Source organism: Halorubrum distributum JCM 13561, assembly GCF_000337395.1.
Taxonomy (GTDB): Archaea; Halobacteriota; Halobacteria; order Halobacteriales; family Haloferacaceae; genus Halorubrum; species Halorubrum distributum.
This window is the reverse complement of record NZ_AOJF01000021.1, coordinates 1-56,766: the sequence shown is the minus strand read 5'-3', so window position 1 is coordinate 56,766 and position 56,766 is coordinate 1. Positions and strand designations below refer to the sequence as shown.

The window sequence follows — 56,766 nt, the reverse complement described above, 5'->3', positions numbered from 1 at the left end:
CAAGCGCTTCGCGGGCGACGGCGACCTGATCCGCCGGCTCGCCTCGAAGCTCCGGAAGCGGATCACGGTCCGTCCGGACCCGAGCGCCCTCTCGCCGCCGGCGCGGGCCGAAGACGAGGTCCGCGAGGTGATCCCGGAGGAGGCCGGCGTGACCGACCTCGATTTCCACGAGGACACCGGTGAGGTCGTCATCGAGGCCGAAAAGCCCGGGATGGTGATCGGCCGCCGCGGCTCGACGCTCCGCGAGATCACCCAGGAGGTCGGCTGGACCCCCGAGGTCGTTCGGACGCCGCCGATAGAGTCCTCCACCGTCTCGAACGTCCGCGGCTTCCTGAAGAACGAGCGCGAGGAGCGCCGCGACATCCTCGAACGCGTCGGCCGCCAGATCCACCGCGAGGAGATGTCCGACGACGAGTGGGTGCGGATCACGACGCTCGGCTGCTGTCGCGAGGTCGGCCGCGCGGCGTTCATCCTCTCGACGCCCGAGACCCGGATCCTCATCGACTGCGGCGACAAGCCCGGCGCGGAGGGCGAGGTGCCGTACCTCCAGGTGCCCGAGGCGCTCGGCGCGGGCGCGGCGACGCTCGACGCGGTCATCCTGACGCACGCCCACCTCGACCACTCGGCGCTGGTCCCGCTGCTGTACAAGTACGGCTACGACGGCCCCATCTACACGACGGAGCCGACCCGAGACCTGATGGGCCTGCTCACGCTGGACTACCTCGACGTCGCCGCGAAGGACGGGCGGACGCCGCCCTACGAGTCCGCGCAGGTCCGCGAGGCGATCAAACACACCATCCCGCTGGAGTACGGCGACGTGACGGACGTCGCGCCCGACGTGAAGCTCACGTTCCACAACGCGGGCCACATCCTCGGCAGCGCGGTCACCCACTTCCACATCGGCGACGGCCTCTACAACGTCGCGTTCTCGGGCGACATCCACTACGAGGACACCCGCCTGTTCAACGGCGCCGTCAACGACTTCCCGCGCGTCGAGACGCTCGTGCTGGAGTCCACCTACGGCGGCCGCAACGACTACCAGACCGACCAGGAGGACTCCGAGGAGGCGCTCAAGGAGGTCATCAACGAGACGTACGAGCAGGGCGGGAAGGTCGTCATCCCCGCCTTCGCGGTTGGTCGCTCCCAAGAGATCATGCTCGTCTTGGAGGAGGCGATGCGCGAGGGAGAGATCCCCGAGATGCCCGTCCACCTCGACGGGATGATCTGGGAGGCGACCGCGATCCACACAACCTACCCCGAGTACCTCCGCGACGACCTCCGCGACCGCATCTTCCACGAGGACGAGAACCCGTTCCTCGCCGACCAGTTCAACCACATCGACGCCGGCGAGGACGAGCGGCAGGAGGTCGCCGACGGCGACGAGTGCATCATCGTCTCCACCTCCGGGATGATCGAGGGCGGGCCGATCATGTCGTGGCTCCGCCACATCGGCCCCGACCCGGACTCGAACCTCGTCTTCGTCGGCTACCAGGCGCAGGGGACGCTCGGTCGCCGGATTCAGAACGGCTGGGACGAGATCCCGGTCGACGGCTGGGGCGGCGGGAGCCGCGGCGACACGCTCACCCTGGAGATGGGCACCGAGGTCGTCGACGGCTTCTCCGGCCACGCCGACCGACAGGGGCTGGAGAACTTCGTGAAGACGATGAACCCGCGCCCGGAGAAGGTGCTGTGCGTCCACGGCGACGAGAGCTCCGTTCAGGACCTCTCGTCCGCGCTGTACCACGACTACAACATGCGGACGTTCGCGCCGAAGAACCTGGAGACGTTCCGGTTTAAATAAGCGACCGGTTCGGGTGAGGGCGGTCGAGTGTCCGTGATTGTCGGCGCGGTGACTGAGCATTTGAGTTTCGCTGTTCGCTTATAAATCGTTGCCGGCGCGGAGAACACCGCCGACGCCACGGCCGCTCTTTCATAAATCACCTCCCTGGAGCAGCGGAGAACACCGTCAACGTCCCAGCCGCTCACTTATAAATAGCGGTCACCGAAGTAGCTGAGAACACCGCCAAAGCCCCAGCCGGGAGGGCGGCGTACGCTCGTTGTGCTCCTCGCTCAGTCACTCCGTTCCTTCGCTGCGGTGCTTACGTCGTCATCAGAACGCAGAGCGTTCTGATTGGCTCACGAGAGCTCCGCTCTCGTGAACGCCTACGCCGCCCTCCCGGCTGCCCCTTTGATCCCCGCCCCGCACCGCCCCGCACCGCTCCGCACAGCACCTCACACCTCCCCAGCCTCGTCGGCGGTCCTCCGCTTTGCTCCGGACCGCCGACTCCCTCGCGCGTGCGACTCGCGGCCTCCGCTTCGCTTCGGCCGCTCGCAGGCACGCGCCACCGCCACCTCTACTTATAAATGGTCGCCGGTCGGCTTGCCATCTCAATCCTCGACCTTTCCGTCCCGTCGGTCGCGCTCCCGAGCCTCCGTGTCGCGCTCCGCCGGGTCGCCGTGCCCGCCGCCGCCCGGGGTGCGGATAGAGACCGTCGTTCCGGCGGCGACGTCGACGGACGCCTTCGCCGGGACCGCCTCGCCGTCGATCAGGTTCTCGCCGAGCGCGCCGTCCTCGCCGCCCGCGAGCCCGCGCGGCGCGGTCCGGCGGCGCTCGGTCAAAAGCGAGACGGTCGCGTCCGCCTCGACGGTGAGCGTCCGCTCGATTCCGAGGCCGCCGCGGTGGCGGCCGTCGCCGCCGCTCGACGGGCGCAGCGCGTATCGCTCGACCCGCAGCGGGTACGCCGTCTCCAGCGCCTCGACCGGCGTGTTGAGCGTGTTCGTCATCCCGACCTGAACGCCGTCCATCCCGTCCTTGGTCGGGCGACCGCCGAATCCACCCGCGATCGTCTCGTAGTAGGTGAACTCGCCGCCGCGGTCGCCGATGATCAGGTTGTTCATCGTCCCCTGTCCGCCGGCGGGGACGGCGTCCGGCACCGCCGCCGCGAGCGCGGCGAGGGTGACGTCCGCGACGCGCTGGCTCGTCTCGACGTTCCCGCCGACGACCGCGGCCGGCGGTCGAGGATCGAGCAGCGATCCCTCCGGCGCCGAGATCGAGACCGGCTCGTAGCAGCCGTGGTTCGGCGGGATATCCGGATCGGTGACCGCGCGCACGACGAAGTACACCGCGCTCTTCGCGACGGAGAACGGCGCGTTGAGATTGCCGTCCACCTGGTCGGCGGTGCCGGCGAAGTCGACGTCGATCGCGGCGCCGTCGACGGTGACCGCCACCTCGACGGGGATGTCACCGTCGGTGACCCCGTCGCCCTCGAGAACGTCGGCGGCGCGGTAGGTCCCGTCCGGGAGCGCGCGTATCTCGCTCTCGACCCGCTCGCGGGAGTAGTCGACGACGGCGTCGAAGGCGTCGAGGAGCGCGTCGCCGTGTTCGTCGAGCAGCTCGCCGACCCGCTCCTCGGCGCGCGCGTTCGCGGCGCGCTGCGCGCGGAGGTCCGCCTCGCGCTCGTCCGGCGTGCGGACGTTCGCGAGGATGAGGTCGCGGACCGCCTCGTTCGGCTCGCCGCCGTCGACGAGCCGGACCGCCGGCAGGCGGAGCCCCTCCTCGTATATCTCCCGCGCGCCCGGCGGCATGCTCCCCGGCGCGCTCCCGCCGACGTCGGCGTGATGCGCGCGCGACACGGCGTATCCGACGATCTCGTCGTCCGGGGCGATCGGCGAGACGAGCGTGACGTCGGGGAGGTGCGTCCCCCCGGCGAACGGGTCGTTGACGACGAACACGTCGCCCGGCTTCGGGTCCTTCTCGAGGACGACCTCGACCGCGTCGGGCATCGCGCCGAGGTGGACCGGGATGTGCTCGGCCTGCGCGACCATGCGGCCGTCGGCGTCGAACAGCGCCGTCGAGCAGTCCTGCCGCTCCTTGATGTTCGGCGAGTAGGCGCCGCGGATCAGCACGTGGCCCATCTCGCTCGCGACGCTCTCCAGTTGGTTCCGGAGGATCTCCAGCGTGACCGGGTCGACGCCGGGGTCGGTCTCCGCGTCGGTCACGCGTCGCTCACCTCCGCCACCAGCGCGCCGTCGCCGCGCAGTCGGACGCCCCACGCTGGCGGGACGACGACCGTACTCTCCGGGCCCTCGATAACGACCGGGCCCTCGACGCCCTCGTCGGCCGGGAACCGATCACGGTCGTAGACCGGGGTCTCGCGCGCGCCGGCGGGGAACACCGCCTGGCGGGTGGTCCGCGGCCCGGGATCGTCGACCGCGTCGACGCCGACCGTCGGCGCGCTCCGCGGGACCGTGGCCGTCGCGCGGCAGTTCACCAGCTCGACCGGCTCGTCGGCCCGGTAGCCGTACGCCGACTCGTGGGCCGTCGCGAACCGATCGCCGACCGCCGCGGGGTCGAACGGCCGCTCGACGTCGACGGTGAGCTCGAAGCTCTGCCCGGCGTACCGGCAGTCCGCGGCGTACTCGACGCGCGCCGCGTCCGGGTCGCTGACCTCGTCCAACAGGCCGTCGGCGAGGTCCCCGTAGAGCGCGTCGATCGCGTCGGGATCGACCGCGGCGAGCGGGCCCTGACGGGTCCGAACCGCGTCGCGGGTCTCGTCGGCTGCGAGCAGGCCGTACGCCGACAGGACGCCGGAGGCGTGCGGGACGATTACCCGCTCGACGTCGAGGCCGTCGGCGATCTGGACCGCGTGCATCGGTCCGGCGCCGCCGAAGGCGACGAGGCCGAACTCCCGGGGGTCGTGACCGCGCTCGACGGTGACGGAGCGGATCGCGCGCGTCATGTCCGCGTTCGCCACGCGGTGGACGCCCAGCGCGGCTTCGACGGGGCCCTCCATCCCCGCCTCGTCGGCGAGGTCGGCAAGGGCGTCGCGGGCGGCCGCCGCGTCGAGCGACAGGTCGCCGCCGAGGTCGGTGTCCGCGCCGACGTACCCCAACACGAGGTTCGCGTCCGTGACGGTCGGCTCCGTGCCGCCCTTCCCGTAGCAGGCGGGGCCGGGGTCGGCGCCCGCCGAGCGCGGCCCGATCCGGAGCGCGCCGCCGGCGTCGACCCACGCGATCGACCCGCCGCCCGCGCCCACCGTCTCGACGTCGACCATCGGCGTGCCGATCGGTCGGTCGGCGATCGCCGACTCCGTCGTGCGCTCGACCTCGCCGTCGCGGACGAGGCTCACGTCGCTCGAGGTGCCGCCCATGTCGAAGGTGATCAGGCCCCCGGGGTCGCCGTCGGTCCCGGCCGTCGCGCTCGCGCCCACGACGCCCGCCGCCGGCCCCGAGAGGACCGTTGTCACGGCGTTCCGCCTGACGGTGTCGGCGTCGGTGACGCCGCCGTTGGCCTGCATGATCCGCGGTTGCGGCAGCCCCAGGTCCCGCGCGCGCTCGGTGAGCCGACCGACGTAGCCGTCGATCGCCGGGCGCACGTACGCGTCGACGACCGTCGTCGAGGTGCGCTCGTACTCGCGGAACTCCGGGAGCACCTCGTGGGAGGCCGACACCGGCACGCCGAGCGCGTCGCGCAGCGCGTCCGCGAGGCGCTCCTCGTTCTCCGGGTGCGCGTAGGCGTGGAGCAGGCAGACCGCGACCGACTCGACGTCCGCGTCGCGGAGGTCGGCGACGACCGACTCGATCGCCTCGTCGTCGATCGGTCGCTCGACCCCGTCGGCGGTCGAGCGCTCGGACACCTCGAACCGGCGACGCCTGGGGACCAGCGGCGTCGGCTTCTCGGCGTCGAGGTCGTACAGCGACGGCCGGGTCTGCCGGCCGATCTCCAGCACGTCGCGGAACCCCTCGGTCGTCACGAGCGCGGTACGCGCGCCGTCGCCCTCCAGCAGCGCGTTGACGGAGACGGTCATCGCGTGGGAGAACTCGGTCACGCTCTCGGGGTCGATCCCGGCCGCCTCGCAGGCCTTCTCGATGCCGGCCGCGACGCCCTCGCTCTGGTCGTCGGTGCTCGGCACCTTCGCGGTGACGAGGTCGCCGTCGAGCGAGAGCGCCACGTCGGTGAACGTTCCCCCGACGTCGACGCCGATCGCTCGGCCGCCTGCCGGTCGGTCGTCCACCGAATCGCCGTCCGTCGAACCCCCGCCCATCTACGACACCCCCGCGGCGTCGCGGAGGCTCCGGACGCCGAGCGGCGCGGTGTCTCGGTCGCGTGGCATGGAGCCCCCTCGTTACCGGACGGACTTAAGACCGCCCCGTTCGGAGGTGCGGCCGCCTCGCGGCCCCCGGCGCCCGCCGGCCGGGAGCCGCGTTCCCGCGGTCAGACGCTTCCGCGAACATCTTCGGGAACAGTCGGAGGGCGGCGGCGGTCCGTGATCCGAACATGGGAGCAGTTCCGGGCGGAATCGACACGGCGAGGGGGCCGCCGATGACGGTCCCGCTTCGACACTTCCTCGTCGGACTGGCGCTCCTCGGCTGCGCCCTGCTCGTCGGAATCGGTCTGGTCGCCGACGCGGTGCCGGGGCTCGGCGGCCTCGTCCACGTCCACCTGTTCCTGATCGGGTGGGTGTGCGTGACGATCATGGGCGCGATGACGCAGTTCGTCCCGGTGTGGTCGGGGACGACCCTCCGCTCGCGGCGGCTCGCGAGCGCGCAGCTCGCGCTGGTGGTCGGTGGACTGGTCGGGTTCGGGGCCGCGCTCGTGCTGGGCCGCCTCTCCTGGCTCGCGGGGTTCGGCGCCGTCATGCTCTGCGGCTTCTGGGCGTTCGTCTACAACGTCGGCCGGACGCTCGCGACGGTCGACGAGTTCGACGTGACCGAGCGCCACTTCGTCGTGGCGCTCGCTTTCTTCGTCGTCCTGACCGGGCTCGGCGTCCTGCTCGCGGCGGACCTCGGCTCCGGGCTCCTCGCGGGCCTCGGCGTCTCGCACGCCGGCGTCCGCGGCGCCCACGTCACCCTCGCCGTCTTCGGCGCGGTGCTCACGACGATATACGGCGCCCTGTACCAGCTCGGAACGATGTTCACGCAGACGGCGCTCCGCGGGATCGACCACCGCCTCCGCGCGGTCGAGGAGGTCGGTCACCCGGTCGGCGTCGTCGGGCTCGCGGGCGGGAGACTGGTCGGATCGACCGCCCTCGCCCGCGTCGGCGCGGCACTGGTTCTGCTCGCCGCGCTGGGGTTCGCGGTCGTCCTCGCCCGCCGGCTCTCCGAGATGCGCGTCGAGCGCACGCCGATGCACACGCGGTACGCCGTCGTCGCGCTCGCGCTGGCCGCGTGGGTCGCGACCGCCGCGCCGGCGTGGATTCGGTCGCCGGCCGCCCCGGAACACGTCCTCGGCGGCCCCGGCAGCGCCCCCCTGCTGCTGCTCGGCGTGGTCGGGTTCGTGATCCTCGGGACGCTGTACCACATCGTCCCGTTCGTCGTCTGGGTCGAGCGGTACAGCGACCGACTCGGCTTCGAGGCGGTGCCGATGATCGACGACCTCTACGACGATCGGCTCGCGGCCGCCGACGGAACGCTGCTGTTCGTCGGGACCGCGCTCGTCGCCGCCGCCGACCTCCTCGCGGGCGCGTCGGGGACGGCGCTCGGGGGCGGAGCCCGGGGACCGGCGCTCGTCGGGATGACGCTGGTGACGCTCGGCGTCGCCGTCTTCGCGGTCAACGCGGTTTGGGTGATCCGCCGGCACAGCCCCGGCACGCTGGCTCGGGTCGCGCTCGGGCGGTTCGCTGCGCCCCGGGCAGTCGGTGGCTCGGACGCGGTCGAAAGCGACGCCGAAGCGGGCGGCGCGGGAGGGGGCGGCGGCACGGTCGAGGGCGACGGCACGGGCGACGAGCCCGCACCTGCGGAGTGAACCGCGGAACGGTTTCGAGCCCGAACCAGCGGCGATACGCGACACCGGAATGAACGAAGTCACCCTCTCACGAGCGATCGAAGCGCCCCCGGAAGCCGTCCGCGACGCGATGGCGGACGCCGAGGCGTTCGTCCGCTCCTCGGGGTTCGACGAGGTCGAAGCCGACGGCGAGACGGTGCGCGTGGCCAACGACGTCGGCGTCGCGTCGATCGAACTGACGCTGGAACTCGTCGACGACCCGGATGCCGACCTCGCTTCCGAGCAGCGCGAGGGGATCTTCGAGTCGATGCGAACGGAGTACGTCGTGGCGCCGGCCGCGGGGGGAAGCGAGGTGACCGCGACGACGGAGTTCGCGCTCGACGTGGCCCTGATCGGCGACCTCCTCGACGGCACCGTCATCGAGCGACAGCGGCGAAGAGAGCTGTCCGCGCAGTTCGACTGGCTCGAAGCGCGGTGTGTGGACGGTTCGACGACCACCGGCGAGTGAGGCGGGCGGACGGGCGGGCGCGGCCGCGACGAGGGGTTCCGCCCGCGCCGTAACGAGAGCGCCCGGCGTCTTGCGGGGCCGGCTGCGCCGAAGCTAGTATTTAAGCGACGCCGCCGCGAGCCCAGCGTATGCGCATCGCGCTCATCGCTCACGACGAACTGAAAGACGAGATGGTCGCGTTCGTCGAGTCGCACACAGCCGTCCTCGACGAGTGCGAACTGGTGACCACCGGGACGACGGGGAAACGCATCGCGGACGCCACCGGGCTCTCCGTGAACCGGCAGGCCTCGGGCCCGTTCGGCGGCGACCTCCAGATCGGCGCGATGATCGCGAGCGACCGGATCGACGGCGTCGTCTTCCTCCGGGATCCGCTGACCGCACAGGCCCACGAGCCCGACATCTCGGCGCTGCTGCGCGTCTGCGACGTGAAGGACGTGCCGCTGGCGACGAACGTCGCGTCCGCGGAGCTGCTCGTCGAGGGGCTCCTCGGCGGCGATTCTCTCGACTGATACCGCCGACCGCGGTGATTTAACCCGGGCCGACGAAGGAACGGTCGATGACACGACCGCGGCGGACTCGCGTCCGCGCCCTCGCGCTCGCGCTGCTGCTGCTCGCGGCGAGCCTCGGCGCCGGCGCGGTCGCGGGTCAGGCCGCGGCGTCGGGGGAAACGGCGACGCAGTCGGCGGCCGAAGGTCCCGCCGCCGGGCCATCGACCGTCGGGCCCGGCGTCGACGCGAACCGGAGCGAGGTCGCCCCTATCACGCGGTGTTTCACCGGGAGCGGGTATCCGATCTCGATTGGCGACGGCGAGGGTGGGGCGACGATGGAGACGGTGATCCACCTCTCCGTGCTGACCGACCCCGGCGCGGGCAACGAGTTCGGGATCGAGACCGCCGGGCGGCTCGACGGCGAACCGATCGTGGCGCTCGCCGCGGGGGTCAGGCTGACCGGACGGGAGGCGATCGCGAACGGGTTCGACCCGCTCGCGGCGTTCGACGTGCTGTACACCTACGAACTCCAGCTTCCGATGTTCGCCGGGTCGGTCGGCGACGCCGACTACGAGGACGACGGGTCGCCTATCGAGTCGAGCGCCGGCGCGGTCGACTGCTGACCGGTTACTCCGAGCGCTCGACGCCGTCGTCGCCATCGGCGGCGTCCGGCGGCCGAACCCCGCGCACCAGCGCCAGCACGTCCTGCCTCGTCGCCTCGAAGCCGTCGCCGGTCGGGTAGGCGCCGCCCGCGAGCAGGTACTCCCCTGCCTCCCACACCGCGAGCAGGGCCTCGACGGGAACCCGTTCGCCGTCGACCGCACAGCGGCCGTGAAACACGGTGAGCGTCGCGCGCGACGCGCCCGGGTCGTCGAGGTCGAGGCGCCGCTCGTCGCGGCGCGCGAGGTCGGTGATCTCTCGGTCGGCGAGGCGGTCGCGGAACCCCTCGCAGGCCCGCGACTCGACGAGCCGGGTCAGGGCGGGGTTCGGTCCGGCGTCCGGCGTGATCCGGAGCCGGCTCGCGAAGAAGAAGGGCCGCGGAGGCGCTGTCTCGCGCTCGTAGCGCGTCGTCCCGGCCGTGACCGAGACCGGGCCGGCCTCGAAGGGGCGCTCCGTCGTCTCCGCGACGAGCGTCCAGCCGTCGAGGCGGTCGCTGGGGACGGCCGGTGGCTCCATGGTCCCGCCTCTCTCCGGACGGGAATAAAACGGACGGGCACCGAGAGAGGAGTCAAACTGGCACCAGGAGAGGAGTCAAACTGGCACCGGGAAAGGAGGTGGAGCGGGTGAAAGCGCGGTCAGTGATCGTCTTCTCGCCACTTGTGTTCGCACTCGGTACAGACGAAAAAGCGGGTCTCGGACTCGTCGGCCGAGCGGATCTGCTGCATGTACCAGTACGCCCGGTCGTTGTCGCACTCGGGGCACTGGGCCGTCGTCGTCGGGAGCCCCTTGTCCTCCGCGTCGCTCACGTCGACGATCTCGGACTCGACCTGCGACTGGGTCGTCCACTCGTCGTCGCCGTCGTCGCGCCCGATCTCGTAGCCGCAGGCGTCGCACACCCAGTGGTCTTCGCCCTCGCCGGATTTCATCATGGATCCGCACTCGTCGCAGAACTTCATGCCCGAACCTACCGCGGATCGTATTTAAACGGCGGGATCGCGGGCGAGGGCCGGACGCGCGCTCGGGGGGCCGACGCGGCCGTCAGTCCGCGTCGACGTGTTCGGCGAGCGCGAACCGGACCCGCTCCTCCTCGGGGCCCTTCGTCTCCCGGCCGGTGACGACGACCTCGCCGATGTCCGCGGTGTTCGCGACGTGTGTCCCCGCGCAAGCGGTGCGGTCGTACGGCTCGTCCGCGCCCGCGATTTCGACGATCCGAAGCACCTCGATCGAGTCCGGGAGGAGGTCGATCCGCGTCCGGTCGGTGTCCAGCGTCGCCTCCGCGGTCTCGCGGTCCATCGTGTAGCTCGACACCGGTCGCCCGTCGGCGACGAGCTCGTTGAGCCGCGACTCGATACGCTCGAGATCGTCGTCCGTGAACCGGTCGTACTCGGCGTCGAGGCGTGCGCGGTCGTCGTACAGCTGGTTGCCCGTCGTCCGCGCGCCGAACTCGTCGAGCAGCAGCGCCGACAGCAGGTGCTGTGCGGTGTGGTACCGCGAATGCGCCGCACGACGGTCGGCGTCGACCTCGCAGGCGACCTCGGTTCCCGGCTCCGGGAGCGGAGGCGACTCGGCCCCGTCGGCCACCCCGTCGTTCTCGCCGTTCTCCCCGCCGACCGGTTCGACCTCGTGGTGAACCGTGTCGGCCATCTCGACGTCGACGACGCGCCAGCGAGCGTTCGCCTCGCCGTCGGGGACCCGAACGGTTCCGGTGTCGTGCGGCTGGCCGCCGCCGGTCGGGTAGAAGTGGGTCCGGTCGAGGACGAGGCGGTCCGGATCCGAGAGGACGCGCTCGACGGTCGCCTCGAACGCCGTCACCGTGTCGTCCGCGAGGTAGAGTCGCTCGGTCACGGATCCCCGGAGGGACGCCGGCGAGATATATCCCCGGCTCTCGGTCTCGCACGGGTCGGAGTGTCAGGAGCGCGGTCGCCCTCGGTTCGGGCTATCGCGACTGATACGCGGGTGTCCACGTTTATCAGCGGACCCGTCCTACGAGGCCGTATGAACGGGGGTGAACGCGGAGCGACCGCCGAGCGCGGGCAGAGCGAGGTGCTCGGCACGGTGCTGCTGTTGGGGCTGACCGTCGCGGTCGTCGGCACCACCGTCGCGCTCGGCGCGACCGCGCTCGACGACTCCCAGCGGACCGCCGACATCCAGCGCGTCGAGGGGGCGATGACGCAGGTGGACTCCAAGGCGAGCCTCGTCGCGCACGGCGGGTCGCCCTCCCAGCGCCTTCGGCTCGATCCGGGACGGAACGCGGACCTGCGCGTCGACGAGGGGGCGGGATCGATGCGGATCGAGGTCGAGACCGAGAACGGGACCTACACGAACGAGACCACGCTCGGAGCGATCATCTACGAGCGCGGCGACGACGTCATCGCCTACCAGGGCGGCGGCGTCTGGCGCGCGAACCCGGACGGCGCACAGATGGTCTCGCCGCCGGAGTTCCACTACCGCGGCGACACGCTCACCCTTCCGCTGGTGACGGTCGCCGGCGAGGGGGACCTCTCCGACTCGGTCGCCATCAGCGACAGCGGCGAGCGGCCGGAGGATCTGTTCGCGTCGGAGAACGTCTCGAACCCGCTCCTGGGTGGAAACGTCACTATCACCGTCGAGAGCGAGTACGCCGAGGCGTGGGGGCGCTTCTTCGAATCCAGGACCGAGGCGAACGTCACGCAGTTGTCCTCGAACGAGGTCCGGGTCGAGATCCGGACGAAGACCGTTCACCCAACGCTCACGACGAGCGCCTCGGCGGTCGGAGGGTCGAGCATCGCTGCGGGCGGAATCAGGCGACTCGAAGCCGACAGCTACGATTCCGGTTCCGATTCTGATCCCAATCGGTACGGGCCCGACACCGCCGACGACAACGCGGTGGTGCGGACCAACGGCGGGTTCGGGAAGGGGGAGGGCGGGATCGGCAAGCTGGAGGAGATCCGGATACGCGGAGACCTGCTCATGGGGGCGGACGATTTCCCACCCGGACAGTTCGAAAAGAAGGTAAACGTGAGCGGAGAGATACGGACTAACGTCGATTTCGTCAGCCTGAATCCCGTATCCGGGGCGATCAGACAGCAGATCGACGATCTGCGAGACCGCGACACGGAACGTACGACGGGGTCGTTCGCGTTCGACGGCGGGACCGAGACCGTGTCCGAAGACACGGAGTTCACCGGTGACCTCGTCATCTCCGACGAGAAGACGCTCATCGTCGAGAGCGGGACGACGCTCAAGGTCGACGGCGACCTCGACATCGAGGACGGCGGCTCCCTCGTGCTCGACGCCCACAGCGACGAGATCGACGTGCTGGTGGACGGGAGGATGTTCGTCGGCGGAACGGACGCGGTCCAAGCGAAGGGCGGCAACCCGGTGAACCTCCACGTCAGCGGACCGGTCACCGTCCGGGGCGACGGGACGGCCGGCGGGCCGGCGTCGATATCGACCGAGAAGGACACGCGGCTCGAGCTGTTCACGCTCGGCCGCGTCACCCTCGACGACGGCGCGAACGTCTCGGCGGACGGGGACCGGACGGAGAACCTCTGGCTCTACTCGGGCGAGGACCCGATCGACATCAACGGCAACAACGGTCGCGTCAATTTCACGGGGGTGTTGTACGCGCCGGAGAGCACGATGACCCTCGACGGGTCGATGACGTTCACGGGGTCGTTCACGGCGAACGAGTTCGAGTTCAACGAGGCGCGACTGAAGCTCCACTACGACGAGGCGCTGCGGGACAATCAGCCGTTCGACGGCAGGTCGGTCCCCGTCGTCAGCCACCTCCACGTCTCCACGCACACCGTGGTCGTCGAGTCCGACTGAGCCCGGCGGTCGGCGCGCACCGCGCGCGTCCCGGTCAGTCCGAGAACGAGACCCGCGCTGCAGTCCGGTGGACGACGAACCGATCGTAGCGGTCGGCGTCGAACGTCACCGTGAGGTCCGCGGAGCCGTCCGTCGTCACGGACAGCTGCTCGTGTTCGTCCGCGAGGTCGCGGTAGTACCGCTCCCAGACGACTGCCTGCGTGGAGTTGATGTCGAGCGTGACGTTCTCGGCGGCGGTCCGGTCGTCGGCCGCGACCTCCCGTTCCGTGCGTTCGCCGACGACGAGGACCGTCCGCTCGCCGCTCACCGACTCCGCGGGGCCGCCGAGTCCGTACAGCGAGTAGACGACCGTGTCGCCGACCAGCAGATCGGGCTCTCTGATCATCACGCCGTTGTCGCCGTCCATCCGGAACACCGCGCCGTTCTCGTAAACGATCCGGGTGTCGCCGGCGCCCCGGTACGTGAGGGATCCCCCCTCAATAACCTGTGACTCGAACCCCGTCCCGTTGAGCCGGAACTCGGACTCGTCGTTGAACGCCAGCTCGCCGCCGCCGAGCCGGAGCTCGGTCGCGCGGCTCGGCACGCCGTCCCGGCTGAGGTCGTTGAGGTTGTCGTGGAGGACGTCGAACGCGCGCTCGACGTTGTTGTCGCGCTCGGCGAGCTGGGCGTCCTCCAGCCCCCCGAGCCCGACGGTGAACGTGACGGCGATGGTCGTCGCGATCAACGCGAACACCAGGACGAACCCGACGGTCTCGCTGACGCCGCGGTCAGCGGTGGCGAACGCGGACGCGCGGTTGGAGCCCGTCACGGCTCGCTCACCACCACTGCGCCGTCGCCGTCGGCCCCGCCGTCCGGGTCCCACCGGATCCGCAGGTCGCCGCCGTCGACGGTCGCGTTCTCGACCGCGACGGTCTCGCTCGTGCGGAAGGGGACTTCCACGGTCGCGTCGGTCTGCTCGCTTTCGAGCGCGATCGTCCCCTTGGTGCCGTTCGCTTCGATCCGTATCCGGTAGCCGGTCCCCGAGACCCTGTCCGGGAGCGTCAGCGGTCGGTGGACCGTGAGGTTGTCTCGGGACTCCGCGGTCGCGACGAGCCGGTCGACGGTCCCGATGTCGGCCGCGATCCGCTCGCCGACGACGGTGAGCTCCCCCTGTGCCGCGCGCTCCCGCTGCGTGTCGACGAACGACCCGCCCGCGACGAACAGCCCCGAGAGCAGCAGCGTCGAGACGGCGAGCGTCATCACGTAACCGACGGTGACCGACACGGCGCGGTCCGACCCGCCCGAGCGGTCACGCATCGCGCTCACCCGGCGCGAGCCGTATCACGTCGCGGTAGGTCAGCTCCGGCGTCCGGTGACCGACCTCGACTTTGACGCTGTACACCGCCTCGGTGACGTACGGCCGGGAAGAGCGGTCGGCGTCCGCGCCGCCGTCGCGATTGTCGACGACGAGGTGGTACGTCCCCTCCGCCGCGTCGCCGTTCTCGTAGCGGATATTGTACGGCGGGTGTGGTTCGCTCTCGGTCTGGACCGCTTCGGCCCAGAACAGCGCGTCGAATGGCTCGCCGTTGACCGTGCCGGCGGTGAAATCGACCGTGTGGTTCCCGTCCGGACGGGGTGCGAACGTCTCGTTAGTCGTCCCGGTCGCGTTTTCCACCGTCACGGTGAGGTTGCCGTCGGCCTCGCCCGTCAGCGTCGCCGACCACGTCTCGTTGGTGCCCCCGGTCGTCCCGTCGGCCACGACGGTGAACGCGCCGCTCGTCGACTCCGGCAGCGAGGTAGGGTCGACCGCCATACGGAAGTTCCGCGTCCGGGTCGCGTTCCCCGCGACGGTCCAGTCCGCTGCGTTCGAGTCGGGCGCCGTCATGTTCCGGAGGCCGCTCTCGGTCTCGTTTTGCGCGATGAAGTAGCCGTCCTCGACGGTGGATCCTCTCACCCGAACGTCGGCGATCACCCCGTCTCGCGCTCGGATGTCGGCGACCGTCTCGGCGTACGTCTCCGCGCTCGCGTTGAATTCGGTGAAGACGTCGCCGTCGCTCGCGTTCCGGTGTTCGCGGTGTAAGATTCCGGCGAGGTCCTCCGTGACGCCGTCGCGGAACTCGATCGCTTCCGCCCCGCCCGCGTCGGCGCCGCGGGTCGCGAGGTTCTCCGTGTAGATGACGGTGTTCAACAGGAGCACGACCGCGACGAAGAGGACCGCAAGCGTCAGCCCCGTGATCAGGATGATCTGCGCCCGGTCCTCGTCGCGATCGGCGTCTCCGCCGCCGAGAGGACTGGAGATGCTCACATCTGCCATGCGGTGATGCGCACCTCCACGACCGTGTACAGGATTTCCCCGTTCCCGTCGACCGGGTCGGCGAAGTATCCCCTGCCGGGGCCGTCCTCAGCGAGGACGTGCTGGTCGTCGGCGCCGAACCGGTCGTCGCCGTACAGCGTCACGCGGATGCTGGCGGTCGCCGCGTTGTCGCTCGGCGAGCCCATATCGACCATCGCGACGTCGCCCGTTCCGTCGCTGCTGTCGTCCGGGTAGTAGACGTCGATGTCGAACGCGATCTGGCGGTCGCCGAACGCCTCCGTCAGCGGGTCGTGTAACGGGTGCGAGTCCGGGGGCATCCCCGCGTACCCCTCCTCGTCGGTGGCTCCGACGAAGCTCCCGTTGTCGTAGTACAGGAGCGCCGCCGAGAGGGTTCCGCTCGCGTCGGTCGTCGAAAGCAGGTCCTGTGCCGCGATCGACGCCTGATTCTCGACGTGCTGGTTCGACGTGCTCGCCGACAGCGGCGTGACGGCCGTCGCCTGCGTCGCGAAGATGAGGCCGGTGACGAGGAGTAGCGCCGCCGTGAACGCCTCCAGCGTGTGCGCCTGCCCGCGGTCGTCGGGGAGGTGTTCGACGAACATCTCACCACACCCGCAGCGTGAGCCGGTAGGTCTCCGGCGGCTCTCGGTCTCCGGGGTCGTCGATGGTGACGATGCGGCTCGCCGACGAGACGCTCGTGCTGCTCGGCGGCGCGGGGCCGGCGCGCATCGCGACGGGGCCGTCGTCGGAGTCCAGCCTCTTTATCGCCCCGTGCTGCGTGACCGTGAGGTTGAGCCCGCGCAGGTCGTCGACGCCGAGTTCCGCGTGGAGGTCGTCGGCGGTCGCCGTCCACGCGCAGTCCGACTCGGCCGCCGTGCCCGGGGCCGTCTCGTTGAAGAAGCCGAGCGTACACGCGTGCGACAGCGTCGCGGTCGATCCCGCGCCGGCGAGCGAGGATCCGGCGAGCGACGACTCCGCCAGCCGCGCCGCGCCGCGCTCGGCGACGATGACGGTCGCCCCCTCGCCGACGGCGTACGGCTCCAGCAGCGACGGGACGAACGCGAAGGTGAACCCGACCGCGACGAGGAACACCGACATTCCGACGACGAAGTCGAGGACGGTCTGTCCGCGGTCATCCGACATAGATCCACACCCCCAGCGCCAGCGTCATCAGGATCACGGCGAACTTCACGCCGGATATCAGCTCCGCGTCGCGGATGTAGCCGCTGATGAAACCCGAGAGGATCGCCTGGATCGTCACCGCGTGAAAGAACAGCATTGAGAGCACGTCGGGGTCGACGCCGCCCCCGCCTCCGCCGAACCCGGCCCCGCCGCCCCCGTCGCTCTGGGAGACAAGGTCGCCCATCACGTCGATGAACTGCGTCTGGAGGATGGCCATCACGCCGAGCAGCGTGACGTACGTCATCACGATGATCGCCACCTGCATCCGGGTCCGGGACTTCCGCTCGCGCTCGATGTCGTCCTGGTTCTCGGAGGCCTGCGCGGCCGTCGTCAGCACGTCCGTGATCTGCGAGGACGCCTCCTGGGCCTCCGTGATCAGCTTCACCGTCCGCGCGAGCCGGGGCACCGCGTACGAGTTGTTGAACTCCACGAGGGCGTCCCGCAGGCTCATCCCGTAGTTCACCTTCGCGTGGATCACCTCGAACTCCTCGGCGAGCTTCCCCGTCGACGTCTCCGAGACCGTCTGGACGGACTCGAGCAGCGTCTGTCCGGTGTCGTTCGCGGAGGAGAGCTTCCGGAGCGTCTCCGAGAGTTTCCCGGTCACCGCCCGGCGCGAGCGCTGGTGCCACTCGTAGAAGAACCCGAGCGGGATCAACACGACGTAGACCGGGACGTAGAGCCAGACGAATGCCGACCACACCGGACGTGCGACCCACCCGTCGAACGTCGTCGGCGCCGACCCGGCCGCGGCCGCGACGACTACGAGCGCGATCGCCGCGGGCACGGTCAGCGCGAGGGTGTACAGCGGATTCTCGCGGAGGAAGAGGTGCGGTGCGGCGAGGATCTCCTTCGTCTTGTGGGTCCCCTCGCGATCGCGGATGCGATCGAAGACGCCGAACGTCCCCACGAACGCCTCCACGAGTCCGAAGTGGAAGAGCCCCTCTTGGCTCGTCTGTCGGAGCCGTTCGCTGCCGCCGTCCGGTTGGAGGTAGCCGTCGCCGGGCTCATCTTGTTTCACCGTCGAGACCAACACGAGGAACCCGGCGCCGACCAAGGGGATGAGGACGTACACGGTCGCGTACAGCAGCCGGTCGTCGGCCTCGCCCATCATCCCCATGATGACGAGGATGATGATGAGCAGGAGCGGAAATAAGGAGAGCGTCATGTACATCTCGCCGAACAGCTCCAGGGTCTCCAGGGTCATCTCGCGCTCCTGTTTCGACGTGCGGAGGTGTTTCTCCTTTTTGTCCTTCAGGAAGCTCTCCATGTCGCCGCCGGAGTTGACGATCGAGAGCATGTCCGCGAGGAACTGCGAGAGCTCGTCGGAGGGGGTCTCCATCGACTGCTGGCGGATCGCGTTCCGGTAGTCGGTCCCGAAGTACTCCGTCTCGTTGACGATGCTCTGGAACTCCCGGGACACCTCGCCGTAGGTGTCCTCGGCGGTCGCCATCGCGCGCAGGATCTCGAGCTGGTTCAGCCCGCCGACTGAGAGCGCGTACATGAACGACACCGAGTCCGCGAGCAGGAGGTTGATCTCCCGCTTCCGTGCGGAGGCCCGCGAGTACGGGACCGCGACGACGCCGCCGAACCCGATCGCGAACCCGATCGAGCCGAATATCAGCCCGCTGAGGAGCACCGCGGTCGGCACGACGAGCGAGCGGAGCAGCTCGGCTATCCCGGGCGTCGGCGCCGGCATGCCGAGCGAGAGCGACGACGGGTCGATCAGCCCGAGCGAGAACACCCCGTAGCCGACCAGGGTGCCGAGCGCCCACAGCGCCCCGCCGACCAGCAGTCCGACCGCCAGCGCCAGCGAGACGTACATCTCGACCTGGTCGGGCATCCGCGCCTCCGCCAGCTTGCGCTCGACGTCCGCGACGAAGTCGCCCTCGGGGTCGAACAGCAGCTCGAACACCGGGTAACACAGCTCCGCGAGGACGTTCGCGTCCATGCCGCCGTCGCCGGCGTCCACGTCGAGGCTCACGACGCGGCCCTCACAACGGGGTCACCCCTCCTCCGCGGGTTCGACGGCGTCGAACCCCCAGTCGTCGATGTCGTCGGTCGAGCCGTCGTCGAAGCCGTCGTCGCTCTCGCCTTCGGCCTCGGTGTCGCCGCTCTCGTCCGCTTCCTCCGCAGACTCTCCGCCGTCCTCATCCGTCCCTTCGTCGTCGATCGCCTCTGAGGGCTCGCCAGCCACGGAGCCCGCGGCGCTGAACCCCTGGCTCACGTCGGGGTCCGAATCTGGTTCGGGGTCCGCGTCCGGGTCGCGCGCTGCGCCCCGCTCGTTCGGGGCCGCGGGCGACGAGAGCACGTCGACCCCCTCGTCGAACGGCTCCCCGAAGTCGATCCGGTTCTGCTCGCCGGAGCCGTCGCCGGCCGCCTCGGAGACTCCCTCGAAGTCGCCGTGCGCGGGGCCCGGCGACGGGGTTCCCGAGGACCTCGGGTCCTCCGCGTCCGGGCGCGGCTCGTCCGGGCCGTCCGAGCCCGTCCCGCTCGTCGCCGGTTCCGGACCGGCCGGCTCGTCGTAGGCCGCTTTGGCCTCCAGAGCCGTCTCGGCGAGCGCCTCGCGGTCGCTCGGGGCGGCCTCGACGTCGCCCGCGTGGTTCATCTCCAAGAGGGCGTCGGCGACCGAGTCGGGCACCTCGCCGCGGTACGTCTCGAAGATGTCATCGGCGGCGTCGAGTATCTCCGCGGCCTCCGCCTCGCCGTCCGCGTCAGGATTCGGCCGGGGGACCAGCTCCTCCTTCTCGCGGTCGACGTTGATCAGGACCGACTCCATCTCCCGGAGGTCCTCCAGCGAGCGCTCCAGCTCCTCGTTTGCCATCAGGGCGAGGACCGTCTCGGGGTCGTTGATGAACGCCTGGAACGTCGCGGCCACCTGCGCGTAGCTGTTGAGCCCGCGATCGATGAGGTAGGCCAACACGACCCGTCGCTTGCGGAGCTCCTCGTTTAGGGTCTCGCGGCTCCACCCGCGGTCGAACATGATGTCTTCGAGGGTGTTCGAGTCGCCCATCTGGAGGAACTCGTCCGTCTCGGCCTGCCACTGGAACACGTCCTGAACGTTGATCTCGTCGTTCTCGGCGTCGTAGTGGTTGATCTCGGTGATCGACTTGTTCCGGCGCACCTTCTTGCCCTGAACCCGCGTCGACGTCTGGATCGACACCAGATCGAGGGCGGTGAACATCGTCTTCGAGACGTTGATCGGGTCGGTGGTGAACCGCTTGAGCACCTCGCCCACGGAGTCGGCGTGGAACGTGGTGTAGGTGGTGTGACCCGTCGACATCACCTGGAAGGCTGTCCGGCCCTCCTCGCCGCGGATCTCGCCCATCACGATGTAGTCGGGGCGCTGGCGGAGCGCGGCCTCCAGTAAGTCGAACTCGTCGATGTCGCCCTTGTCGTCGTCCGAGAAGGAGGGGCGCGTGACGGAGGCGATCCAGTTGCGCTGGGGGAGCTCCACCTCGCGCGTGTCCTCGATGGAGACGATCTTCGCGTTCGAGGGGATGAAAAGCGAGACGGCGTTCAGGCTCGTCGTCTTCCCGGAGGCGGTGCCGCCCGCGAAGATCAGGCTCTTGTGGTTCTCGATCGAGAGCCACAAAAAGGCCATCTCGTCGAGCGAGAACGTCTTCCAGTTGATCAGGTCGATCGGGGTGAAGGGGACGTCGTTGAACTGGCGGATCGTGTAGTTGGTCCCGTGGTCGGACACCTCGCGGCCGAGCGTGAGCTGGGCGCGAGAGCCGTCCGGCAGCGTGGCGTCCACCTGCGGCCTGCGCTTCGAGATCCCCTTCCCGGAGCGCTGCGCGAGCTTCACGACGAAGTCGTCGAGCTCGTCGGTGCCGTGGTAGACGTTAGTGATGATCTGTTCGTACTCGGAGTGGTAGACGAAGACGGGGGAGTTGTACCCGTCACAGGAGATGTCCTCGACGTTGATGTCGTACTTGATCGGGTCGATCCGCTCGTAGCCGACGAAGTCCCGCTTGAGGTAGTACAGCAGCTTCTCGACCTGGTGGGCCGACAGGGTCCGGGAGTCCTCTGCGAGCACCGCGGGCTCGGGCCGGGCGCTGATTTTCGGCCGGTCCGTGGGCGCTTCCATCGGCGGCTCGTAGCCCAGCGACTCCGCGATCCGCCCTGCGATCCCCTCCGTCGGGTCGATCCCGAACCGGTCGACCAACGTGTCCGCGATCCCCCGCTCCTCGCCGTCGTCCTCGTAGAGCCCGTAGCGGTCGAGCAGCGTGCGCGCCTCCTCGACGATCACCTCCTCGCGGAACGCCTCGTCGCCGCCCGCGATCGACTCGTCGGCGTACTTGATCGACGTGCGGAGCTTCCCGGTGAGGAACTCGGTGAGGTCCGCCTCGATCTCCGTCCGGTACGGCTGAACGGCGTAGTACTTCGCCTCGTTCTCCTTCCGCGACCGGAAGACGATGACGAACGCGTACGGCTTGTTCACCCAGTAACGCTCCTCCTCTTGGAAATGCGTCTTCTTCGGCATCGGCACCGCCTTCTCCAGGTCGTACCGGTTCGTCAGCGTGGTGTGTCCCTCGTCCGTCGAGAAGAACGCGTCCTCGTCGACCTCGGGGTTGACGTCCACGGTCCGCTCGTCGACGAGGTCGGCGAGGTCGGCCGCGGCGGTCCCGCCCGCGCCGAGCAGCTCCTCGGTCCGGTCCGGGTCGAAGCCGAGCGCCTCGGTCTTGTCCTCGTGGGTGAACGAGAGCGGCACCGCCTCTCCCTCCTCGTTCTCCTCGGTCGGCGGGTTCCCGTCCTCGTCGAGGAAGAACTCCTCGCGGTAGTCGTCCCACGTGTAGTACCCCTTCAACACCGGGACGGAGTAGGGGTCGTACCGGGCCGCGCACAGGTCCCAGAGGACGTCTCCGACCGCGGCCGCGGCGCGGAACCGGTTGTCGGTCTCGCTCGGGTCGAACCCGAGGAGCGTCGCCGGGTCGAACTCGACCCGGTCCCACTCGTTCGGAGTCGGCGCGCGCGACGGGACCGACTCGACGTCGCCGCCGGACGCGACGACGACGCCGGAGACGCCGCCGCGGCCGACCGGGGCGTCGAAGACCGTCTCGGGGCCGGTATCACCGCGTTCGGCCTCGTCTCCGTCGCGTTCCCCGTCCGTATCCGAACGCGACTCTCCGCCCTCGTCCGCGCCGGCATCAGCGACTGCGCTCTCGTCGTCCGAGTCCGTCTCTCCCACTTCGTCCGAGTCCATCTCGTCGGCGCCGGATCCCGCCTCGTCCGGCGCAGCGTCTCCGACGGTCTCGGCGTCCGCGTTTTTTTCGGAGTCCCCCTCGTCAGCGACGTCTTTCTCGCGCTCGTCCTTCTCAGCGGATTCGGGCGTCGCCGGCGCCGCCACCCGCTCACCGGTCGGCACGACGGCGGCGCCGTCGAGGACGACGGCGTCGGTGCCGGCCACGAGCGTCCCCCGCTCGGGGGTCCCGTGGCCGGGCACCTCGGTCTCGCCGTCCGCCTCGAAGGGCTCGTCGACGCCCGGGGCACGGACGACCCGGTCGACGCCGTTCGGCAGGTGGAAGGCGACCGCGGCTGCCGGGACGACCGGCGCGTCCGGCACGTCGGCGTACACGCGCTCGGCGGCGTCCTCGCGTCCTCGTTCCGTCAGCAGCGATCGCCAGGTGTACCGGGCGGTGACGACCGGCGCGCCGTCGCTCGTTTCGTCCCGCTCGTCGGACTCCGAGAGGACGGACACCCCGCCGTCCGAATCCGCCGTCTCGTGTCGTTCTTCCGGCTCCGCGCCCGCCGCGTCCCCGTCCGCCGAGTCCTCTTCCTCAGTGTCCGTGTCTACCGCGTCCGGTTCGGTCGCGTCCGCGTCCTTCGGGTCGGAGTCGGACGCGCCGGACGCCGATCGATCGCCCTCGGGGTCGGACCGCGGGGCGGACCGCTCGGCGTCCTCGTTGGCCATGGTCGGGGGAACGGCGCGTCCGTTGAAAAAGGTGTCTCGCAAAACACCGCGATTGATAATCGTCGCGGACGGGCGGATTTTAGGCCCCCGCGCACCGATCGTCGTCCGTGTCACGCACCGAGCGGCTCCGACGGCTTCGACGACTCCGCCGGCCGTCGGTCAGGCGGCGGGTCCGGGCCGCGATCGCCGAGGAGCTGCTCGGGACGCCGCGGAGCCTCGCCGTCGTCTGCGCGTTCACCGCGTTCATGCTCGCGGTGGGGATCGGGTACTACGCGCCGACCGCGGGCGAGGTGCCGGTCGCGCTCTGGCCGCTGTACGCGGACTCGGCGGTCGCGGTCGCGCTCGGCGGCGCAGTCCTCGCGACCCTCGTCCCGACCGTGCGACGCGGCGGCGACGTCACCGCGGACGCCCCCGCGTCGCGGCCGCTGGCGTACCTCCACACGCTCGCGTTCGTCTGGCTGGTCCAGTTCGGCGTCTGGCCGCTTGTCTCGCTCAACCTCGCGTTCGGCGAGTACGTCGCCGCGCCCGACGCCTGGATCTACTACTGGGGCGTGATCGGCACGCACCTGCTGTTCGTGGGGCTCGCGCTGCTGTTCCCCGCGTTCGGTCGCACGACGCGTGGCGCGCTCGCTGCGACGCTCGCGCTCGGCGTCGCCAACGTCGTCCTCGACTACGGGTTCGGCTACCACCCGCCGCTTTTGTACGAGCCCGGACTCGGGCTGGCGGCCGCGACGCTCGCGATCGCGGTCGGGTCGGTCGCGCTCGCGTCGCACTCGTTCCGACGGCTGGGGGAGGGTACTGACTGAGTCTCGCTCGGAAGAGTCGACTCCAGCGAACGCCATTTAAATAGCCTCAACTGCTCCGGCGAACGCCATTTAAACGTATAAAAGGGCGCGGCGGGATCCACGCGAGCGAGCGAAGCGAGCGTGGAGCCAGTCGCGCCCGTGACTGAGCGAAGCGAAGGAACGGGCGCGACGGGATTCGAACCCGCGATCGAGAGGTTAGGAACCTCTCGCCCTGTCCGCTAGGCCACGCGCCCAGAACGAGTGGAGAAAACGGGACTGCGGGGATCGGTCGGCGGAGGGGGCCGGCTTACGTGCTCGTTTCCTTGTCGGTCTCGGTCTCGAGCTCGTCGAGGTCGTCGTCCTCGTCGTCGAGCGTCGAGTCCGCCTTCTCGCCGTCTTGCATGTCTTTCAGTTCCTCTTCGACCTGCTCGCGGCCCTTCTTGAACTCTCCCATCGCCTGCCCGGTCGACCGAGCGAGCTTCGGGATCTTGTTCGCCCCGAACAGCAGGACCAACACGAGCAGGATGATGAGGAGCTCCGGCCCCGCCGGAATGCCGCCGATCAGTGGTGTCGCACTTACCATCTCTGTCTCGCAGTAGCCCTGTGTCGATTATAGTCTTTTTGCCTCGTCCGATTCGACGCGGGGCGCCCGAGTCAGTCCGGCCGGGAAAGGTGCGTGAAGTACCAGCTGCCGTCGTAGCGGACGAGCGGGACGACCTCCCCGTCAGCCGAGAGCGCGTCGAGGACCGTCGCGAACGCCTCCGAGTGTGGCGGGGACTCGGCGTACTCCGAGTCGACGGCCTCGTCGAGGATCGCTCGCTGGTCCGCGGTCGGATCGCCGATCGACCGGCCGCGCTCCTCGCCGACGACCCGACGGAACTCGCGCTGCGACGAGGCGACGCGGTCGGCGCGGACGGCGACCGTCGCCACGTCGACCGACCGTTCCCCCTCGAACGCGAACCGGAGCAGTTCGCCGTCCCACTCGACCCGTTGGCCGTCGTTCTCCGGCACGAACAGGGAGCGCTCCCGGCGCTCGGCGGACGCGTACGCGAACGTGACCTCGAACGGCGGATAGTGGGGCGCGTGGATCAGCGACGCGTTCCCGAGCGCGTCGCGAACGGCGTCCCGGTCGTGCTCCGGGAGGTCGGCAAACGACACGCTCGACGGGGGATCGAGGAGGAACGAGTCGACGGAATCGACCTCGACCGTGTAGTCGTACCCCGGCGCCGCGACGGAGCGGACTGTCTCGGTTTCGACCCGGTAGTACGCGGGCGAATCGGTGACGACGTACGGCGCCGAGACGCCCGGCGCGTAGTATCCCTCGACCGTCGCCTCGCCGCCATCGACCGCGGTCCGGACGGCAGTCCGTCCCGCGTGGCCGACGGCGTCGATCGGGGTGCTGAACTCGTTCGAGACGCCCACGGGTGAGGCCTCGTCGAGCTGAAGCGCGGTCTCCGCGCGGGCGCCGTCCGCGGAGTCGTCCGTGAGACAACCGGACAGCGAAGTCAGCGGGACAGTCGCCGCGAGCAGTGCCGTCCGTCGGCGGGTGAGTCGGCGTGGAGGGCCGGACATGAGCGGGCGTTTGTCGGTGACGCACTTGACTCTCCCCCCGAGCGCCGAGCCGGATTCGTTCCATCGATACGGATCGGGGAGACCGGGACTCGGGCCGGGTTCCGGCGTCGAAACCGTGATACCTGCGGCCGACGAGACGTTTGATATGCCAGACGTCGGCGACGACGCCCCCGAATTCACCGGATCGCTCGTAGACGGCGACATCGAGCCGTTCGACCTCGCCGACCACATCGGTGAGGAGCCGGTCGTGCTCGCCTTCTTCCCCGCCGCCTTCTCGAACACCTGTACCGACGAGATGGAGGCGCTCCGCGACGGGTTCGACCGCGACGACTGCGCCCTGTTCGGCGTGAGCACCGATCTCCCGCACGCGCTCGGCGCGTACCGCGTCCAGTACGACCTCCCGTTCGCCTTGGTCGCCGACCCGGACCACCGCGCGATCGAGGCGTACGACGTGATCGAGGACTTCGAACACTACGGCGTCGAGACGGTCGCGCAGCGCGCCGTCTTCGTGATCGACGCGGACGGGACCGTGACGTACCGCTGGCTCGCGGACAACGCCGGACAGGAGCCGGACTACGAAGCCCTCGACGAGGCGGTGGCGGACGCGACCGCCTGAAGCGGGAAGGTGAGGGACGCGACTGCCTGAAGCGGGAAGATGGAAGACCCGACCGTCGAGGAGTTCAGTCCGGGTCGCGCAGCGCCTCCAGCGCCTCGGGGTTCTCCATCGACGAGAGGTCCCCGGGGTCCTCGTCGTTGTACACCGACTCGATCGCACGTCGGATGATCTTCCCGGACTGCGTCTTCGGGAACGCGTCCACGAACAACAGCTCTCGCGGCCGGAACGGCTTGCCGTGCTCGTCGCCGACCAGCGCCCGCAGCTCCTCGCGGAGGTCGTCGCTCGGGTCGACGTCCGGTTCGAGGACGACGTACGCGACGACGGCGGTGCCGGTGGTGTCGTCGGGGACGCCGACCGCCGCGGCTTGGTTGACCGCGTCGTGGTCGATGAGGACGCCCTCGATCTCGGCCGGGCCGACCTTCCGCCCCGCGACGTTCAAGGCGTCGTCGGCGCGGCCGTGGAGGAACCAGAAGCCGTCCTCGTCCTTCTGCGCGAAGTCGCCGTGGTCCCAGAGGTCGGCCCACGTCGACCAGTACTCCTCCAGGTACCGCTCGTCGCCCGACCACAGCGACTTCGTCATCGACGGACACGAGTCGCGCGCGACGAGGTAGCCGCGGCGCCCCGACTCCTTCACCGACTCGCCGGTCTCGTCGACGATGTCGATGTCCATCCCGAGCCCCGGCCCGCCGAGCGTACAGGGCTTGAGGGGCTGGTTCGGCATCGGCATCAGGAAACAGCCGCAGATCTCGGTGCCGCCGGAGATGTTGATGAGAGGGCACTCCCCGCCGCCGACCGCGTCGTAGAACCAGCGCCACGACTCGGGGTCCCACGGCTCGCCGGTGGAGCCGAGGATTCGAAGCGAGGAGAGGTCGTGGTCCTCGACCCACTCGTCCCCGTGCTTGCGGAGCGCGCGGATCGCGGTCGGCGAGATGCCGAACTGCGTGATTCCGTGCCGGTCGATCATCTCCCAGAAGCGGTCCGGCTCGGGGTGGTCGGGCGCGCCCTCGTACATCACCACCGTGCCGCCGAACGCGTGGTTGCCGATCAGCGTCCACGGGCCCATCATCCAGCCGATGTCGGAGACCCAGAAGAACCGGTCCGCGGGCTTCTGGTCGAAGCCGAAGTGGATCTCCTTCGCGCACTGCGTGAGAACCCCGGCGTGGGTGTGGACGATCCCCTTCGGCGTCCCCGTCGTCCCCGAGGAGTACAGCAGCATGGACTCCTGGTCGCTCGGGAGGCACTTCGTCTCGTACGTCGCGGGCTGGGAGCCGACCGCCTCGTCCCACGTCCGGTCGCGACCGTCGTCCCACGGGACGGAGTCCGCGTCGGCGGCACCGCTCTCTTCGGCTCCGTCGCCGTCGCTCGCCGGCGTCGCCCCCAGTCGGTCGTAGACGACCACCTCCTCGACGTGGCCCGCGTCCGCGACCGCGTCGTCCGCGGTCGCCTTCAGCCGGACCTCGTCGCCCCGGCGGTAGAACCCGTCGCCGGTGAACAGCACCGAAGGCTCCGCGTCTTCGATCCGCGTCGCGGTCGCCTCGCGGCCGAACCCGGAGAAGATCGGGACGGCGATCGCGCCGACCTTCAGGCAGCCGTAGAGGATCGCGACGACCTCCGGCACCATCGGCATGTACAGCCCGACGGTGTCGCCGGTCTCGATCCCCGCCTCCGTCAGGTAGTTCGCGACGCGGTCGCTCTGCCGGCGGAGCTCGTGGAAGGTGATCTCGCGGACGTCGCCGGGCTCGCCCTCCCAGATCAGCGCGACGCTGTTGCGGTTCGGCGAGTCGACCGCTGCGTGGCGGTCGACGACGTTGTGCGCGACGTTGACCTCGCCGCCGGGGTACCAGTCGGAGAACTGCGGGCCGTCCGCGTCGTCACGGACGGCGTCGTAGTCGGTGTAAAACTCGATGTCGAGGTAGTCGACGATCTCGTCCCAGAACCAGTCGACGCCCGATTCGGGCTCGCCCGGGACCTCCGAAGTGGTGCGCTCGATGAGCCCCTCGTAGTCGTCGATCCCGTACTCGCGCATGAACGCGGCGACGTTCGTCGACTCGGCGAACGCCTCGCTCGGCTCGTGTACGACCTCGTCTATCCCCTCGTACTCGTCCATCTCGTCCGGGGGTTTTCGCGGCGACAGTAAGTAACTTTCCTGAGGGACTCGGCGCGGGTCGACGCACTCGCCCGCGACCTCGACGGTCTCGCGTCGACGTGACCCGCCCGTCGTACAGCCGACAGGTCGCCGCGTCCCACGCAAACCGTCCCTCCCAGTCGGCGCGCGTCACCGTTACCTCGTGGCGGCCGCCGGCGCCGACGATGATCTCGAACGCGCGAGCGACGCCGGCGTCGACGCGACCGGACGCCTCCTCGTACGTCGCGCCGTCGTCTCCCTCGACGACCACGTCGACGTCGACGGGACATCAAGCGCGGACACGCGACTCGCCGTCGTCGACGCAGGCGAAGGGGGACGGGAGACGGCTACTCGTCGTCGTCCGCCTCGTCAGCGTCCGCCTCGTCCGCGGCGGCGTGGACCGACTCGGGGACGATGTCGACGGAGGCGACCTCGTCGTCGGGGTCGAGGTTCATCACGATGACGCCCTTCGTGTTGCGGCTCACCGTCGAAATCTCCTCGACGCGGGTCCGCATGATCTGCCCGGCTCCGCTCATCGCGACGAGGTGGTCGCCGTAGGTGACCGCCTCGATGGCGACGACCTCGCCGTTGCGGTCGCCGGTCTTGATGTCGACGAGCCCCTTCCCGTTGCGCGACTGCGGGCGGTACTCGTCGAGGTCCGAGCGCTTCCCGTAGCCGTTCTCGGTGACGGTGAGCACCCAGTTGTGGTACTCGTCGTCGATGGCCGCGACGCCGGCGACGGCGTCGCCCTCGCGGAGGTCGATGCCGATCACGCCGCGGGCCGTGCGCCCCATCGCGCGGGCGTCCGACTCGTCGAAGCGGATCGCCATCCCGTTCCGGCTGCCGATGACGATGTCGCGCTCGCCGTCGGTCACCTCGACGTCGACGAGCTCGTCGCCGTCCTCCAGCCGGATCGCGCGGATCCCCGTCGACCGGATGTTGCCGAACTCGTCGACGGCGGTCCGCTTGATGTAGCCGTCGCGGGTGACCATCGTGAGGAACTCGTCGTCGTCGAGGTCCTCGGTGTTGACCACCGACTCGATCTCCTCGCCGTCGTCCAGATCGAGGAGGTTGACCGCGGACTTTCCGCGGGCCGTGCGTGACATCTCCGGGATCTCGTACGTCTTCAGCTCGTAGATCTGCCCGCGGTTCGTGAACACGAGGAGGTAGTCGTGAGAGTTGGCCGCAAAGACGGAGGAGACGCGGTCGCCCTCCTTGAGTCCGGTGCCGATGATCCCCTTCCCGCCGCGGTTCTGCGCGCGGAACTCGTCGAGCGGCATCCGCTTGATGTAATCGTCCTCGCTCATCACGACGACGCACTCCTCTTCGGGGATCAGGTCCTCGTGGGTCACGTCGCCCGCGTCCTCGATGAAGCTCGTGCGGCGCTCGTCGTCGTACTCGGCTTTGATCTCCCGCAGCTCGTCGACGATCACCTGATCGAGCTCGTCGGGGTCCGAGAGGATCGTCTCCAGGCGCTCGATCCGGGCCTTCACTTCCTCGTACTCCGCTTCGATCTCCGCGGTCTCCATCGAGGTGAGCGAGCCGAGCTGCATCCGGACGATGTGTGCCGCCTGCGCCTCAGTGAAGTCGAACGTCGACTCCAGCGCGGCCTTCGCGGCGTCGCGGTCGTCGGAGTCCTGGATCGTCTCGACGACGCTGTCGACGTTGTCGAGGGCCTTCAGCCGCCCTTCGAGGATGTGCGCGCGGTCCTCGCGCTCGGCGAGCTCGTGCTCGGAGCGCCGGCGCACGACCTCGCGGCGGTGGTCGACGTAGTGTTCGAGCGTCTGCTTGAGGTCCAGCACCTGCGGCGAGCCGTCGACGAGGGCGAGGTTGATGACGCCGAACGTGCGCTCGAGGTGGCTCTCCAACAGCTGGTTCTTCACGACCTCGGCCATCGCGTCGCGCTTGAGCTCGACGACGATCCGGATCCCGTCGCGGTCGGACTCGTCGCGGAGGTCGCGGATCCCCTCGATCGCGCCCTCGTTGACGTCCTCGGCGATCCGCTCGACGAGCCGCGACTTGTTCTGCTGGAAGGGGAGCTCGCTGATGACGATCCGGCCCTCCTCCTCGTGGACCTCGAACTCCGCACGGACGCGGATCCGTCCGCGACCCGTCTTGTACGCCTTGTGGACCGCGTTCCGGCCGACGATGTTCGCGCCGGTCGGGAAGTCCGGCCCCTTGACGTGTTCCATCAGGTCCTCGACGGTCGCGTCGGGGGTCTCGATCAGCTCGACGGTGGCGTCGATCACCTCGCCGAGGTTGTGGGGCGGGATGTTCGTCGACATCCCGACGGCGATGCCGGAGGAGCCGTTGACGAGCAGGTTCGGGAACGCCGCGGGCAGCACCTCGGGCTCCTCGAGGCGGTCGTCGTAGTTCGCCTGGAAGTCGACGGTGTCGCGCTCGATGTCCGCCATGAGCTCCTCGGCGATGGGGGCCATCCGGGCCTCCGTGTACCGCATCGCGGCCGGCGGGTCGCCGTCGACGGAGCCGAAGTTCCCCTGCCCGTCGACGAGGGGATAGCGCATCGAGAAGTCCTGCGCCATCCGCGCGAGCGTGTCGTAGATGGCGCTGTCGCCGTGCGGGTGGTAGTCGCCCATCGTCTCGCCGACGACGGAGGAGGACTTGCGGTGCGCGGAGTTGCTCGTCACGCCCGCCTCGTTCATCGCGAAGAGGATGCGGCGGTGGACGGGCTTCAGCCCGTCGCGCACGTCGGGGAGCGCCCGCCCCGCGATGACGGACATCGCGTAGTCGATGTACGACTGCTCCATCTCGTCTTCGATGCGCGCGTTCGTCACCTGTGCCGCCCGTACGTCGCCGGGGTCGGCGTCTGGCGTCTCAGAGCTCATATGTCCACCCACTCCGCTTCGGTCGCGTGTTCCTTGATGAACTGTTTGCGCGGCTCGACCGCGTCACCCATCAGCACGTTGAACATCCGGTCCGCCGCGGCCGCGTCGTCGATGGTGATCCGCTTGAGCCGGCGGTTCTCCGGGTCCATGGTGGTGTCCCACAGCTGGTCGGGATTCATCTCGCCGAGGCCCTTGAACCGCTGGACCTGCGTGGGGTTGCCGTCGCACTCCTCCTCGACGATGCGGTCGCGCTCCGCCTCGGTCATCGCGTCGTACGTCTCGCCGCGGTAGCGGACGCGGTAGAGGGGCGGCTGCGCCGCGTACACGTAGCCCGCTTCGAGCAGGGGCTTCATGTGGCGGTAGAGGAGCGTCAGGAGGAGCGTCCGGATGTGGGCGCCGTCGACGTCGGCGTCCGTCATGAGGATGATCTTGTTGTACCGGACGTCGTCGATGTCGAACTCCTCGCCGATCCCGGCGCCGATCGCGGTGATCAGCGCGCGGATCTCGTCGTTCTCCAGGATGCGGTCGAGGCGGTGTTTCTCGACGTTGAGGATCTTCCCTTTGAGGGGCAAGATCGCCTGGTTCTCTCGGTTCCGGCCCTGCTTGGCCGAGCCGCCGGCGGAGTCGCCCTCGACCACGAACAGCTCCGCCTCGGTCGGGTCGCGGGTCTGACAGTCCGCCAGCTTGCCGGGGAGCGCTGTCGACTCCAGCGCGGACTTGCGCCGGGTGAGCTCCTCGGCCTTCTTCGCGGCCTTCCGGGCGCGCGCGGCCTCCGCGGCCTTGTGGACCACCTTCTCGGCGGTGTCGGGGTTCTCCTCGAAGAACGTCCCGAGCTTCTCGTGGGTCGCGGACTCGACGACGCCGCGGACCTCGCTGTTGCCGAGCTTCGTCTTCGTCTGCCCCTCGAACTGCGGGTCCGGGTGTTTCACCGAGACGACGGCCGTGAGGCCCTCGCGGACGTCCTCGCCTTTGAGGTTGGCGTCGAGGTCGTCGACGAGCCCGTGCTCGTTGGCGTAGTCGTTGACGGTCCGCGTCAGGGCGGTCTTGAACCCGGTGAGGTGGGTGCCGCCCTCGCGGGTGTTGATGTTGTTCGCGAACGCGTGGACGGAGCCCTGAAGCTCCTCGGTCGCCTGCATCGCGACCTCGACGTGGACGCCGTCGGTCTCGTCCGCGAAGTAGATGACCTCCTCGTGGATCGGGGAGCGCGTCTCGTTGAGGTACGCGACGAACTCGCGGATGCCCCCGTCGTACTTGAACGTCTCCTCGGTGTCGTCGCGGTCGTCGACGAGCCGGATCTCGACCCCGGAGTTGAGGAAGGCGAGCTCGCGGAGCCGGTTGGCGAGCGTCGACGTCTGGAACTCGGTCGTCTCGAAGATCTCCTCGTCGGGCCAGAAGCGGATCTCCGTGCCCGTCGACTCGCCCGATTCCATGTCGCGGACGCGCTCGAAGCCGTCCTCGGCGGGCTCGCCCCCCGCGAACCGGTGGCGGAAGACGCCGCCGTCGCGCTTGACCTCGACCTCCAGCAGCTCGGAGAGCGCGTTGACGACGCTGACGCCGACGCCGTGGAGGCCGCCGGAGACCTGGTACGACTTGGAGTCGAACTTTCCGCCGGCGTGGAGCACGGTCAGGATGACCTCCAGCGCGGGGCGGTCGTACTCCTCGTGGGTGTCGACGGGGATGCCGCGCCCGTCGTCGCTGACGGAGACGGAGCCGTCGTCGTGGATCCGCACTTCGATCTCCTCGCAGTGACCCGCGAGCGCCTCGTCGATGGAGTTGTCGACGACCTCGTAGACGAGATGGTGGAGCCCTCGACCGTCCGTGGACCCGATGTACATCGCCGGTCGCTTACGGACGGCCTGCAGGCCCTCGAGGACCTGAATCTGGCCGGCTCCGTATTCGCTCTGCTCTGACATAGGAACTTACCGTCGCTAATCGCCGTCGGGTTATAAAGCCGGCGCACGCGCGCGGGCGTGAGCGCAAGTGGAGTCGGGGGCAGCGAGTGGAGTCGGGGGCGGCGAGCCGAGCCGGGGGCGGCGAGTGGAGACGAGGTCGGCGAGTCGGCGAAGCGTCCGACCTCACCCCGCGAACGACCGCGGTATGCGGCCCCTTCCCACAGCTACAAACCGCCGCCCCGCGTATCGCCCAGCGATGCTACCGATCGCGGACTCCTTCGAACACGTCCACCGCGGCTGCGAGATCCGGTACGGGCGAGGCCGAATCGCCGACCTCGGCGGCTGGCTCGGCGAGCGCGACCTCGACGACGCGCTCGTCGTCTGCGGCTCGAACACGGGCGCGAACGACGCGCTGATGGACCCGGTCAGGGAGGGGCTCGGCGACCGGCTCGCCGGGATATTCGACGGGACGACTCCCGACAAGCGGGTCGAGACCGCCTTCGACCTGCTCGACGCGCGCGCCGAGGTCGGCGCGGACGTCCTCGTCGCGGTCGGCGGCGGCGCCAGCCTCGACATCGCCAGGCAGGCGACGCTGCTCGCGGCCGACGGCCGCGACCTCGGCGAGATCCGCGCAGACGCGGAGGCCGGACCGGACGCGCTCGGCGAGCTCGCGCCCGGGAGCGGCCCCGCCTTCCCGTTCGTCGTCGTGCCGACGACGTTCGCGGGCGCGGACGTCTCGACCGGCGGGTCGCTGGAGGTCTTCGCGGCCGAGGAGTCGCCGACGGGCCAGCCGGTGAACGTCAGCGGGAGCGGCGCGTGGCCGGTCGCGGACGTGGCCGACCCGGCGCTGTTCGAGACGACCCCGCAGTCGGTGCTGGCCGGGTCGGCCATGAACGGCTTCGACAAGGGGATCGAGACGCCGTACGCCCGCGACGCCGACCCGGTGAGCGACGCGGCCGCGGTCCACGGGCTCCGGCTCCTCTCGGACGCGCTGCCGCGCGTGGCGGGCGACCGGCCCGGCGGCGAGGAGGCGACGGACCGCGCCGTCGTCGGGGCGCTGCTCGTCCAGCTCGACCGCAAGATCAGCGTGATCCACGCGTTCGGCCACGGGTTCGCCCGGCGCTACGACGTCCAGCAGGGCGCGATCCACGCTGTCGTCGCGCCGCACGCGCTGGCGTACCTCTTCGACGAGGTCGACGCGAGCCGCCGGGCGCTCGCGGCCGGGCTGGGAGTGCCGACCGACGGCCGCGACGACGACGCGATCGCGGAGGACGTCGTCGAGGCGGTGGCCGAGGTCCGCGACGCGCTCGACGTGCCGAGCCGGCTGCGGGACCTGCCAGAGACCGACGAGGACGACCTCCCGGCGATCGCCGAGTTCGTCGCCGAGGACCCGCCGATGGCGCGCGCGCCGGCTGGCCTCGACGCGACCGCGGAGGGGATCCTCGGCGTGTTGCGCGCGGCCTGGTAGGCGACGGTGACGCGGGCGGCGTCGACCGCGCGACGTTACTACTCCGCCGCGTACGTCTCCAGCGCGGCCAGCGTCCCGTCGTCCGCGTCGACGTCGAACACGTCGACGAACGCGAACAGTTCCTCGCCGTCGGCGTCGAGCAGCCGGCCGCGGACCGCCACCCCGGGGCCCGCCGGATAGACGCGCTCGACCGCGTGGGTCGTGTCCGTGTTCGGCCGCTCGTCGCGCATGAACGCGACGAAGCGGTCGCGTCCCTCGAAGGTGCGGTCGGGGCGCCGCTGGACGAAGTCGGGGTCGAGCAGCGACGCCAGCCGGTCGTACTCGCCGGCGTCGAGCGCGTCGTAGTAGGCCCGGGCGAGAGAGGCGGGGTCCGCGTCAGCGGGGGCCACCTCCCCTCGCTCCCCGTCCGCCTCACGCCGCGAGGGCATCGAACTCCTCGGCCGAGGTCCGGGTCCCCTTCGCGATGATCACGTCGCCGCCGCGGAGCGTTGTGTCGATGTCGGGCCCCACCAGCCACTCGTCGTCCGAGCGCCGGATCGCGAGGACGCTCGTCGAGATGTCGGTCGCGGGCACGCCGTCGACCACCTCGGTCCCGTCGAGGTCGCTCCCCGCGGCGACCTCGGTCCGGGTGATGATCTCGTCGGACTCCTGGACCGCCATCTCCACGACCGGGTGGACGTCGAGGTCGCGGCGGACCCCCTCGGTGATCGCGAGCGCGGCGTCGGAGATTTCCTCGGTCGCGACGCCGAGGTGGATGAGCCCGCGCAGCGACACCGGGTCGGCGGCCTCGGCCGCGGCCCGAAGGGTCCACGCCTCGAAGCGCGACTGGAGCGCGTCCACCTCGATCTCCAGGTTGCTCACCTCCTCCGCGAGCTCCTCGTTGTCGAAGAGGACGGAGCCGTACGCGAGGTCGACGGCGAGCTCCGAGAGGTTCTTCATCAACACGATCGAGTCGACCGCGCGTTCGAGGTCGTCGATCGCGGGCTCGGCCTCGGGCTCCGGCTCGAACGGCTCGCCGCTCAGCTCGGGGTAGACGTGCGCGACGCCGGCCTCGGGGCCGCGCAGAAGGGTCACGTCGCCCGCCACCAGCCGGGTGGTCGGTCCGGGGTTGAGGATCCAGTCCTCGTCGCGCCGGACCGCGATGACCCGGACGCCGGTCACCGACTCGAGGTCGATGTCGGCGAGCGTCCGGCCGGCGTACGCGGAGTCGGCGGCCACCGTCCCGCGGACGAGCGTCTCGACGCCGGCCGAGAGCGCGCCTCGCATCGCGTCCGGGAGGCCGATCTCCTCGGTGACGATCTTCGCGATGTCGCCCGCGGCGTCGGCGACCTTGTCGGCGGCGGCAATGACGCCGAGGACGGGCGCGAGCGTCTCCGCCTCGCTCGGGTTCCGCGCCGCGAGCATCAGGCTCATCCGGGCGCGCATCTGGAGCACGTCCATCCGGTGTTCGAGCTCGACGACCTCGTGGGCGACCGTCGGGCTCCCGTGGAGGACCGCCGAGTACGAGAGGTCGATCAGCAGCTCCGCGGTGTCCTTCATCTCGACGAGCAGGTCCTTGACGCTCGTCGGCTCGTAGCGGACCGTGCGCCCGTCGAAGCGTCCCATGCGACTCCCTCTCCGGCGGCGAGTAAAAGGCTTGTTGCGGGGGCGGCTGAACGGTCGCAGCGAAGCCGCCGGCCGGGTCAGAGCGCGTCGCCGGCGACGTACGCCGGTCCTCCCCCGGGCGAATCCGGAGCGCCGTCGACCGGCGCCGCGAGGTCGACGAGCGCGAGCCAGCCGAGCAGCCGGGCCGCGCGGTCGCGCCAGGCGGTCTCCCACTCGGGGTTCCGGGCGCGGTCGTGACGCGGGACCCGATCGCGAGTGGCCGCGAAGAGGTCGTCCGGGGTCAGCGGGTCGTCGTGCGAGGCCGCCCGCAGCGCGGCGAGCGCCTCCGGAACGAGGAGGACACCGTCCCTGAGCCCCTCCCGGACGCGCTCGGGGGTCGGCTCGGTGTCGGCCCGGACGAACCCCCGCGAAGTCTCCTCGACGAGGCCGAGCGCGCGCAGGAACGCGAGCCAGTCGTTGGCGGTCTGTCGGTCCGGGAGGTCACGGCGCCGCCGCAGTCGGGCGCAGCAGTCGTCGGTATCGCCGGGGACGAGCGGGACCGCGCGCTGGTACTCGCGGAGCGCGTCGAGGTCGGCCGGGGGTTCGGGGACGGGTTTGAGGCGCACGGGGTTCTGGGGCTGAGTCGGCCGGTCGTCGCTCGGCTCAGCGGTAGCCGAACGACTCCGCGAGCAGTTCCTCGTCGGTCTCGCCGACGGTGTAGACGGGGCCGTCGACGACATCGACGGTGACCTGCGCCGGGGCGAACACGCTCTCGGGGACGTCGTAGAAGTCCCAGTCGGCGTCCTCGAACACGTCGACGAACGGGGTGCCGTACTCCTCGCTGGCGGTCGAGACGATCTCGTCGAAGCGGTCGTCGTCGCGCGCGACCTGGAGGTGGACCTCGCCGCCGTACGCCAAGGCGTCGTTCGTCCGGCCCATCGCCTCGGTCTCGTCGCGGGTCGGGGGCGCGAGCGGCGCGGAGCCGGAGGCGTGGAGCACGTCCGTGGGCTCGTAGCCGACCTCCAGCAGGCGGAAGACGGCGAGCTCGGCGGCGCGGGCCGCGGTGGTGACGGAGCCGGCGGTCGAACCGGTGGCGAACGTCGGGAGGAACACGCCGTCGGTGTCGACCTCGGCCATGTCCGCGACCTGCTCGGCGACCTCCTCGTCGGGGAGCGCCGTCGACTCGATCGCGAGCGTGGCGAACTCGGAGGAGTCGTAGTAGCCGACGCGCTCGAACTCGGTCTCGCGGCCGACGAGCGCGCGGGCCGGCCCGGAGCCGAGCCCCTCGAAGCCGCCCTCGGTCGTGATCTCCCAGCCGGCCTTCTGCGAGCAGAGCAGCGCCACGGCGGGGTGGTCGGTCGACAGCTCGACGTACTGGCGCGGCGCGCCCGCGAGCTCCCCCATCCGGGTCTGAAGGTTCGCGAGCCCGGCGGTCTGGATCTCCGCGAGCAGCAGTCCCGCCTCGACGCCGCCGGCCGCGTCGATTCCGAAGTCGACGACGGTGGCGCCGTTGTCCAGCTCGTAGCCGACGACGTCCAGCTCGCCGGCGAAGTCGAGCGCCTCGTCGACCAGCTCGATCGCGGTCCGGTTGATGCTTTCCATGGACGAGGGTACTCGCTCCCCGTTTAAGGGGTTTGGTTGTTCGACTTGCGGCCCGCGGCTCTCAACTACTTAAAAGCGAACGCATCCCGCGTTCAGTTGTTTATAAATGAGAGGTGCCGTCGGCGCGTGCCTGTGAGCGCCCGGAGGGCGCGAACAGCACCGCGCGAGGGAGTCGGCCGACCGGAGCGAAGCGAAGGGAGGCCGACGAGGCTGGGGAGGCGTGAGGCGCGGGGCGGTGCTGTGCGGGGCGGGACTCAAAGGGGCAGCCGCGAGGCGGGCGCAGGCGACGCAAGCACCGCAACGAGGGAGCGAACGGAGTGAGCGACCGAGTGAGGAGCGCAGCGAGCGTGCGCCCGCCTCGCGGCTGGGGCTTTGGCGGTGTTCGCCGCCGATCCACTCTCGATTATTTATAACGGGCGGTTAGGGCTTCGGCGGTAGTCACTGTCGATCTGCTGGCGTCGATTCATAAACAGGCGGCTGGGACTTTGGCGATTCCCGGTGGTCCGCGGCCGCTCATTTATAAATAATCCCACGAGACGAGGCGCGTCGCTCTCAGTTCAGCGGCAACTGCTTATAAATGCGAACTCATCGAAATCGACGCCGGACTGCCGAACCGCGCCGACAGTCCCGACGGCCGTCACTCGCTGATGAAGTACCGGTAGCCACCGAGCGCGACGGCGAGGACGGCGGCGGCCGCGCCAACGAGGAACAGCGCGGTGCTGCCGGAGTCGTAGCCGTACGGGACGGCGAGGTCGGTCCACCGGTCCAACGCGAGGAGGGCGACCGCGAGGAGGGCGACGGCCGCGCCGACGGCCCTCCCGAGCGGGGAGTTCGATCGGCTGCCGGGCATACGCGGCGATTCCGGCCTTCAACTGAAGTATTTTCCGGCGTAACGGATGCTGCCGCCCGAACGGGGGTCGACCCGACCGCTCACCAGAAGCCGCCGTCGGAGTCGTCCGGTCCGCCTGCCTCGCCCGGACCTCCCGGTCCGCGGGGTCCGCTCGGCCGCGGGTCGGGGTTGATCTCGACGGGCTCCGCCTCCGCTTCCGGATCAATCTCTCGCCCCTCCTCGTAGCGGACGAACGAGAGGTAGAACGGCTCGCCGCAGCCGACGCCCTCGGCGTCGGGTTCCCGGTACGGCTCGTCGCCGCCGACGTCGGTGCCCCGCACGCCGTCGTGCGGGTCCCAGTCGACGCCGTCGCTCTCGCCGCAGACGAACCGGACGCCGTCGGCCTCGACGGCAGTGTCATCGCTCTCACCGTCCTCCTCCCCGTCGAACGGCTCCGTGGGCGCGACGTACGTCCATCCCTCCAGCGGGTACGGCGTCACCGACTTGTCCGCGAGATACCCCTCGCGGTCGAGCGCGACGAGCGTCCCGCAGTGCGGACAGTAGTACGTGACCGGGTAGCTCATACGCCTCGTACGGTATCCATTTATAAACAGCCGTCGCCGCCGCGTCAGCTATTTGATCGTCCGGGGCGACGTTCCGACATCTCATCCGATACCCCCGCTGACGGCTCGGACGCATCGGACGGTCCCTCTGGCCTCGTCACGCGACGACGCCTCCTCTACGGCGCCGCGGGTGGAATCGGCCTCCTCGGGGGCGGCGGCCTCTACGTCGCGAACGCGCTCGACGGCGACGCCGGCGGGTACGAGGCGCCCGAGACGCAGCCGATGGTGTCGACGCGGGGGCGCCTCGACGCCGGCGACCCGACGGAGCGGTCGGGGGCGTGGGCGTTCGACGGGGCCGACTCCGTGGTCCTGTTCGTCCACGGTCTGGGGGCGGACGCGGAGTCGGCCCGAGATCTGGCGTACACCGCTCGGCTCGGACTCGCGGCGGCGAAGGAATCCAGCGAAGAGACCAGCGCCCGCCCCGTGATCGGCTACTCGTGGGCGTCCAACGTCGACTGGGGACCGGCCAAGGAGACCGCCGACGCCAACGGCGTCCCGCTCGCCGATTGGCTGACCGCCTGGGCGGACGAGGACGGCCGACCTGTCCACCTGTTCGCCCACTCGCTCGGCGCCCGCGTGACGGGCGCGGCGCTCCGCGAACTCGCCGACTGCGGGCGGCCGGACGCCCTCGCCTCGGTCTCGCTGTTCGGCGGCGCGATCCCGCGCGACAGCGCCGCCGTCGACGGCCGATACGGCCCCGCGATCGCGGCGATCGACGCACCGGTCTACAACTTCCACAGCCGGAACGACCGCGTCCTCGGCTGGGTGTACCGCGCCTCGGACCGGACGCGAGCGGTCGGGCACGGCGGGCTCGCTGAGGGCGCGACGGCGCCCGACAACTACGCCGACGTCGACGTCACCGACCTGGTCGCGGACCACTACTCGTACGTCGAGCCGGAAGAGGGGTGTCTGCCGCGCGCGGTCGACCGACTCGGGTTCGAGTAGTCCGCCGGGCGCCTCGGCGCGCCGGCGGCGATTCGCTGCGCCGCCGGCTCGCCCCCGGAACCCCTTTTACCGGCGCGGCCGACCGTTCGGGCATGATCGACGAGACCGTCGCCGAGATCCGGGCGATGCGGACCCACAGCACGTCGGCGGTGGCCGTGAAGGCGACGCGGTCGCTCGCGGACCTGCTCGACCGCGAGTACGTGACCGTCGACGAGTTCGAGCGCGACCTCGAACACAACGCGGGCGTGTTGCGCCGGTCGAACCCCTCCCACGCCGCGCTTCACAACGCGATGCGCGACGTTGAGCGCTCCATCGTCGGCGAGGCGACGAGCGTCGAGGGCGCGAAGCAGCTGCTGGAGGACGTGATCGCCCGCGTCGTCGACGACATCGAGACGGCGAAGGGAGAAGCCGCCGCCAACGCCGCCGAGCGCATCGAGGACGGCGACACGCTGCTCGTCCACGACTACTCGACGACGGTGCTGGAGGCGATCGAGAACGCCGCGCGCGACGGCGCCCACCTCACCGTCTACGTCACCGAGGCGCGCCCGCGCACACTCGGCCGCAAGACCGCTCGCGTCCTCGCGGGGATGTCCCGCGTCGAGACGCGGATGGTCGTCGACGGCGCGATGGGGTACGCCCTCCGGGACTGCGACCGCGTCCTCCTCGGGATCACTTGCATCACGGGCGGCACCTACTACAACCGGATCGGCACCTTCCCCCTCGTGGTCACCGCCCGCGAGCTCGGCGTCCCCGTCACCGCGGTCGGCTCGGGCGCGAAGACCATCGAGGAGTTCCGCTTCGAGAACGAGTTCCGCGACGCCGTCGAGGTGATGCGCGAGCCCGTCGAGGACGTGGAGATCGAGAACCCCAGCTACGACGCAACGCCGATCGGGATGATCGACACCGTGATCACCGACGACGGCGTCCGGAACTGAGCGGGCCACGGGCAAGTCGCGCGTGCCGCACCGGTCACCGTCGTACTTTTCGGGCGTCGCCGCAGCCGCTCGAACGCCGCGTAGCCCGTCGAACGACTCCGTGCGGCCCAAAACGCTTTGTGCGTGTACCGTGTTAACAGATACAATGAGCGTTCATCCGGGTTCGACGGCGGTCTTTCAGATTCCAGATCAGGGGGTGACGGGCGCGAACTGCGGGAGCGGCTGGTGCGAGCTGTGGGCGGTCGCGACCGAGCCGGGAGTGATCACGGCGGTCGCGCTCGCCGGCGTGCTCGCGCTGCTGGCGTTCGCGTACGTCCGCGACGCCGAGTCGGCCTGTCGCAGCGAGCGGCGCCGCGTCCTCGACGAGCGGGACGCGTTCGAGTCGTTCGCCGACCGGGTCGCGGGGATCGACACCGTCTCCGTCGCGACGGACGCGACGCCCTCCGGCGTGCCCGCCGGCGCGCTCCGCGGACTCGACGGCCCGGGCGGCGGCCGGCGCCCCGGAAACGGGCCGGCGGGCGACAACGGGACGCTGAGGCGGGTGATGGCCGCGTACCACGACACCGTGTTGTCGCTGCCCCACTACCGGGCCGAGTACGACGAAACGGCCGCAGAGAGCCTGGCCGCCGAGCTCGGCCCAGACACGGCGACCGCGCTGGCGTCCGACGGGGGGTTGTCCGCCGGCACCCGGTCGGCGCTCGTCGACCGGAGCCGCCGCGCCGCCGAGGCGCGCGAGCGACTCGTCGACGCGATAGACGAGGAGATCGGTGAGCTGGGCGACCGAGAGGCGACGCTGTCGTCGATCGACCGCCGCCGCCGCCGGCTGCTCGGTCACTTGGAGGGGATCCGGTCCGGCCGCGAGACCGACGCGGCGATCGACGTCTGGAACCGGCTGGCGGAGCTCGAAGAGGAGTGCGACGACCTCGCCGCCGATCGCCAGCGCTCGCTGGACGACCCGCCGCTGACCCCCGAAACGGCGCTCGACGGCGACCGCGAGCGCCCGTTCTACGACTACCTCTACGGCTCCACCGACGGGCCGCGCTACCCGATCCTCGCGCAGATCGCGGAGGTCGCCGACGGCATCCGGGCGGACAGAGACCGCGTCGGCACCCGGATCGCCGGCGGCCGCTGACCGCTTGGTAGTCGCTGTTCGCCCGCTGTTCGCCCACTGACCGCTCACTGACCGCCCACTGACCGCCCACTGACCGCCCACTGACCGCCCACTGACCGCCCACTGACCGCCCACTGACCGCCCACTGACCGCTCACTGACCGCTCACTGACCGCCCAGCGGCCGCTCCGAGCGGAGAGAAACTCAAAACTACCGGATTGTTTATGAAGGTAGGGCGGGACTGAGCGTGTATGAGTTGGCAAGCGGCGGAACGAGCGTTCACGGACGACGCGGTCGCCCGGGAGACGCTCTCCGAGATGTTCGAACGCACCGCGGAGCGACACGCGGACCGGATCGCGCAGCGGTACAAGGGGGGGATCCACGACCGGTCGCTCGTCGCCGCCGGGGTCGTTCCGGAGGCGCCCGCGGGCGAGTACGCCGACCTGACGTACGCCGAGATGCGCGGGATCGTCCGGAACCTCGCCGCGGGCTTCCGCGAACTCGGCGTCGACGACGACACGCGGGTGGCGATGTACTCGCAGACGCGCATGGAGTGGGCCCAGACAGACTTCGCGGCGCTGGCCGCGGGCGCCGTCGTGACGACGGTCTACGCCTCCTCGTCGCCGAGGCAGTTGCGGTACCTGCTGGAGGACCCCGAGGCGACCGTCGTCGTCGCCGAGAGCCGCGAGATGCTCGAGGACGTGCTCGCGGTGCGCGGCGACCTCGAACACGACCTCGACGCGGTCGTGACCGTCGACGACGTGGACACCGACGCGATCTCGGCCGCGGACGTCGGGGTCGACGCCGACGCGCTCGACGACGGCGCCCTCGACGACGTGTACACCCTCGGCGAGGTCCACGAGCGCGGCGCCGACGCGTTCGACGAGGCGACCTACGAGGGGTGGATCGACGCGGCCGACGTCGGCGACCTCGCCAGCCTCATCTACACCTCCGGCACCACCGGGAAGCCGAAGGGCGTCCGCCTCACGCACGCGAACTTCCGCGACAACGTCTCGCAGTGTTACCGTCGGTTCGCCGACCGACCCGACCGCGACCCGGGGGTACCCGGTATCTCCGCGGAGACGACCACCCTCTCGTTCCTCCCGCTGGCGCACGTCTTCGAGCGGATGGCGGGCCACTACATGATGTTCGCCGCCGGCGCGACGGTCGCGTACGCGGAGAGCCCCGACTCGCTCCGGGAGGACTTCGGGCTGGTGCGCCCGACGACGACGACCAGCGTCCCGCGCGTCTACGAGAAGCTGTACGACGCGATCCGCGAACAGGCGGCCGAGTCGCCAGTGAAGGAGCGCATCTTCGAGTGGGCGGTCGGCGTCGGCCGCGCGCACCACGAGGCCGACGACCCCGGGCCCCTGCTCGACGCCAAGCGCGCGGTCGCCGACCGGCTCGTCTTCTCGTCGGTCCGGGACGCGATCGGCGGCAACGTCGACTTCTTCATTTCGGGCGGCGGGTCGCTGTCGGCCGAGCTGTGCGCGCTGTACCACGCGATGGACCTCCCGATCTTGGAGGGGTACGGGCTGACGGAGACGTCGCCGGTGATCTGCGTTAACCCGCCCGAGCGGCCGCAGGTCGGCACCATCGGCCCCCCGGTCGTGAACACCGAGATCGCGATCGACGGCTCCGTCGTGGGCGAGGAGGTCGCGGACCTGGCCGGCGACGTGGGCGAACTCCTCGTCCGCGGCCCGCAGGTGACGGACGGCTACTGGAACCGCCCGGACGCGACCGCGGAGGCGTTCGTCGACGCGGACGACCTCCCCGACGACGTCGTCACCGCCGGGACCCCGGCCGACGAGCGCGTCGGCGTCGACGGGAAGGGATCCGACGGCGCGGACGACGACAGGGCGGCCGAAGACGCGGCGGCGGCCGCCGCGGAGCCGTGGTTCCGCACCGGCGACATCGTCCAGCTCAGGCCGGACGGGTACGTCGCCTTCCGCGAGCGCGCCAAGCAGCTGCTCGTGCTCTCGACCGGGAAGAACGTCGCCCCCGGACCGATCGAAGACCGGTTCGCCGCGAACGAGTTCGTGGAGCAGTGCGTCGTCCTCGGGGACGGCCGGAAGTTCGTCTCCGCGCTCATCGTGCCGAACTTCGAGAAGATCGCGGCGTGGGCCGACGCCGAGGGGATCGACCTGCCCGACGAGCACGCGGCGATCTGCCGCGACGACAGGGTCCGCGAGCGGATTCAATCGGAGGTCGACCGCGTGAACGAGGAGTTCGAGTCGTACGAGAAGATCAAGCAGTTCCGGCTCGTCGAAGAGGAGTTCACCGAGGACAACGACCTGCTCACGCCGACGATGAAAAAGAAGCGGCGGAACATCTTAGACCGGTTCGCCGACGAGGTCGAACTGATCTACGAGGAGGACTAATGCCGTCCGTCTCGGCGGGTCTCCCGAGAAAGTCCTAAACGTCGGGAAGGAGTACCGCACTCGATGACCTCCCTGACCCCCCGCGTCGGATTCGCCGCGCTCGGCGTCCTCTCTGCCGGGCTCGGCGCCGGACATCTGGCGCTCCAGGGGAGTGGCGTGGGCTCGCTGCTCGAGTCGGCGCTGATCGTCGGGCTCTCCGGCTTCGTCTTCTACACGGTGTACGACCTGCCCGACTGGGGAATCTCGGTGTCCGGCCGGTGGCGGGCGGTCCGGATCGCCGCCCTGACCGCCCTCTCGTTCGCCGCGCTCGCCGGCGTCGTCTGGCTCATCTGGCTGCTCGAACACCACGCGTTCAAGCTTTCCTTTCTGATCTCGTTCGCCGCGAGCCTCGGCGCGGCGGTCGGGTCTCGTGCGGGACCGTACGCGGTGAAGGCCGACGAACAGCTCGCCGAAGCGCAGGAGCTCGCCACCCTGCTCTCCATCAACGACCGCGTGCTGCGCCACAACATCCGCAACGAGCTGTCGGTCGGGCTCGGCTACCTCGACGGGATCGAGGACGTCGAGGACGACGCGGAGGTCGCGGAGCGGGCGGCGATCGCTCGGACGCACCTCGAAGCCCTCGTCGAGACGAGCGAGCGGACCCGCCGGATCGCGTCGATCTGGCGGACCGAGTCGCGCCAGTCCTTCGACCTCGTCGCCGTCGTCGAGGAGCGAGTAGCGGAGTTGACCGCGGAGGCGCCCGGCGTCGCCGTCCGGACGGAGCTGCCGGACCGCTGTCTCGTCCGTGCGCACCCGTCGCTCCCGCTCGCGATCGAGGAGGCGCTGCGGAACGCGATCGAACACAACGACGACGACGTGACGGTCACGGTGCGCGTGGATCGGGACGACGACGCGACGACCCTCTCGATCGCGGACACCGGGCGGGGGATCCCGGAGATCGAACGGGAGACGCTCCGGAACGCCGAGGAGACGCCGCTGGAACACACCGAGGGACTCGGGCTGTGGCTGATATACTGGACCGTGACCCGGGCCGGCGGAACGGTCGAGTTCGCGGAGAACGACCCGCACGGGACCGTCGTCCGGATCCGGCTCCCGGATCACCTCGAATCCGACGGGTCGATCGGCCCGGTCCCGGAGGCCGTCGGACTCGGCGATCGGGCGGAGAGGCCTTCCGGATGGAGCGACTCTGACTTCGCCGGAACCGGGAGAACGGACCCGGATCAGGACGGGCCCGCCTGAGCCGACGCCCCGGAGAAATACCGCTGGCGACGTGGCTCGGGTCGTTACGCCGACGAAGCCGTCGATTCCGGCCGGTCGTCGCGCTCGACCGAATCGCCGTCGACCGGGTCGCGCTCGATCTCGACCGGGTCGCCGAACGCGTACACCGTGTTGTGGCCGGTCACCTCGACGGTGAGGAAGTCGCCGACCTCGACGCCGCGATCGGTCGCGTTCTGGACGATGATCTGTCGGTAGGCGCCGTCGCGGCACTTCACGGAGTCGCCGGTCCCCTCCTCGACGACGAGCGCCTCGAACGTCTCGCCGACCATCGACTCGTACGCCTCGCCGACGACCTCCATCTTCAGCTCGGACATCGCCTTCGAGCGCTCCTTCTTGACGGTCCCGCCGAGCCCCTTCATGTCGGCGGCGTCGGTGCCGGGGCGCTTCGAGAAGCGGGTGACGTTGATCTTCTCGGGGCGGACCTCGGCGAGCAGGTCCATCGACAGCTCGTGGTCGGCCTCGTCCTCGGTGGGGAAGCCGACGATGAAGTCGGTCGAGAGCGTCCAGTGGTCGAGGCGGTCGTCGAACGTCTCGACAACCTCGCGGAACTTCTCGACGCGGTGCTGCCGGCGCATGTCTTCCAGCACGTCGTCGGAGCCCGACTGGACGGGTGCGTGGATGAAGTCGTACAGCTCCTCGTTCTCGGCGAACACGTCGGCGAGCTCCTCGTGGATCCCGTGGATCCCGCCGGGGTTCGCCATCCCCAGCCGGACCCGGAACTCGCCGTCGATGTCGCAGATGCGGTCGAGCAGCTCCGGGAGCTTCCGGTCGCCGTTATCCCAGCCGTAGACGCCCGTGTCCTGGCCGGTGACGCGGATCTCCTTCGCGCCGGCGTGGACCAGGGCCCGGGCCTTCTCGACGTTCTCCTCGACGGACGGGGAGTCGACGCGGCCGGTGGCGAACTTGGTGATACAGTACGAGCAGTTGCTCATACAGCCGCGCGCGATGGGGAGGATGCCGACGACGCCGTCGAGGACCGGCTCGGCGTCCGGCGTGACCGTCGGGCACTCGCCGTTGAGGACGTAGGAGGGGACCTCGTCCCAGTGGAGAATCTCGGCGTCGACGTCCGCGTCGGCGAACATCTCGCCCTGCGCGAGCGCCATACAGCCGGTGACGACGAGCTCGGCCGTCATATCCGACAGCTCCTCGGCGCGGCGGAGCATGTTCCGCTCGGTCTTCTCGACGACGGTACAGGTGTTGAGGATGGCGACGTCCGCGTCTTCGGGGCCGTCGGCCGGGCGGTGCCCCCCGTCGCGGAGGGCGCGCTCGATCTCCCGGCTCTCTCCCCGGTTCGAGCTACAGCCGTAGGTTTCGATGTGGTACGTCGCCATCGGAGTGAGTTTGCTACCGGTCCCGGGGGCAAAAGCGCGACGGATCGGGGCGTCGGTGGGACGAGGCGAGCACCTTCGGGCCTCAGTCCTCGGCGACAGCGGCGGCCGGCGCGTCGGCATCGGAGGCCGACTCGGCGGTCGCCTCCGGCTCGTCGACGGGATCGCGCTCCGCGGGCGGCACGGCCTGGTAGACGGAGCGGCGGGCGTCGCGGGGGCACAGCCCCTCCTCGACGAGCCCGACCTCGGTGAGCTTCTCGACCGCGAACCGGACGGTGCGCGTCGAGAGGCGGGTCTCCTCGGCGAGGCCGGTCTGGTCGAACCTCCCCTCCGCGTCGAGCACGTAGTAGACCAGCTTGGCGCTCGGCGGGAGCGGTTCGAGCAGCTTCCGGGTACCTTCGTCCATACGTTACGTACAGGGGCGATTCGCGCATAACCGTGGCCCGCCTGTGCGCCGTCCGCGCACGCCAACCCGGTTTTTATATACCAGCTTGCTGGCGGAACTCGAACCGAGCGCCATCGTCGCCGTCGATCGACAGCTCCCAGCCGTGCGCGGTCGCGATCTCGCGCACGATCGCGAGGCCGAACCCCGTCCCGTTCGACGCGCTCGAACGGCCGTACTCCGTCGCCGCCTCCGGGTCGATGTCGAAGCCGGCCCCGTCGTCGGCGACGTAGAATCCGTCCGGGAGCGACCCGACGGAGACGGTGAGGTCGGCGGCGTCGGTGTCGCCTTCGGCGTCGGTGTCCGAGCCGAGCTCGGCGCTGTCGTCGGGCTCCGACCGACTGTTCGCGGACCCGTGTTCCACACTATTTATAAACAGGTTCTCGAACAACGTGCGGAGCCGCTCCGGGTCCGCCTCGACCGCGGCCGTCGCCTCGGAGACGTCGAGCGTCGCGTCGTCGGTGTCGACGGTGCGCCACGCGCGTTCGGCGGCCTCGTCCAGCGGGACGGACTCGATCTCGTCGACCGTCCGGCCCTGCCGAGCCAGCGCGAGGAGGTCGTCTATCAGCTGGCTCATCCGGTCGTGCGCGTCCTCGGCCCGGTCGAGCTCTTCGATGACGGCGGCGTCGTCCGTCAGCGACCGGGCCAGGTCGGTCCGCCCGGCGGCGACGTTGAGCGGATTCCGGAGGTCGTGGGAGACGAACCCCGCGAACTTCTCCAGCCGGTCGATCTCCCGCTGGAGCGCGGCGTCGCGGTCGCGGAGCTGCTCGGTCCGCTCGGCGTGGTCGAGCGCGACCGTGACGTTCGCGGCGAGGACGCGGGCCAGCTGGAGGTCCGTCTCGTCGAAGAAGCCCGGTTCGCGCGCCCCGAGCGGCATCGCGCCGTGGTCGCCGAGCGGCACGACCAAGAGGCTCCTGAGTTCGCCGTACCCGACCGCGGTGTCGACCGCGGCGAGGTCGTCGACCACGACCGGCTGACCCGTCTCGAACGCCTCCCAGACGCGGCCGTCGCCCGGACCGAACGCCGGCCTGTCACCGAAGGCCTCCGTCGCCTCCTCGCTTATCGCCGTCGGGCGGAGGACGTTCGCCTCGGGGTCGTACAGCCGGACGCCGCTGTTCGGGAACTCGAGGATATCGATCGCCGCACGGGACGCCAGCGCCGCGATGTCCGCGCGGTCCTCGCCGCCGAACATCTCGCGGGTCGTCGCGTGGAGCCGGCGCAGCGTCCGCTCGACGCGCTTCTGGTCCTCGATGTCGGCGTAGACGCTGTAAATGACGGTCTCGCCCGACTGTTTGACGGGAATGACGTGGAGGATGAAGTCGCGCATCCCGTCGGCGGTCCGGCGGCGGACCTGGCGCCGCGATGGCTCGTCGCGTTCGAGCACCGCCTCCGGTTCGAGCCGCTCGGCGGCGGCCGGGATGATCGCGTCCCGAACCTCCTCGTACCCGCTGTCGGCGCCGTACCCGAACGTGCGCTCGAACGCCTCGTTGGCGGCGTCGAGGCGGCGACCATCCTCGCCGAGGGCGACGGTGCGGACAGCCGGGAGCGGTAGGTCGTGGAACAGCGCCGTCAGCCGGTCGCGCTCCCGTCGGAGCTCGGCCTCCGTCTCGATCCGCTCGATCGCGTTCGCGGCGTGCGAGGCGATCAGTTCAGCGAACTCCACGTCGCGCTCGTCGAACGCGGCGTAGCCGTCGGAGACTGCCTGTAACACGCCGTGCGAGCCGATCGGAACGCTGATCGCCGACCGAATGTTGTCGGCGACCGGGTCGGCCACCGCCGATCCCTCCCGTCGGTCGGTCCCGGATGCGGACCGGCCCGGAGAGGAGGGGTCCTCCAGTTCGTCCGGGTCCGCGGGGTCGACGCTGAGGTTGTCGACCACGATCGTCTCCTGGTCGGCGACCGTGGTCCCGACGACGCCCTCGCCGACGTCGAACGTCCGGACCTCCGCCTCGGTGACGCTCTCTGAGAGGACCGCGGGGACGACCCGGTCGCCGCGCCGGCGGGCGGTGACGCAGCGGTCGAACTCGAGGATCTCCTCGGCCGCGTCGACCGTGCGCTCGAACACCGTCGAAACCTCGGTCACGGACGCCAGCGCCGTCGCGAACTCGTGGATCGCCGTGACCTTCGCGTTCACCTCGCGGAGGTCGCGCTCCGCTCGGCGCCGGCCGAGCGCGTTCGCGACGCTGTTCGCGAGCATCTCGTAGCGGTCCCGCCCGGCGCCCTTCTGGAGGTAGTCGGTGACGCCGGCGGAGATGGCCTCGCTCGCGATCTCCTCGCTCCCCTTGCCGGTGAACAGCACGAAGGGGATCCCGGGGTCGAGCTCGCGGACCGATTCGAGCAGTTCGAGCCCGTCGGCCCCCGGCATGTCGAAGTCGCTGACGACGCAGTCGACGCGCTCGCTCCGGACCGCGTCGAGCGCCTCGTCGGGGGACGTGCGAGTGATCGGCTCGATGCCGTCCACGAGTCGCTCGACGTGAGTGGCGGCGAGGTCGGCCGCCCCGGGCTCGTCGTCGACGAACAGGACGCGGGTCGCGCCCTCGGTCGGTCCCGACGCGTCGGTTTCGGCCGCGCCGGCGTCGGGCGGCGTCTCGTCGGGACCCGAATTCATGTGCGTGTGTTACCCTACCGCTAATTTTAGCTTTCGCTCCGACTACCGATATTGAAAACCGGAGTCCGAGCCGAAACCGGAGCCGACGGGGGACGCGATGCGTCGCGAGGCGCCCTAAAGGAAGTCCTCGACGTGGTCGGCGACCTCCTCAGGGGTGTCGCCGACGGGGACGCCCGCGTCGTTGAGCGCGTCGATCTTCGACTGCGCGGTGCCCGTACCGGAGCCGGAGACGATGGCGCCCGCGTGGCCCATGCGCTTGCCCGGCGGCGCCGTGCGCCCGGCGATGAAGCCGGCGACCGGCGTGTCCATGTGCTCGCCGATGAACTTCGCGGCCTGCTCCTCGTCCTCGCCGCCGATCTCGCCGCACATCACGACGGCGTCGGTGTCGGTGTCGGCCTCGAACGCCTCGAGGGCGTCGACGAAGGAGGTACCGATGATCGGGTCGCCGCCGATGCCGATCGCGGTCGACTGGCCGAGCCCGCGCTCGGTGAGGTTGTCGACGACCTGGTAGGTGAGCGTGCCGGAGCGGGAGACGAGCCCGACGTTACCCTCGGAGAAGATGTTGCCGGGGAGGATGCCGAGCTTCGCCTCGCCGGGGGTGATGATGCCCGGACAGTTCGGGCCGATGAGGCGGGTGTCGGTCTCGCTCAAGCGCTTGTTCACCTTCGCCATGTCCTGCGTCGGGATCCCCTCGGTGATCGCGACCGCGAGGTCGAGGTCCGTGTCGAGCGACTCGAAGATCGCGTCGGCGGCGAACGCCGGCGGCACGAAGATGACGGAGGCGTCCGCGTCCTCCGCCTCGACCGCCTCGTGGACGGTGTCGTAGACGGGGACGCCGTGGACCTCCTGCCCGCCCTTGCCGGGCACCGCGCCGGCGACGACGTTGGTGCCGTACTCGATCATCTGGCCGGCGTGGAACTTCCCCTCCCCGCCGGTGATCCCCTGGACCACCACTCTGGTGTCGTCGTCGACGAAAATGCTCATTGGGTCACCTCATCCGCGTTCTTCACCGCGCGCTGGACCGCGTCCTCCAGCGTCTTCTCGACCTCGACGAGGTCGGTGTTCAGAATCTCCATCCCCTCCTCGGCGTTCGTGCCGGCGAGCCGGACGACCACCTTCTTGGGGATCTCGTCGAACTGCTCGAGCGCCTCGTTGATCCCCTTGGCGACCTCGTCGCCCCGGGTGATCCCGCCGAAGATGTTGAACACGACGGCGTCGACGTTGTCGTCGGAGAACACCATGTCGAGCGCCTGCGTGACGCGCTCGGCCTTCGCGCCGCCGCCGATGTCGAGGAAGTTGGCGGGCGAACCGCCGTAGTAGTCGACCAGGTCCAGCGTCGTCATCACGAGCCCGGCGCCGTTGCCGATGATGCCGACGTTGCCCGAGAGGCGGACGTAGTCGAAGCCGTACTCGCCGGCCTTGCGTTCGAGGTCGTCCTCGTAGGACTCCTGGGCCATCTCGGCGAGGTCCGACTGGCGGAACAGCGCGTCCTCGTCGATGTTCATCACGGCGTCCGCGGCGACCACGTCGCGGTCGCCCGTGATCATGACCGGGTTGACCTCGATCTCGGAGGCGTCGTTCTCCTCGTAGAGGTCGTACAGCGTCGAGAGGATCGAGGCCACGTCGAGCGCGACGTCGGCGTCGACGCCGGCCTCGTAGACGACCTTGCGGGCCTGATACGGGTGGAGCCCGAACGCGGGGTCGACGTGCTCGCGCGCGATCGCGTCAGGGTTCTCCTCGGCGACCTCCTCGATGTTCACGCCGCCCTCGGTCGACACCATCAGGACCGGCTTCCCCTCGCCGCGGTCCATCGTGACGCCGACGTACAGTTCGTCGACGAAGTCGACGCCCGCCTCGACGAGGACCTGATCGACCGTGTAGCCCTTCAGGTCCATGCCGAGGATCTCCTCGGCGTACTGCTCGGCCTCCTCGCGGTCGGTCGCGATCTTGATCCCGCCGGCCTTGCCGCGGCCGCCCACGTGGACCTGCGCTTTGATCGCGGCCGGGTAGCCGATCTCGTCGACGGCGTCGAGGGCCTCGTCGACGCTCGTCGCGAGCCGGGAGTCCGGAACCGGGATCCCGGCGTCCGCGAAGAGAGACTTCGCTTGATACTCGTGAAGTTTCATCCGTGTGGGATCGGTACCGACATCGGCTTAAATGGTTCCGATCCGGCGCGAACGCTCCCCCCGACGCCCGCGGGCGAAACGCGAACGTTGGGTCCCTTAGTCCTCGTCGCCGAGAATGACGCGGTGGGTCATCGCCTCGGGGTCGAGCACCTCGTCGGCCTCCTCCTCGGTGAGGTAGCCGGCCTCGACGGCGGCCTCGCGGACGCTTTTGTCCTCCTTCAGGGCCGTCTTCGCGACCTTGCTGGCCTTGTCGTAGCCGATCGCGGGGTTCAGCGCGGTCGCCAGCGCCATCGACTGCTCCACGCGTGTCTCGCAGTGCTCCTCGTTGGCCTCCAGCTTCCCGACGAAGCGCTCGCCAAACGTCTCGGCGACGTTCGAGAGCAGCTCCGCGGACTCGAGGAAGTTGTGCGCGATGACGGGCTTGTACAGGTTCAGGTCGATCTCGCCGCGGGCGGCGCCCGCGGAGACGGCGGCGTCGTTGCCGACGACCTGCTTGTGGACCTGGTTGACCGACTCCGCGACGACCGGGTTGATCTTCCCGGGCATGATCGAGGAGCCGGGCTGGTTCTCCGGCTGCTCGACCTCGCCGAGGCCGTTGCGCGGGCCGGAGGCGAGCAGCCGCAGGTCGTTGGCCATCTTGTTCAGGCTGCCGGCGATCGTCTTGAGCGCGCCGTGGCCCTCCGCCATCGCGTCGTGGGCGGCCTGCGCCTCGAAGTGGTTCGCCGCCTCGCGGAACTCCGTCCCGGTCTCGTCGGAGATGTACTCCGCGGCGAGCTCGGGGAACTCGGGGTGGGTGTTGAGCCCGGTCCCGACAGCGGTGCCGCCGAGGGCGAGCTCGCGGAGGTTCGACTGGACGCCCTCGGCGCGCTCGATCCCCTTCGCGACCTGCGTCCGGTAGCCGCTGAACTCCTGGCCGAGCCGGATCGGGGTGGCGTCCTGGAGGTGCGTTCGCCCGGTCTTGACGACGCCGTCGAACTCGGTCTCCTTGGCCTCGAGCTCGGCGTGGAGCGTCTCCAGCGCGGGCACGAGGTCCTTCTCGACCGCCTCCAGCGCGGCGACGTGCATCGCCGTCGGGATCACGTCGTTCGACGACTGGCCGTAGTTGACGTGGTCGTTGGGGTGGACAACGCGGTCGCCGATCTCCGCGCCCGCGATCTCGGCCGCGCGGTTGGCGATCACCTCGTTGGCGTTCATGTTCGAAGAGGTGCCGGAGCCGGTCTGGAACACGTCGACCGGGAACTGGTCGTCGTGCTCGCCCGCGATCACCTCGTCGGCGGCGGCGACGATGGCGTCGGCGGTACCCTCGTCGATGAGGTCGAGGTCCCGGTTCGCCTGCGCGGCGGCCTTCTTCACGACGCCGAGCGCGCGGATGAACCGCCGGCTCATCGGGATCCCCGAGACGGGGAAGTTCTCGACGGCGCGCTGGGTCTGTGCGCCCCAGTAGGCGTCCGCCGGCACCTGCATCTCGCCGAGGCTGTCCTCCTCCGTGCGGTAGTCGTCACCCATGCGCCGACCTTCCCGCGAGACGCTGTAAAAGGTACTGGAAGGCGCCAGCGCGCGGGAATATGCGAACGAGTACCGAATTGGGTGGTAGCATGCGACACGGGTCAGGGCGGCCGGGAAAATCGAACAAAAACGGCCGAAAATCGGCGCAAACGCTTCGCCCTTATATATCGCTCCGTCGGCAACGGCCGGGCGCACATGAGCTCGAACGACTCTGCGATCGGCACGGCGCTCGACCGCGACACGGTCCGGTCGACGAGCAAGCTCCTGATCGGCGCGCTGGCGGTGGTGGGCGTCCTCGCCGTCGTCACGCTCCTGCCGGGCGTCGACCGGCTCGTCCCCTTCGCGCCCGTGACGTTCGCCGCGGTCGCGACCGCCGTCGTCGCGCTCGCGGTGGCGGGCATCCTCCTGTACGCCGCGCCCAAGTTCGCGCTGCTGACGCGCCTGGCGCTCGGCGAGGCCGACGCGGAGGGGGACGCTCGCCCGGACCGGATCGTCGAGAACGCGGGCGGCGTGGTCCACTGGCTCGTCGTCTTCGGGGCCGTCCTCGTCGCGTACCGCGGGCTCGCCGGCGTCGCGGTACCGGTGTTGAACGGCGCCGCGTGGGCGTACGACGCCGCGTTCCTGTTCGTCGCGCTCGTCCCCGTCGTGTTCCTGGTCGCCCGCCTGACGGTCACGGTCGACCCGCTCGCCGAACTGGTCGCCGACCGCGTCGCGGGCGACGACGGCACCGCAGATAACGACGGGGCCGGCGAAGACGGCACCGCAGACGGCGACGGGGTCGGCGAAGACGGCACCGCAGATAACGACGGTGCCGGCGGCGACTCCGCGGATAAATCCGACAGGACGACCGCGAGCGAGACTGACGACGGCTGATCGAAGCGTCGACACGTCGGCGCCTTATTTAAATACGAACGGGAGCGTCACGAGCGCCCCGTTGAACCCGAACGCGACCAGCACCAGCAGTCCGAGCGGGGAGTCGTCGCCCGGGTAGGTGGCGAGGACGACGAGCGAACCGACCCCCAGCGCGGCCAGCCCGACCGTAAGCGCGGCATCCGACCACCGGTTCCACGCATCGTCGAGCGCGGGTTCGAGCCGCGCGAGCGGCCAGTCGGGGTCGGAGTCACCGCGGGCGCGGTCGGAGCGGTCGGTCCACGGCGTGTCGTCGGCCGGCTCGTCGAGCCACGCGTCGCTCTCGGCGTCCGGGTCCTCGCTGTTCGCCGGGGTCGACTCGCCTCGGCCGAGCAGCCGCCGGACTCCCGACCGGCCCGCGGCCGCGAGCAGCGTCGCGGTCCCGAGCGCGGCGAGCCCGCCGAGGACGGCCGGGGAGGTGACGCGCGCTTGGAGCGCGAGAAAGAGCGCGACGAACGACAGCAGCGAGACCGCGGCGAGGATCCCACGCGCGGCGCGTGCGAGGTCGGATCGCATCGGTGTGAGGTATTGAAGGGCTTACGACGCGGGTGGGGGTCAGGCGTCGTCGACCGGGAGCAGTCCCGCCTCGCGGAGGTCGTCGTCGAGCGTGCCGTCGCCGTGTTCCGCGTACGCCTCGGGCGTGTACGTCTTGATCTCCAGGGCGTGGACGGACCGCGTCATGTGGTCGCCGACCGCGTCGTACACGCGCTGGTGCTGGTCGACGAGCGACTCGCCCTCGAAGGCGGGCGAGACGACGACCGCGGCGAAGTGGGCGTCCTCGTCCTCGTCGTCGTGGATCCGGGGCGCGGTCACGCGGGCGACCGCGTCAGAGAGGTGCTCCTCGATGAGGTCCGCGACCGCGTCGGGTTCGATGGTCATGGTCCCGGTGGGTCGCGGACGGGCAAAAGTTGACCGGCGTCACTCCGCCGGTTCGGCGTCGAGTTCGGCCCCGACGCCCGTCACGCGGATCCGGTTCGCCTCCACCTCCTCGTAGGTCGCGCCCCACCCGCCGACGGTCCAGCGCCGCTCGCCGTCGTCGACGATCATGGAGGCGGTGCCGGTCAGCGCCAGCACGCTCGGGGCGCGGGCCTCGTCGGCGTCGCCCTCGGAGAGGTTTTCGGCGTCGACGACCTCCCCGGTGATTGTCACGGATCGGTCGCTGTCGGTCTCGCGCCCTTCGATCTCGACGTGGAGAGGTTCGTCTCCGCCGATCCGATCGCGGTTCTCGAGCAGGAACTGCCGGATGTCGGCGTACCGCTTCGGGCCCGTCGCGTCGGCCTCGTACGCGACCGGGGAGGGGATCCACATGAAGAGCAGGAAGTGCCAGAAGAAGACGTACGTGAACGACCGGTTGCGGAGGATGAGGCCGTAGTCCTCGACCGCGGCGGGGTTCGGCGCGAACGCCGTGCGGCGGAGGTCGGAGGTGAGCACGAACGGGCCGGGCCGGGAGAGGCGGTGTGCGACGCTGACGGCGCCCTCGTAGTCGGCGTCGCCGAGCGGCTCGTCGCCGTCGAGGGCGAACATCGTGACGTTGACCGTGACGCCGCGGTCGCGGGCGTCGGCCAGGTCGCCACGAAGCGCGTCGAACTGGTCGGGAGTGAGCGTCGCGTGGATCTGGGTGTCGGCGTCGCGGACGAACGTCCGCGCCGCCTCGAGCACCGTGTCGAACCGCTTGACGATGCTGACCGTCTGGGTGTCCAGCGTGGGCCGCTCGTAGCGGTCCTCGATCTCGGCGGCGGCCGATTCGAGCGCGCTCGCGCGGTCGGTGAGCCCGGAGACGATCGTCTCGGGGTCGGTCGCGCGCGCCTGGAACGTCTCCTGCTCGTACAGCTCCACGTACCCGAAGTCGTCGAGGTCGCGGAGCACGTCGTAGATCCGCGCGTCGGGCACGTCGCTGGCCTGTGCGACCTCGGTCGCGGACGCGGTCCCCAGTCCGAGCAGCGTGACGTACGCGTTCGCCTGATAGTAAGAGAGGTCCGCGGCCTGGAGGGTCTCCAGGAGTTCCTCGGTGTCCATGACGATCGATTAACTACCTCGGTGTATAAAAATCACCGAGACGCTGTCACTTCGCGTCCGGCCGGCACGCCTCACTCGATGTCCGGGTACGGCACGGGCCCGTCGAGGAGGGGGTCGTCGGTCGACGCCATCCAACTCTCCAGTTCGTCGCGCAGTCGGTCGAGGGCGTCGACGTGGGCCGGGTCCGGGTCGCTCGCCTCGGCCGCCGGCTCGAACGGCTTCTTGTCCGAAGCGAGGTTCTCCGACTCGTCCGGGTCGGCTTCGAGGTCGTACAGCTCCTCTGCCGGGCGCTGGGGGACGTGGAACTCCTCGTGGACCTCGCGTCCCGAAGCCGTCGGCGCGACGTCCATCGGGACGAACACCTTCGGCAGCACGGAGAAGTTGCGGACGTACTTGTACCGCTCCGTCCGGATCGCCCGGATCGGGTTGTAGCGGTCGTGCCACGTCATCTCGGCGAAGATCCGGTCGCGCTCGTCGTGCGGTTCCCCGCGGAGCAGCGGCGCGAACGACTCGCCGGAGGCGTCCGTCGGCGGGTCGACGCCGAGCAGGTCCAGCATCGTCGGCGTGAAGTCGACGTTCGTGACGAGCGACTCGTGGACGTTTCCTCCCTCGACGACGCCCGGCTGGTGGACGAGGAGCGCGGTCTCGATCCTGTCTCTTATACACAT

48 protein-coding genes, 1 tRNA gene and 1 pseudogene (1 of these 50 only partly in view) are annotated in these 56,766 nt (G+C 70.2%); 15 read left to right on the top strand and 35 right to left on the bottom strand.

Translation table 11 applies throughout. The features are described 5' to 3' along the window. A protein-coding gene (locus C470_RS01475) for a beta-CASP ribonuclease aCPSF1 (RefSeq protein WP_008364726.1) crosses the window boundary here: on the top strand, positions 1-1,801 show its 3' portion. The gene continues 125 nt to the left of window position 1, outside the view; the window shows 1,801 of its 1,926 coding nt (coding positions 126-1,926); the start codon falls outside the window, past its left edge; its stop codon occupies positions 1,799-1,801. 587 nt (positions 1,802-2,388) lie between these two features. On the opposite strand, the gene C470_RS01470 is transcribed toward C470_RS01475, so the two are convergent. Next, positions 2,389-3,999: a hydantoinase B/oxoprolinase family protein gene (locus C470_RS01470; protein ID WP_008364724.1), complete on the bottom strand. Its 1,611-nt coding sequence runs from the start codon at positions 3,997-3,999 to the stop codon at positions 2,389-2,391. Continuing rightward, positions 3,996-6,044, bottom strand: coding sequence for a hydantoinase/oxoprolinase family protein (locus C470_RS01465; protein WP_008364722.1), 2,049 nt, complete (start codon positions 6,042-6,044; stop codon positions 3,996-3,998). Before C470_RS01465 ends, C470_RS01470 begins: the two co-directional genes overlap by 4 nt. A gap of 278 nt (positions 6,045-6,322) precedes the next feature. Here C470_RS01465 and C470_RS01460 point away from each other — a divergent pair, with 278 nt between their 5' ends. The 4 genes from C470_RS01460 (at position 6,323) to C470_RS01445 (ending at position 9,342) form a co-directional block, all read left to right on the top strand. Continuing rightward, on the top strand, positions 6,323-7,744 hold the full coding sequence (locus tag C470_RS01460; protein ID WP_008364720.1) for a hypothetical protein: 1,422 nt from the start codon (positions 6,323-6,325) through the stop codon (positions 7,742-7,744). 49 nt (positions 7,745-7,793) lie between these two features. Further along, positions 7,794-8,231, top strand: a complete 438-nt coding sequence (locus tag C470_RS01455) for an SRPBCC family protein (RefSeq protein ID WP_008364718.1) — start codon at positions 7,794-7,796, stop codon at positions 8,229-8,231. A gap of 128 nt (positions 8,232-8,359) precedes the next feature. Further along, positions 8,360-8,740 carry a methylglyoxal synthase gene (locus C470_RS01450; protein WP_004595710.1) on the top strand — a complete coding sequence of 127 codons (381 nt, stop codon included), beginning with the start codon at positions 8,360-8,362 and terminating at the stop codon, positions 8,738-8,740. A 47-nt stretch (positions 8,741-8,787) separates the two neighbouring features. Continuing rightward, positions 8,788-9,342, top strand: coding sequence for a DUF7332 family protein (locus C470_RS01445; RefSeq protein ID WP_008364716.1), 555 nt, complete (start codon positions 8,788-8,790; stop codon positions 9,340-9,342). Between the two features lie 4 nt (positions 9,343-9,346). Here the strand turns inward: C470_RS01445 and C470_RS01440 are convergent, their stop codons facing one another. From C470_RS01440 to C470_RS01430, 3 genes are all read right to left on the bottom strand, one after another. After that, positions 9,347-9,895, bottom strand: a complete 549-nt coding sequence (locus tag C470_RS01440) for a DUF6517 family protein (protein ID WP_008364714.1) — start codon at positions 9,893-9,895, stop codon at positions 9,347-9,349. A 119-nt stretch (positions 9,896-10,014) separates the two neighbouring features. Further along, positions 10,015-10,335, bottom strand: a complete 321-nt coding sequence (locus C470_RS01435; RefSeq protein WP_004595707.1) for a transcription factor S — start codon at positions 10,333-10,335, stop codon at positions 10,015-10,017. Between the two features lie 82 nt (positions 10,336-10,417). Continuing rightward, positions 10,418-11,224 carry an alanyl-tRNA editing protein gene (locus C470_RS01430; RefSeq protein WP_007344765.1) on the bottom strand — a complete coding sequence of 269 codons (807 nt, stop codon included), beginning with the start codon at positions 11,222-11,224 and terminating at the stop codon, positions 10,418-10,420. A gap of 150 nt (positions 11,225-11,374) precedes the next feature. On the opposite strand from C470_RS01430, the gene C470_RS01425 reads away from it, so the two are divergent. Next, positions 11,375-13,189, top strand: a complete 1,815-nt coding sequence (locus C470_RS01425) for a DUF7289 family protein (protein WP_008364711.1) — start codon at positions 11,375-11,377, stop codon at positions 13,187-13,189. A 34-nt stretch (positions 13,190-13,223) separates the two neighbouring features. Here the strand turns inward: C470_RS01425 and C470_RS01420 are convergent, their stop codons facing one another. The 7 genes from C470_RS01420 to C470_RS01390 are packed head-to-tail and all read right to left on the bottom strand — an operon-like array spanning position 13,224 to position 22,572. After that, on the bottom strand, positions 13,224-13,997 hold the full coding sequence (locus tag C470_RS01420; protein ID WP_008364709.1) for a DUF7289 family protein: 774 nt from the start codon (positions 13,995-13,997) through the stop codon (positions 13,224-13,226). Then, positions 13,994-14,485, bottom strand: coding sequence for a DUF7266 family protein (locus C470_RS01415; RefSeq protein ID WP_008364706.1), 492 nt, complete (start codon positions 14,483-14,485; stop codon positions 13,994-13,996). The genes C470_RS01420 and C470_RS01415 overlap by 4 nt, the downstream gene beginning before the upstream one ends. Further along, on the bottom strand, positions 14,478-15,473 hold the full coding sequence (locus C470_RS01410; RefSeq protein ID WP_008364704.1) for a DUF7261 family protein: 996 nt from the start codon (positions 15,471-15,473) through the stop codon (positions 14,478-14,480). The genes C470_RS01415 and C470_RS01410 overlap by 8 nt, the downstream gene beginning before the upstream one ends. Continuing rightward, the gene (locus tag C470_RS01405) at positions 15,470-16,081 is read right to left on the bottom strand and encodes a DUF7288 family protein (protein WP_008364703.1); all 612 of its coding nucleotides are present in this window, start codon (positions 16,079-16,081) and stop codon (positions 15,470-15,472) included. The genes C470_RS01410 and C470_RS01405 overlap by 4 nt, the downstream gene beginning before the upstream one ends. Before the next feature lies 1 nt (position 16,082). Then, positions 16,083-16,622 (bottom strand): DUF7287 family protein, encoded by a 540-nt coding sequence (locus tag C470_RS01400; protein ID WP_008364701.1) that lies wholly within the window; start codon positions 16,620-16,622, stop codon positions 16,083-16,085. After that, complete coding sequence (locus C470_RS01395; RefSeq protein ID WP_007344758.1) at positions 16,612-18,642, bottom strand: type II secretion system F family protein; 2,031 nt, start codon at positions 18,640-18,642, stop codon at positions 16,612-16,614. Before C470_RS01395 ends, C470_RS01400 begins: the two co-directional genes overlap by 11 nt. A 21-nt stretch (positions 18,643-18,663) precedes the next feature. Next, positions 18,664-22,572 (bottom strand): ATPase, T2SS/T4P/T4SS family, encoded by a 3,909-nt coding sequence (locus C470_RS01390; RefSeq protein ID WP_008364698.1) that lies wholly within the window; start codon positions 22,570-22,572, stop codon positions 18,664-18,666. A 107-nt stretch (positions 22,573-22,679) separates the two neighbouring features. Here C470_RS01390 and C470_RS01385 point away from each other — a divergent pair, with 107 nt between their 5' ends. Next, positions 22,680-23,378 carry a DUF1405 domain-containing protein gene (locus C470_RS01385; protein ID WP_008364696.1) on the top strand — a complete coding sequence of 233 codons (699 nt, stop codon included), beginning with the start codon at positions 22,680-22,682 and terminating at the stop codon, positions 23,376-23,378. Between the two features lie 160 nt (positions 23,379-23,538). Here C470_RS01385 and C470_RS01380 read toward each other — a convergent pair. The 3 genes from C470_RS01380 to C470_RS01370 all read right to left on the bottom strand — a co-directional run bounded on the left by C470_RS01380 (position 23,539) and on the right by C470_RS01370 (position 24,929). Then, positions 23,539-23,611: transfer RNA gene (locus C470_RS01380), tRNA-Arg, on the bottom strand. Between the two features lie 53 nt (positions 23,612-23,664). Next, positions 23,665-23,940 (bottom strand): Sec-independent protein translocase subunit TatA/TatB, encoded by a 276-nt coding sequence (locus C470_RS01375; protein ID WP_004595696.1) that lies wholly within the window; start codon positions 23,938-23,940, stop codon positions 23,665-23,667. 71 nt (positions 23,941-24,011) lie between these two features. Then, positions 24,012-24,929, bottom strand: coding sequence for a hypothetical protein (locus C470_RS01370; protein WP_007344755.1), 918 nt, complete (start codon positions 24,927-24,929; stop codon positions 24,012-24,014). 145 nt (positions 24,930-25,074) lie between these two features. Between C470_RS01370 and C470_RS01365 the strand changes: the two genes are divergently transcribed. Next, positions 25,075-25,545, top strand: coding sequence for a redoxin domain-containing protein (locus C470_RS01365; protein WP_004595694.1), 471 nt, complete (start codon positions 25,075-25,077; stop codon positions 25,543-25,545). A gap of 64 nt (positions 25,546-25,609) precedes the next feature. Here the strand turns inward: C470_RS01365 and C470_RS01360 are convergent, their stop codons facing one another. The 4 genes and pseudogenes from C470_RS01360 to gyrB all read right to left on the bottom strand — a co-directional run bounded on the left by C470_RS01360 (position 25,610) and on the right by gyrB (position 32,429). Beyond that, positions 25,610-27,652: an AMP-binding protein gene (locus tag C470_RS01360; RefSeq protein WP_008364694.1), complete on the bottom strand. Its 2,043-nt coding sequence runs from the start codon at positions 27,650-27,652 to the stop codon at positions 25,610-25,612. 51 nt (positions 27,653-27,703) lie between these two features. Beyond that, positions 27,704-27,956: pseudogene (locus tag C470_RS16450) on the bottom strand (hypothetical protein); the annotation flags it as partial. Between the two features lie 61 nt (positions 27,957-28,017). Next, on the bottom strand, positions 28,018-30,516 hold the full coding sequence (gene gyrA / locus C470_RS01355) for a DNA gyrase subunit A (protein ID WP_008364692.1): 2,499 nt from the start codon (positions 30,514-30,516) through the stop codon (positions 28,018-28,020). Next, positions 30,513-32,429 (bottom strand): DNA topoisomerase (ATP-hydrolyzing) subunit B, encoded by a 1,917-nt coding sequence (gene gyrB, locus C470_RS01350; RefSeq protein ID WP_007344752.1) that lies wholly within the window; start codon positions 32,427-32,429, stop codon positions 30,513-30,515. The genes gyrA and gyrB overlap by 4 nt, the downstream gene beginning before the upstream one ends. Positions 32,430-32,664: 235 nt before the next feature. Between gyrB and C470_RS01345 the strand changes: the two genes are divergently transcribed. Further along, positions 32,665-33,876, top strand: a complete 1,212-nt coding sequence (locus C470_RS01345; protein WP_004595690.1) for an iron-containing alcohol dehydrogenase family protein — start codon at positions 32,665-32,667, stop codon at positions 33,874-33,876. Between the two features lie 38 nt (positions 33,877-33,914). Here C470_RS01345 and C470_RS01340 read toward each other — a convergent pair whose 3' ends face one another. The 6 genes from C470_RS01340 to C470_RS01315 all read right to left on the bottom strand — a co-directional run bounded on the left by C470_RS01340 (position 33,915) and on the right by C470_RS01315 (position 38,475). After that, on the bottom strand, positions 33,915-34,304 hold the full coding sequence (locus C470_RS01340) for a nuclear transport factor 2 family protein (protein ID WP_008364689.1): 390 nt from the start codon (positions 34,302-34,304) through the stop codon (positions 33,915-33,917). Next, entirely contained in the window at positions 34,288-35,481 is a 1,194-nt protein-coding gene (locus C470_RS01335) for a potassium channel family protein (RefSeq protein ID WP_008364687.1), read from the bottom strand. The genes C470_RS01340 and C470_RS01335 overlap by 17 nt, the downstream gene beginning before the upstream one ends. Positions 35,482-35,558: 77 nt before the next feature. Then, positions 35,559-36,086 carry a hypothetical protein gene (locus tag C470_RS01330; RefSeq protein WP_008364685.1) on the bottom strand — a complete coding sequence of 176 codons (528 nt, stop codon included), beginning with the start codon at positions 36,084-36,086 and terminating at the stop codon, positions 35,559-35,561. Positions 36,087-36,123: 37 nt separating this feature from the next. Continuing rightward, complete coding sequence (gene mch, locus C470_RS01325) at positions 36,124-37,062, bottom strand: methenyltetrahydromethanopterin cyclohydrolase (protein ID WP_008364683.1); 939 nt, start codon at positions 37,060-37,062, stop codon at positions 36,124-36,126. Between the two features lie 637 nt (positions 37,063-37,699). Then, the gene (locus tag C470_RS01320; RefSeq protein WP_004595684.1) at positions 37,700-37,912 is read right to left on the bottom strand and encodes a hypothetical protein; all 213 of its coding nucleotides are present in this window, start codon (positions 37,910-37,912) and stop codon (positions 37,700-37,702) included. Between the two features lie 80 nt (positions 37,913-37,992). Then, the gene (locus C470_RS01315) at positions 37,993-38,475 is read right to left on the bottom strand and encodes a hypothetical protein (protein ID WP_004595683.1); all 483 of its coding nucleotides are present in this window, start codon (positions 38,473-38,475) and stop codon (positions 37,993-37,995) included. Positions 38,476-38,736: 261 nt separating this feature from the next. Between C470_RS01315 and C470_RS01310 the strand changes: the two genes are divergently transcribed. The 5 genes from C470_RS01310 to C470_RS01290 all read left to right on the top strand — a co-directional run bounded on the left by C470_RS01310 (position 38,737) and on the right by C470_RS01290 (position 45,124). Continuing rightward, positions 38,737-39,459, top strand: a complete 723-nt coding sequence (locus C470_RS01310) for a DUF726 domain-containing protein (protein ID WP_004595682.1) — start codon at positions 38,737-38,739, stop codon at positions 39,457-39,459. 92 nt (positions 39,460-39,551) lie between these two features. After that, a complete protein-coding gene (locus tag C470_RS01305; protein ID WP_004595681.1) occupies positions 39,552-40,394 on the top strand; it encodes a translation initiation factor eIF-2B in 843 nt (280 codons plus the stop codon). Positions 40,395-40,539: 145 nt separating this feature from the next. Then, positions 40,540-41,526, top strand: a complete 987-nt coding sequence (locus tag C470_RS01300; RefSeq protein ID WP_008364680.1) for a DUF7260 family protein — start codon at positions 40,540-40,542, stop codon at positions 41,524-41,526. A 229-nt stretch (positions 41,527-41,755) separates the two neighbouring features. Next, entirely contained in the window at positions 41,756-43,885 is a 2,130-nt protein-coding gene (locus C470_RS01295; RefSeq protein ID WP_008364679.1) for an AMP-dependent synthetase/ligase, read from the top strand. A gap of 63 nt (positions 43,886-43,948) precedes the next feature. Continuing rightward, positions 43,949-45,124: a sensor histidine kinase gene (locus C470_RS01290; RefSeq protein ID WP_008364677.1), complete on the top strand. Its 1,176-nt coding sequence runs from the start codon at positions 43,949-43,951 to the stop codon at positions 45,122-45,124. 44 nt (positions 45,125-45,168) lie between these two features. Here C470_RS01290 and C470_RS01285 read toward each other — a convergent pair whose 3' ends face one another. The 6 genes from C470_RS01285 to C470_RS01260 form a co-directional block, all read right to left on the bottom strand. Further along, on the bottom strand, positions 45,169-46,494 hold the full coding sequence (locus C470_RS01285) for a tRNA (N(6)-L-threonylcarbamoyladenosine(37)-C(2))-methylthiotransferase (RefSeq protein ID WP_008364675.1): 1,326 nt from the start codon (positions 46,492-46,494) through the stop codon (positions 45,169-45,171). Positions 46,495-46,576: 82 nt separating this feature from the next. Continuing rightward, positions 46,577-46,897, bottom strand: coding sequence for a hypothetical protein (locus C470_RS01280; protein WP_004595676.1), 321 nt, complete (start codon positions 46,895-46,897; stop codon positions 46,577-46,579). Between the two features lie 73 nt (positions 46,898-46,970). Beyond that, complete coding sequence (locus C470_RS01275) at positions 46,971-49,541, bottom strand: hybrid sensor histidine kinase/response regulator (protein WP_008364674.1); 2,571 nt, start codon at positions 49,539-49,541, stop codon at positions 46,971-46,973. A 114-nt stretch (positions 49,542-49,655) separates the two neighbouring features. Next, positions 49,656-50,525 (bottom strand): succinate--CoA ligase subunit alpha, encoded by an 870-nt coding sequence (sucD, locus tag C470_RS01270; protein WP_008364672.1) that lies wholly within the window; start codon positions 50,523-50,525, stop codon positions 49,656-49,658. Then, positions 50,522-51,667 carry an ADP-forming succinate--CoA ligase subunit beta gene (gene sucC / locus C470_RS01265; protein ID WP_004595673.1) on the bottom strand — a complete coding sequence of 382 codons (1,146 nt, stop codon included), beginning with the start codon at positions 51,665-51,667 and terminating at the stop codon, positions 50,522-50,524. The genes sucD and sucC overlap by 4 nt, the downstream gene beginning before the upstream one ends. A 96-nt stretch (positions 51,668-51,763) precedes the next feature. Further along, positions 51,764-53,173: a class II fumarate hydratase gene (locus C470_RS01260; protein ID WP_008364669.1), complete on the bottom strand. Its 1,410-nt coding sequence runs from the start codon at positions 53,171-53,173 to the stop codon at positions 51,764-51,766. 195 nt (positions 53,174-53,368) lie between these two features. On the opposite strand from C470_RS01260, the gene C470_RS01255 reads away from it, so the two are divergent. Next, a complete protein-coding gene (locus tag C470_RS01255; RefSeq protein WP_008364668.1) occupies positions 53,369-54,046 on the top strand; it encodes a hypothetical protein in 678 nt (225 codons plus the stop codon). A gap of 24 nt (positions 54,047-54,070) precedes the next feature. On the opposite strand, the gene C470_RS01250 is transcribed toward C470_RS01255, so the two are convergent. The 4 genes from C470_RS01250 to C470_RS01235 form a co-directional block, all read right to left on the bottom strand. Next, on the bottom strand, positions 54,071-54,598 hold the full coding sequence (locus C470_RS01250; protein WP_008364666.1) for a hypothetical protein: 528 nt from the start codon (positions 54,596-54,598) through the stop codon (positions 54,071-54,073). Between the two features lie 39 nt (positions 54,599-54,637). Continuing rightward, entirely contained in the window at positions 54,638-54,961 is a 324-nt protein-coding gene (locus C470_RS01245; protein ID WP_004595669.1) for a BolA family protein, read from the bottom strand. A 39-nt stretch (positions 54,962-55,000) separates the two neighbouring features. After that, the gene (locus C470_RS01240) at positions 55,001-56,098 is read right to left on the bottom strand and encodes a TrmB family transcriptional regulator (RefSeq protein WP_008364664.1); all 1,098 of its coding nucleotides are present in this window, start codon (positions 56,096-56,098) and stop codon (positions 55,001-55,003) included. A 71-nt stretch (positions 56,099-56,169) separates the two neighbouring features. Continuing rightward, the coding region (locus C470_RS01235) for a sulfatase/phosphatase domain-containing protein (RefSeq protein ID WP_008364662.1) at positions 56,170-56,766 on the bottom strand (597 nt) is incomplete at its 5' end.

What these genes read in the sequence shown, in the direction of transcription:
- C470_RS01465 (WP_008364722.1), bottom strand. Translation starts at nt 6,044, where the DNA reads ATGGGCGGGGGTTCGACGGACGGCGATTCGGTGGACGACCGACCGGCA.
- C470_RS01460 (WP_008364720.1), top strand. Translation starts at nt 6,323, where the DNA reads ATGACGGTCCCGCTTCGACACTTCCTCGTCGGACTGGCGCTCCTCGGC.
- C470_RS01455 (WP_008364718.1), top strand. Translation starts at nt 7,794, where the DNA reads ATGAACGAAGTCACCCTCTCACGAGCGATCGAAGCGCCCCCGGAAGCC.
- C470_RS01450 (WP_004595710.1), top strand. Translation starts at nt 8,360, where the DNA reads ATGCGCATCGCGCTCATCGCTCACGACGAACTGAAAGACGAGATGGTC.
- C470_RS01445 (WP_008364716.1), top strand. Translation starts at nt 8,788, where the DNA reads ATGACACGACCGCGGCGGACTCGCGTCCGCGCCCTCGCGCTCGCGCTG.
- C470_RS01440 (WP_008364714.1), bottom strand. Translation starts at nt 9,895, where the DNA reads ATGGAGCCACCGGCCGTCCCCAGCGACCGCCTCGACGGCTGGACGCTC.
- C470_RS01435 (WP_004595707.1), bottom strand. Translation starts at nt 10,335, where the DNA reads ATGAAGTTCTGCGACGAGTGCGGATCCATGATGAAATCCGGCGAGGGC.
- C470_RS01425 (WP_008364711.1), top strand. Translation starts at nt 11,375, where the DNA reads ATGAACGGGGGTGAACGCGGAGCGACCGCCGAGCGCGGGCAGAGCGAG.
- C470_RS01415 (WP_008364706.1), bottom strand. Translation starts at nt 14,485, where the DNA reads ATGCGTGACCGCTCGGGCGGGTCGGACCGCGCCGTGTCGGTCACCGTC.
- C470_RS01405 (WP_008364703.1), bottom strand. Translation starts at nt 16,081, where the DNA reads ATGTTCGTCGAACACCTCCCCGACGACCGCGGGCAGGCGCACACGCTG.
- C470_RS01400 (WP_008364701.1), bottom strand. Translation starts at nt 16,622, where the DNA reads ATGTCGGATGACCGCGGACAGACCGTCCTCGACTTCGTCGTCGGAATG.
- C470_RS01390 (WP_008364698.1), bottom strand. Translation starts at nt 22,572, where the DNA reads ATGGCCAACGAGGACGCCGAGCGGTCCGCCCCGCGGTCCGACCCCGAG.
- C470_RS01375 (WP_004595696.1), bottom strand. Translation starts at nt 23,940, where the DNA reads ATGGTAAGTGCGACACCACTGATCGGCGGCATTCCGGCGGGGCCGGAG.
- C470_RS01370 (WP_007344755.1), bottom strand. Translation starts at nt 24,929, where the DNA reads ATGTCCGGCCCTCCACGCCGACTCACCCGCCGACGGACGGCACTGCTC.
- C470_RS01365 (WP_004595694.1), top strand. Translation starts at nt 25,075, where the DNA reads ATGCCAGACGTCGGCGACGACGCCCCCGAATTCACCGGATCGCTCGTA.
- C470_RS01360 (WP_008364694.1), bottom strand. Translation starts at nt 27,652, where the DNA reads ATGGACGAGTACGAGGGGATAGACGAGGTCGTACACGAGCCGAGCGAG.
- gyrA (WP_008364692.1), bottom strand. Translation starts at nt 30,516, where the DNA reads ATGAGCTCTGAGACGCCAGACGCCGACCCCGGCGACGTACGGGCGGCA.
- gyrB (WP_007344752.1), bottom strand. Translation starts at nt 32,429, where the DNA reads ATGTCAGAGCAGAGCGAATACGGAGCCGGCCAGATTCAGGTCCTCGAG.
- C470_RS01345 (WP_004595690.1), top strand. Translation starts at nt 32,665, where the DNA reads ATGCTACCGATCGCGGACTCCTTCGAACACGTCCACCGCGGCTGCGAG.
- C470_RS01340 (WP_008364689.1), bottom strand. Translation starts at nt 34,304, where the DNA reads ATGCCCTCGCGGCGTGAGGCGGACGGGGAGCGAGGGGAGGTGGCCCCC.
- C470_RS01335 (WP_008364687.1), bottom strand. Translation starts at nt 35,481, where the DNA reads ATGGGACGCTTCGACGGGCGCACGGTCCGCTACGAGCCGACGAGCGTC.
- mch (WP_008364683.1), bottom strand. Translation starts at nt 37,062, where the DNA reads ATGGAAAGCATCAACCGGACCGCGATCGAGCTGGTCGACGAGGCGCTC.
- C470_RS01320 (WP_004595684.1), bottom strand. Translation starts at nt 37,912, where the DNA reads ATGCCCGGCAGCCGATCGAACTCCCCGCTCGGGAGGGCCGTCGGCGCG.
- C470_RS01315 (WP_004595683.1), bottom strand. Translation starts at nt 38,475, where the DNA reads ATGAGCTACCCGGTCACGTACTACTGTCCGCACTGCGGGACGCTCGTC.
- C470_RS01310 (WP_004595682.1), top strand. Translation starts at nt 38,737, where the DNA reads ATGGTGTCGACGCGGGGGCGCCTCGACGCCGGCGACCCGACGGAGCGG.
- C470_RS01305 (WP_004595681.1), top strand. Translation starts at nt 39,552, where the DNA reads ATGATCGACGAGACCGTCGCCGAGATCCGGGCGATGCGGACCCACAGC.
- C470_RS01300 (WP_008364680.1), top strand. Translation starts at nt 40,540, where the DNA reads ATGAGCGTTCATCCGGGTTCGACGGCGGTCTTTCAGATTCCAGATCAG.
- C470_RS01295 (WP_008364679.1), top strand. Translation starts at nt 41,756, where the DNA reads ATGAGTTGGCAAGCGGCGGAACGAGCGTTCACGGACGACGCGGTCGCC.
- C470_RS01290 (WP_008364677.1), top strand. Translation starts at nt 43,949, where the DNA reads ATGACCTCCCTGACCCCCCGCGTCGGATTCGCCGCGCTCGGCGTCCTC.
- C470_RS01285 (WP_008364675.1), bottom strand. Translation starts at nt 46,494, where the DNA reads ATGGCGACGTACCACATCGAAACCTACGGCTGTAGCTCGAACCGGGGA.
- C470_RS01280 (WP_004595676.1), bottom strand. Translation starts at nt 46,897, where the DNA reads ATGGACGAAGGTACCCGGAAGCTGCTCGAACCGCTCCCGCCGAGCGCC.
- C470_RS01275 (WP_008364674.1), bottom strand. Translation starts at nt 49,541, where the DNA reads ATGAATTCGGGTCCCGACGAGACGCCGCCCGACGCCGGCGCGGCCGAA.
- sucD (WP_008364672.1), bottom strand. Translation starts at nt 50,525, where the DNA reads ATGAGCATTTTCGTCGACGACGACACCAGAGTGGTGGTCCAGGGGATC.
- sucC (WP_004595673.1), bottom strand. Translation starts at nt 51,667, where the DNA reads ATGAAACTTCACGAGTATCAAGCGAAGTCTCTCTTCGCGGACGCCGGG.
- C470_RS01260 (WP_008364669.1), bottom strand. Translation starts at nt 53,173, where the DNA reads ATGGGTGACGACTACCGCACGGAGGAGGACAGCCTCGGCGAGATGCAG.
- C470_RS01255 (WP_008364668.1), top strand. Translation starts at nt 53,369, where the DNA reads ATGAGCTCGAACGACTCTGCGATCGGCACGGCGCTCGACCGCGACACG.
- C470_RS01250 (WP_008364666.1), bottom strand. Translation starts at nt 54,598, where the DNA reads ATGCGATCCGACCTCGCACGCGCCGCGCGTGGGATCCTCGCCGCGGTC.
- C470_RS01245 (WP_004595669.1), bottom strand. Translation starts at nt 54,961, where the DNA reads ATGACCATCGAACCCGACGCGGTCGCGGACCTCATCGAGGAGCACCTC.
- C470_RS01240 (WP_008364664.1), bottom strand. Translation starts at nt 56,098, where the DNA reads ATGGACACCGAGGAACTCCTGGAGACCCTCCAGGCCGCGGACCTCTCT.